Annotated in this window: 43 protein-coding genes and 2 rRNA genes; 16 read left to right on the top strand and 29 right to left on the bottom strand. The window is 73.1% G+C overall.

Translation table 11 applies throughout. The features are described 5' to 3' along the window. Both BM237_RS02760 and rrf read left to right on the top strand, forming a co-directional pair. Positions 1–162 (top strand): 23S ribosomal RNA (locus tag BM237_RS02760); the annotation flags it as partial. 70 nt (positions 163–232) lie between these two features. Next, positions 233–349 (top strand): 5S ribosomal RNA (rrf, locus tag BM237_RS02755). Between the two features lie 57 nt (positions 350–406). Here rrf and BM237_RS02750 read toward each other — a convergent pair. From BM237_RS02750 to BM237_RS02720, 7 genes are all read right to left on the bottom strand, one after another. After that, complete coding sequence (locus BM237_RS02750) at positions 407–1,015, bottom strand: aminoglycoside adenylyltransferase domain-containing protein (RefSeq protein ID WP_093847284.1); 609 nt, start codon at positions 1,013–1,015, stop codon at positions 407–409. 37 nt (positions 1,016–1,052) lie between these two features. Further along, complete coding sequence (locus tag BM237_RS02745; protein ID WP_425443633.1) at positions 1,053–2,501, bottom strand: type VI secretion protein; 1,449 nt, start codon at positions 2,499–2,501, stop codon at positions 1,053–1,055. A gap of 98 nt (positions 2,502–2,599) precedes the next feature. Continuing rightward, positions 2,600–4,042 (bottom strand): ATP-binding protein, encoded by a 1,443-nt coding sequence (locus BM237_RS02740; protein WP_093847280.1) that lies wholly within the window; start codon positions 4,040–4,042, stop codon positions 2,600–2,602. 14 nt (positions 4,043–4,056) lie between these two features. Next, on the bottom strand, positions 4,057–5,607 hold the full coding sequence (locus BM237_RS02735; protein WP_093847278.1) for an SCO6880 family protein: 1,551 nt from the start codon (positions 5,605–5,607) through the stop codon (positions 4,057–4,059). Next, positions 5,604–6,932, bottom strand: coding sequence for a hypothetical protein (locus BM237_RS02730; RefSeq protein WP_093847276.1), 1,329 nt, complete (start codon positions 6,930–6,932; stop codon positions 5,604–5,606). The genes BM237_RS02735 and BM237_RS02730 overlap by 4 nt, the downstream gene beginning before the upstream one ends. After that, the gene (locus BM237_RS02725) at positions 6,922–7,713 is read right to left on the bottom strand and encodes a DUF8175 domain-containg protein (protein WP_093847274.1); all 792 of its coding nucleotides are present in this window, start codon (positions 7,711–7,713) and stop codon (positions 6,922–6,924) included. The genes BM237_RS02730 and BM237_RS02725 overlap by 11 nt, the downstream gene beginning before the upstream one ends. A 536-nt stretch (positions 7,714–8,249) precedes the next feature. Continuing rightward, positions 8,250–8,558 (bottom strand): DUF8827 family protein, encoded by a 309-nt coding sequence (locus tag BM237_RS02720; RefSeq protein ID WP_093658653.1) that lies wholly within the window; start codon positions 8,556–8,558, stop codon positions 8,250–8,252. A 157-nt stretch (positions 8,559–8,715) separates the two neighbouring features. Between BM237_RS02720 and BM237_RS02715 the strand changes: the two genes are divergently transcribed. From BM237_RS02715 to BM237_RS02695, 4 genes are all read left to right on the top strand, one after another. Further along, the gene (locus BM237_RS02715; protein ID WP_245793376.1) at positions 8,716–9,642 is read left to right on the top strand and encodes a C40 family peptidase; all 927 of its coding nucleotides are present in this window, start codon (positions 8,716–8,718) and stop codon (positions 9,640–9,642) included. 214 nt (positions 9,643–9,856) lie between these two features. Then, positions 9,857–10,531 carry a phosphatase PAP2 family protein gene (locus BM237_RS02710; protein ID WP_093847270.1) on the top strand — a complete coding sequence of 225 codons (675 nt, stop codon included), beginning with the start codon at positions 9,857–9,859 and terminating at the stop codon, positions 10,529–10,531. A gap of 433 nt (positions 10,532–10,964) precedes the next feature. Further along, positions 10,965–11,822, top strand: coding sequence for an SCO4651 family lipoprotein (locus BM237_RS02700; protein ID WP_093847266.1), 858 nt, complete (start codon positions 10,965–10,967; stop codon positions 11,820–11,822). A gap of 129 nt (positions 11,823–11,951) precedes the next feature. Continuing rightward, on the top strand, positions 11,952–12,146 hold the full coding sequence (locus BM237_RS02695; protein ID WP_425443632.1) for a hypothetical protein: 195 nt from the start codon (positions 11,952–11,954) through the stop codon (positions 12,144–12,146). Between the two features lie 84 nt (positions 12,147–12,230). Here BM237_RS02695 and BM237_RS02690 read toward each other — a convergent pair whose 3' ends face one another. Further along, the gene (locus BM237_RS02690) at positions 12,231–12,551 is read right to left on the bottom strand and encodes a metal-sensitive transcriptional regulator (protein ID WP_093847264.1); all 321 of its coding nucleotides are present in this window, start codon (positions 12,549–12,551) and stop codon (positions 12,231–12,233) included. Between the two features lie 204 nt (positions 12,552–12,755). On the opposite strand from BM237_RS02690, the gene BM237_RS02685 reads away from it, so the two are divergent. Beyond that, positions 12,756–13,376: a DUF47 domain-containing protein gene (locus BM237_RS02685; RefSeq protein WP_093847262.1), complete on the top strand. Its 621-nt coding sequence runs from the start codon at positions 12,756–12,758 to the stop codon at positions 13,374–13,376. Positions 13,377–13,381: 5 nt separating this feature from the next. Beyond that, positions 13,382–14,377, top strand: coding sequence for an inorganic phosphate transporter (locus tag BM237_RS02680; protein WP_093847260.1), 996 nt, complete (start codon positions 13,382–13,384; stop codon positions 14,375–14,377). Positions 14,378–14,519: 142 nt separating this feature from the next. On the opposite strand, the gene pstB is transcribed toward BM237_RS02680, so the two are convergent. The 4 genes from pstB to pstS all read right to left on the bottom strand — a co-directional run bounded on the left by pstB (position 14,520) and on the right by pstS (position 18,666). After that, positions 14,520–15,296 carry a phosphate ABC transporter ATP-binding protein PstB gene (gene pstB, locus BM237_RS02675; RefSeq protein WP_093847258.1) on the bottom strand — a complete coding sequence of 259 codons (777 nt, stop codon included), beginning with the start codon at positions 15,294–15,296 and terminating at the stop codon, positions 14,520–14,522. Between the two features lie 32 nt (positions 15,297–15,328). Next, the gene (pstA, locus tag BM237_RS02670) at positions 15,329–16,405 is read right to left on the bottom strand and encodes a phosphate ABC transporter permease PstA (protein WP_093847257.1); all 1,077 of its coding nucleotides are present in this window, start codon (positions 16,403–16,405) and stop codon (positions 15,329–15,331) included. Further along, on the bottom strand, positions 16,405–17,400 hold the full coding sequence (gene pstC, locus BM237_RS02665; RefSeq protein WP_093847255.1) for a phosphate ABC transporter permease subunit PstC: 996 nt from the start codon (positions 17,398–17,400) through the stop codon (positions 16,405–16,407). Before pstC ends, pstA begins: the two co-directional genes overlap by 1 nt. 138 nt (positions 17,401–17,538) lie before the next feature. After that, positions 17,539–18,666, bottom strand: a complete 1,128-nt coding sequence (pstS, locus tag BM237_RS02660; protein WP_093847253.1) for a phosphate ABC transporter substrate-binding protein PstS — start codon at positions 18,664–18,666, stop codon at positions 17,539–17,541. Positions 18,667–19,061: 395 nt separating this feature from the next. Between pstS and BM237_RS02655 the strand changes: the two genes are divergently transcribed. Both BM237_RS02655 and BM237_RS02650 read left to right on the top strand, forming a co-directional pair. Further along, on the top strand, positions 19,062–20,204 hold the full coding sequence (locus tag BM237_RS02655; protein ID WP_093847251.1) for a C40 family peptidase: 1,143 nt from the start codon (positions 19,062–19,064) through the stop codon (positions 20,202–20,204). A 142-nt stretch (positions 20,205–20,346) separates the two neighbouring features. Continuing rightward, the gene (locus BM237_RS02650) at positions 20,347–21,648 is read left to right on the top strand and encodes a PP2C family protein-serine/threonine phosphatase (RefSeq protein WP_093847249.1); all 1,302 of its coding nucleotides are present in this window, start codon (positions 20,347–20,349) and stop codon (positions 21,646–21,648) included. 81 nt (positions 21,649–21,729) lie between these two features. On the opposite strand, the gene BM237_RS02645 is transcribed toward BM237_RS02650, so the two are convergent. The 3 genes from BM237_RS02645 to BM237_RS02635 all read right to left on the bottom strand — a co-directional run bounded on the left by BM237_RS02645 (position 21,730) and on the right by BM237_RS02635 (position 23,384). After that, entirely contained in the window at positions 21,730–22,071 is a 342-nt protein-coding gene (locus BM237_RS02645; protein ID WP_093847433.1) for a DUF2516 family protein, read from the bottom strand. Between the two features lie 94 nt (positions 22,072–22,165). After that, entirely contained in the window at positions 22,166–22,939 is a 774-nt protein-coding gene (locus tag BM237_RS02640; protein ID WP_093847247.1) for a hypothetical protein, read from the bottom strand. A 16-nt stretch (positions 22,940–22,955) separates the two neighbouring features. Beyond that, on the bottom strand, positions 22,956–23,384 hold the full coding sequence (locus BM237_RS02635; RefSeq protein WP_093847245.1) for a helix-turn-helix domain-containing protein: 429 nt from the start codon (positions 23,382–23,384) through the stop codon (positions 22,956–22,958). 166 nt (positions 23,385–23,550) lie between these two features. Here BM237_RS02635 and BM237_RS02630 point away from each other — a divergent pair, with 166 nt between their 5' ends. After that, positions 23,551–24,282, top strand: a complete 732-nt coding sequence (locus tag BM237_RS02630; RefSeq protein WP_093847243.1) for a DUF5710 domain-containing protein — start codon at positions 23,551–23,553, stop codon at positions 24,280–24,282. A 106-nt stretch (positions 24,283–24,388) separates the two neighbouring features. Here BM237_RS02630 and BM237_RS02625 read toward each other — a convergent pair whose 3' ends face one another. Continuing rightward, entirely contained in the window at positions 24,389–25,459 is a 1,071-nt protein-coding gene (locus BM237_RS02625; protein ID WP_217655782.1) for a DUF368 domain-containing protein, read from the bottom strand. A gap of 426 nt (positions 25,460–25,885) precedes the next feature. Between BM237_RS02625 and wrbA the strand changes: the two genes are divergently transcribed. Beyond that, the gene (wrbA, locus tag BM237_RS02620; RefSeq protein WP_093847241.1) at positions 25,886–26,497 is read left to right on the top strand and encodes an NAD(P)H:quinone oxidoreductase; all 612 of its coding nucleotides are present in this window, start codon (positions 25,886–25,888) and stop codon (positions 26,495–26,497) included. Between the two features lie 91 nt (positions 26,498–26,588). On the opposite strand, the gene BM237_RS02615 is transcribed toward wrbA, so the two are convergent. Beyond that, complete coding sequence (locus tag BM237_RS02615; protein ID WP_093847240.1) at positions 26,589–28,652, bottom strand: flavin monoamine oxidase family protein; 2,064 nt, start codon at positions 28,650–28,652, stop codon at positions 26,589–26,591. 137 nt (positions 28,653–28,789) lie between these two features. Between BM237_RS02615 and BM237_RS02610 the strand changes: the two genes are divergently transcribed. Continuing rightward, the gene (locus BM237_RS02610; RefSeq protein WP_093847238.1) at positions 28,790–29,347 is read left to right on the top strand and encodes a GNAT family N-acetyltransferase; all 558 of its coding nucleotides are present in this window, start codon (positions 28,790–28,792) and stop codon (positions 29,345–29,347) included. On the opposite strand, the gene BM237_RS02605 is transcribed toward BM237_RS02610, so the two are convergent. Continuing rightward, positions 29,304–30,779, bottom strand: coding sequence for an FAD-binding oxidoreductase (locus BM237_RS02605; RefSeq protein ID WP_245793361.1), 1,476 nt, complete (start codon positions 30,777–30,779; stop codon positions 29,304–29,306). The genes BM237_RS02610 and BM237_RS02605 overlap by 44 nt on opposite strands. 53 nt (positions 30,780–30,832) lie before the next feature. On the opposite strand from BM237_RS02605, the gene BM237_RS02600 reads away from it, so the two are divergent. Next, a complete protein-coding gene (locus BM237_RS02600) occupies positions 30,833–31,750 on the top strand; it encodes a LysR family transcriptional regulator (RefSeq protein ID WP_093847236.1) in 918 nt (305 codons plus the stop codon). A 17-nt stretch (positions 31,751–31,767) separates the two neighbouring features. Here BM237_RS02600 and BM237_RS02595 read toward each other — a convergent pair whose 3' ends face one another. The 3 genes from BM237_RS02595 to BM237_RS02585 form a co-directional block, all read right to left on the bottom strand. Then, complete coding sequence (locus tag BM237_RS02595; protein WP_093847234.1) at positions 31,768–32,178, bottom strand: VOC family protein; 411 nt, start codon at positions 32,176–32,178, stop codon at positions 31,768–31,770. A 65-nt stretch (positions 32,179–32,243) separates the two neighbouring features. Next, positions 32,244–33,074 (bottom strand): DUF3152 domain-containing protein, encoded by an 831-nt coding sequence (locus BM237_RS02590; protein ID WP_093847232.1) that lies wholly within the window; start codon positions 33,072–33,074, stop codon positions 32,244–32,246. A gap of 317 nt (positions 33,075–33,391) precedes the next feature. Next, positions 33,392–34,423: a sulfotransferase family protein gene (locus BM237_RS02585; RefSeq protein ID WP_093847230.1), complete on the bottom strand. Its 1,032-nt coding sequence runs from the start codon at positions 34,421–34,423 to the stop codon at positions 33,392–33,394. A 146-nt stretch (positions 34,424–34,569) separates the two neighbouring features. Here BM237_RS02585 and BM237_RS02580 point away from each other — a divergent pair, with 146 nt between their 5' ends. Further along, positions 34,570–35,103 carry a hypothetical protein gene (locus BM237_RS02580; protein WP_093847228.1) on the top strand — a complete coding sequence of 178 codons (534 nt, stop codon included), beginning with the start codon at positions 34,570–34,572 and terminating at the stop codon, positions 35,101–35,103. Between the two features lie 43 nt (positions 35,104–35,146). On the opposite strand, the gene BM237_RS02575 is transcribed toward BM237_RS02580, so the two are convergent. Continuing rightward, positions 35,147–35,371, bottom strand: coding sequence for a hypothetical protein (locus BM237_RS02575; protein ID WP_245793360.1), 225 nt, complete (start codon positions 35,369–35,371; stop codon positions 35,147–35,149). 101 nt (positions 35,372–35,472) lie between these two features. On the opposite strand from BM237_RS02575, the gene BM237_RS02570 reads away from it, so the two are divergent. Further along, complete coding sequence (locus BM237_RS02570) at positions 35,473–35,691, top strand: glycine zipper domain-containing protein (RefSeq protein WP_093847226.1); 219 nt, start codon at positions 35,473–35,475, stop codon at positions 35,689–35,691. 33 nt (positions 35,692–35,724) lie between these two features. Here the strand turns inward: BM237_RS02570 and BM237_RS02565 are convergent, their stop codons facing one another. From BM237_RS02565 to BM237_RS02540, 7 genes are all read right to left on the bottom strand, one after another. Next, positions 35,725–35,967, bottom strand: coding sequence for a hypothetical protein (locus BM237_RS02565; protein ID WP_245793359.1), 243 nt, complete (start codon positions 35,965–35,967; stop codon positions 35,725–35,727). 563 nt (positions 35,968–36,530) lie between these two features. Further along, positions 36,531–36,950, bottom strand: a complete 420-nt coding sequence (locus tag BM237_RS02560; protein ID WP_093847224.1) for an ankyrin repeat domain-containing protein — start codon at positions 36,948–36,950, stop codon at positions 36,531–36,533. Positions 36,951–37,076: 126 nt separating this feature from the next. Continuing rightward, entirely contained in the window at positions 37,077–38,357 is a 1,281-nt protein-coding gene (locus BM237_RS02555; protein ID WP_093847222.1) for a PP2C family protein-serine/threonine phosphatase, read from the bottom strand. 82 nt (positions 38,358–38,439) lie between these two features. Continuing rightward, the gene (locus BM237_RS30210) at positions 38,440–38,565 is read right to left on the bottom strand and encodes a hypothetical protein (RefSeq protein WP_281253878.1); all 126 of its coding nucleotides are present in this window, start codon (positions 38,563–38,565) and stop codon (positions 38,440–38,442) included. A gap of 203 nt (positions 38,566–38,768) precedes the next feature. Next, positions 38,769–40,028: a GNAT family N-acetyltransferase gene (locus BM237_RS02550; protein WP_093847220.1), complete on the bottom strand. Its 1,260-nt coding sequence runs from the start codon at positions 40,026–40,028 to the stop codon at positions 38,769–38,771. A gap of 24 nt (positions 40,029–40,052) precedes the next feature. Continuing rightward, complete coding sequence (locus tag BM237_RS02545) at positions 40,053–41,084, bottom strand: asparaginase (RefSeq protein ID WP_093847218.1); 1,032 nt, start codon at positions 41,082–41,084, stop codon at positions 40,053–40,055. 43 nt (positions 41,085–41,127) lie between these two features. Then, a complete protein-coding gene (locus BM237_RS02540) occupies positions 41,128–41,820 on the bottom strand; it encodes an RsiG family protein (protein WP_093847216.1) in 693 nt (230 codons plus the stop codon). Between the last annotated feature and the right edge of the window lie 170 nt (positions 41,821–41,990).

Below are 41,990 nucleotides of genomic sequence, written 5' to 3'. Positions count from 1 at the left end.
AACCGCTGAAAGCATCTAAGCGGGAAGCCTGCTTCGAGATGAGGACTCCCACCTCCTTTGAGGGGGTAAGGCTCCCGGGAGACGACCGGGTTGATAGGCCGGAGATGGAAGCTCCGTGAGGGGTGGAGTTGACCGGTACTAATAGGCCGAGGGCTTGACCGTAGATGTTCGCGTCCACTGTGTGGGTTCTGAGACCACGACCCGCCGGCCGGCGGTTGTTGTTTCATTGTGTTTCGGTGGTCACAGCGTAAGGGAAACGCCCGGTTACATTCCGAACCCGGAAGCTAAGCCTTTCAGCGCCGATGGTACTGCATGGGGGACCGTGTGGGAGAGTAGGACACCGCCGAACAATTTGTGAGGCCTCGGTCTTCGAGTTTATGACTCGGAGACCGAGGCTTTTTCGCGTTCACGCTTTCTCCTGCCTGAGTCGGCTGATCTCGGCGAGTGCTTTCTCCGTGTGCGGACGTGCCTGCGCGCGTAGCTCGTCGCTCCAGGTCTCCTCGGAGTAGCGGCGGTTGAGGTAAAGGTTCCTGGCGTGTTCCAGAACGGGCCGGTGTTCCGCTGGAAGCCGGGTGAGGGCCCAGTCGGCGGCGGTGTTCTTCGGCGTGATCTCGCCTGTGGCGAGAGTGGTCCAGATACGGGCGAGGGTCAGTACGACGTTGCGGGTGTCGTCCTCCAGCTCGTCGAGCAGATCGGGAATGCCCGCGGTGCTCGCTCGCGTCAGGTCCCTGTGCGGTACGGGGTCGATGACCCGCGCGGGCCGCGGACCGGTGAGGGGGGGTCTCCGGCCAGCACCGTGGTGAGCAGCAGGGCCAGGTGCGGAGATCTCGAGCAGTCCCTCGAGAAGTGCGTGCCGTTCCCGTTCGCCCATGGTCTGCCGGGACAGTACGAGGAGATCGATGTCGCCGGCCGGCCGGAGGCCTGCGAGCACGGAGGAGCCGTGGAGGTAGACACCGACGGCAGTGGGGCCGAGTACGCCGTCGACCAGTTCCACGGCCTCTTGGAGCTGACTCATTCCCGTGGCGTCCTCACTCGGGCGGGCGGGCGGGCGGTCAGGGCAGGGGGCGCGCCGGCGGCTCGGCTTCGCCGAGCCGCGGCCACCAGGCGTGTGCCTGGGCCTCCGAGCGAAGCAGAGCCAGGGTCGGCATGCCCGTCGGCTCGCCGTTCGCCAGGAGATCGGGCAGCTGGGGGATCGGGGCGACCGCCGCGAGGTTGTGGAGGATCAGGGAGAGTGGTGGGTCGAGCCGGCCGGCGGATGACCCTGCGGCCATGCGGCGGCCGTGCTCGACCACGCTCGCGGTGAGGGCCGTGAGGAGCGGCATCGTGCCGGGGGCGCGGCGCGGATCCTCGACGGCTTCGCCCACGACATAGAGCGTTCCCCATTCGGCCGCAAAGGATTCCAGGGCGGCCGAATCCGTGCGCGGAGCCGTACACGCGTTGCGGACGTGGAGTTGGGACAGGCAGGACAGAGCGCTTCGGACGGTGCGGACGGCGGCGTCCCGGCGCTCGGGGTGGGCGATCAGGGTCGCCTCCAGCTCGCCCGCCGCGCCGGACGCCGCCTTGGGGTGCGTGCGCAGGATCCGGACGGCCTCCGAGGAGGAGCCCGCCGAGGCGTTGGCCCAGCGGTGGACCTGGCGGAACGGCTCGCCCGCCACGGCGGCCGCGTGGAGCCAGCAGCCCAGGAGGGTCTCGGCGGCATCGTGGGCGGCCGCGTCCGCCCGTGCGGGGCTGCGTACGGGGGTGAGCAGGGCCGCGGCCCGTGCGGCGGCGGTACGGCGGTCGTCGCAGCCGTGGTGGGGCGACCAGCGCAGCCGTACGGGGGCGTCGGTGAGCTGTCCCGGATCGTAGACGTGGACGGGGCCGAGCTTGGCGCGGGCTCCCGCGGTCTCCGCCCACAGGGCGGGGTCCGCGGTCACGACGAGGGCGGCTCCGGGGGCGGCGCGCAGGGCGTCGGCGGCCCGGACGGTGTGGAGAGTACCGTACTCGACGCCCACGGGAGGGCCGGAGAACGCCTCGGGGACGGGATGGGCCCGTACGGCCGCCGGGGCCGGTACGGGCTCCTGCGGGGGAGCGGGGGTCGCTCCCCGGGAAGGAGGGCCGACTGCGTGAGTTCCGGGCTCTGCGGGGGCGGGGAGGGGCGGCGCGACCGTCTCGTGGGGCGCGGGCGGGGTGCCCTTGTGCTGAGCCGCCCGCCGGGCGGCCCGCCTGGCCGCGCGCAGGGCGCGCCGGCGGGCCACGGCGCCGGCGGCGAAGAACCCCAGGACCGTCAGGACCATCGCCTGACTGATGAGGATCCCCCAGAACAGGCCCGGCCCCGGCAGGGTTCCGGCCTGTGCGGCGGGCCAGGCGGCGGCCAGGTCGCCCGGTTCGGAGACGAGCGCTCGCATGGCCGCCGGGGTGCGGACGAAGGTGACGCCCCGCGGCCATGCTCCGTGGGCGAGGAGACCGGCGAGCCCGGCGGCCGTCCAGCACAGGACGGTGACGCCCAGCAGGAAGCCCATGAGGCCGAGCAGCAGGCCGTCCGGGACGCCCCTCTCCGGTGGGGCGCCCGTACCGCTGCCCTGCGTCCCCGGTGCTCTGCCGTGGCCCCGGGCCACCGTCAGGCCACCGTCTCGTCGGCGCGTGCGAGCCGCTCCATCGCGGCGGCCCGGGATTCGGTCTCGGCGTCGAGTTCGTCGGCCAGGGTGTCCTGCAGGGGGGAGTGGGGCGAGGAGTCGGCCGGGGAGTCCGGCGCGGAGGATTCGGTCATGGCGCGGTCGGTGAAGACCAGCGGGCGCTCGGCCTCGGTGATCAGGTGTTTGACGACCTGGACGTTGCCGTTGACGTCCCAGACGGCGATGCCGGGGGTGAGGGTGGGGATGATCTCCACGGCCCAGCGCGGCAGGCCCAGCACCTTTCCGGTGGCCCGCGCCTCGTCGGCCTTCTGGGCGTAGACGGTGCGGGTGGACGCCATCTTGAGGATGGCGGCCGCCTCCCGGGCCGCCGCTCCGTCGACGACGTCCGACAGGTGGTGGACGACCGCGACGAACGACAGACCCAGGCGCCGGCCGAACTTCAGCAGGCGCTGGAAGAGCTGGGCGACGAACGGGCTGTTGATGATGTGCCACGCCTCCTCGACCAGGAAGATGCGCTTCTTGCGGTCGGGGCGGATCCAGGTGTGCTCCAGCCAGACGCCGACGATCGCCATCAGGATCGGCATGGCGATGGAGTTGCGGTCGATGTGGGAGAGGTCGAAGACGGTCAGGGGCGCGTCGAGGTCGATGCCCACCGTCGTCGGGCCGTCGAACATGCCGCGCAGGTCGCCGTCGACCAGACGGTCCAGGACGAGGGCCACGTCCAGGCCCCAGGCGCGCACGTCCTCCAGGGCGACGTTCATCGCCTCGGCGGACTCCGGCTCCGGGTGGCGCAGTTGCTCGACTATGTCGGTGAGGACGGGCTGGCGTCCGGTGACGGTGTCGTTGACGTAGGAGTGCGCGACCTTCAGCGCGAAGCCCGCTCGCTCGTCGAGGCCGTGGCCCATGGCGACCTCGATGATGGTGCGCAGCAGGGCGAGCTGGCCGGTGGTGGTGATGGACGGGTCCAGCGGGTTGAGACGGATGCCCTGGTCGAGGGCGGCCGTCGGGTCCAGGCGGATGGGGGTGACGCCCATCTGCTCGGCGATCAGGTTCCACTCGCCGACGCCGTCCTCGCCCTGGGCGTCCAGGACGACGACCTGGCGGTCGCGGAAGCGCAGCTGGCGCAGGATGTACGTCTTCTCCAGCGCCGACTTGCCGTTGCCGGACTCGCCGAGCACCAGCCAGTGGGGGGCCGGGAGCTGCTGGCCGTAGAGCTGGAAGGGGTCGTAGATGTAGCCCTTGCCGCTGTAGACCTCGCGGCCGATGATCACTCCGGAGTCGCCCAGTCCGGGCGCGGCGGTGGGCAGGTAGACGGCCTGGGCCTGGCCCGTGGAGGTGCGCACGGGCAGGCGGGTGGTCTCGGTCTTGCCGAAGACGAAGCTGGTGAAGGCGTCGGTGACGGCGGTCAGCGGATCGAACGCGGCCATGGTGTTGCGCCTCCTCAGCGGCGGATGCCGGTCGCGAACGGCAGGGTGTTCACGAACGCACGGTGATGCTCGCGGTCGCACCACTCCAGCTTCAAGTAGCTCTTTCCGGCCGATGCCCGGATCGTGCGCTTGTCGCGCGCCAGGGCGTCGGGGTTGCGGGAGGAGACGGTGATGTAGCCGACGAGGTTGACGCCCGCGGCGCCGGAGGCCAGGTCCTCGCCGCGCTGGTCGACGCGGCTGTGGGCGGCCACGTCGCGGGGGTCGACGGTGCGGTTCATCTTGGCGGCGCGGCTGGCCTCGGCGGCGTCGTTGGTCTTCTCCGTCAGCATGCGCTCGATGGCGACCTCGGTCGGCTCCAGGTCCATGCAGACGGCGACGGTGCGGATCACGTCGGGGGTGTGGACCAGCAGCGGGGCGAGGAAGTTGACGCCCACGGGGGTCATCGGCCACTCCTTGACCCAGGCGGTGGCGTGGCACCAGGGGGCGCGGGTGGCGGACTCGCGGGTCTTGGCCTGGAGGTGGGTGGGCTCGGCGGCGTCCAGCTCGGCGGGCCAGGCGTTGCGGCGGCTCATGGCCTGGATGTGGTCGATGGGGTGGTCCGGGTCGTACATGGAGTGGATCAGGGACGCCATGCGGGACTGGCCCAGCGGCTGCCGCACCCGGATGTCGGCCTCGGCGAGGCGGGCGCAGATGTCGGTCAGTTCGCGGGCCATGACGACGGCCAGGCCCTCGTCGCGGGTGAGGCGGCGGCCGGTGGAGGCGCGGGTGGCCTTGGCGATCGCGGCGGCCTCGGCGGCCAGGTCGCGGGTGTAGTGCATACAGGCCACCAGATAGGCGCGGTGCTGCTCGCTGGAGGTGGAGACCATCGACAGCAGCTGCTCGTAGGAGTCGCGCAGCCAGGGTGCGGCCCGCTCGTCGCCGCGCTGTGCGACGTCCTTGGCGTGGGCGTCGGGGTCGGCGGGGAGGGTGCGGGCGAGCATCTGGAGGCGGGTGACGAAGCCGTCGCCGTTGGCCACGTGCTTGAGGAGGGTGCCGAAGCGGTCGACGAGGGCCTCCTGGTCCTCGCTGTCGCGCAGGCCCACACCCGGTCCCTCGATCTCGATGGCGGCGGTGACGGTGCGGCGGTCGGCGTGGAGCAGTACGGCGATCTCGTCGGGCCCGAAGGGCGCGGACAGCCAGTTGACCCGGCCGACGCCGGGGGGAGCCGGGATGTCCACCTCGGTGCCGTCCAGCCGGGTGCCGGCCTCGGCGGCGGTGGAGCGGTAGGTGGTGCCGCGGCGCAGCAGACGCCGGTAACTGCGCTTGATCTCGAACCACTTGTAGTACGTCCGGCCGTTGTAGGGGACGTACACCGCGGCCAGGGCGAGCAGCGGGAAGCCGACCAGCAGGGCGATGCGCAGCGACAGGACGGGGACGAGGAGCCCGCTCATCATGCCGAGGAAGGCTCCCGCGACGATCAGTGCGATCTCGCCCGTCTCCCGGTTCCTGCCGACGACGGCGTTGGGACGGGCGCGCCCGATCATGTACGTGCGGCGCGGAGCGACGGTGTGGGACGGGGTCGTCATCCGCGATCACCTCCGGTGCGGTTGCTGGTGGTGCCGCCGCCGCTGCCCGTGCGGGGCGGGGGCGGCGCGGTGGGCCGGGGGGCCCGGTCGCCGCGCGAGGCGTGGGCGGCAACACCGCCGGAGACCGGGTTGGCGGGCCGGGGGGCGGCGCCGGACTGCCCGCCGCCGCTGCCGCCCTCGGCGCCGCCGCGGGCGCTGTGGGTGGTGATGCCCTGACGGAGCATCGCGGCGGGGGAGGAGACGACGGCGGCGGCCGTACGGGAGGCGGGGTCGGCACTGGCGTTGCGCTGGCGGACGATCTCGTCGCCGAAGCCGGGGACGAAGCGGTAGATCATGGCGCTGGCGAAGATGGCGAGCAGGATGATCGCCAGACCGGAGACGATCGCGGAGAAGGCGTTCGGGCCCTCGTCGGAGGCGAGCGCCCCGGCGAGGCCGAGGACGATGACGATGACCGGCTTGACGAGGATCACCGCGATCATGATGCCCGCCCAGCGGCGTACGTGGCCCCACAGGTTCTTGTCGACGAGTCCGGCGTAGACGACCGTGCCCAGCAGGGCGCCGACGTACAGCAGGGCGGCGCGGATGACGAGTTCGAGCCAGAGGACGCCGGCGGCGAGGACGGAGACGAGGGAGACGACGATCAGCATGATCGGGCCGCCGCCGATGTCGTCGCCCTTCTTCAGGGCCTCGGAGAAGGAGCCGAAGAACTTGTCCGTGTCGGATCCGGTGCCCGCGGCGATCACGTCGGTGACGGCGTCGGTCGCGGTGACCAGGGTGTAGAGGATCAGGGGGGTGAAGGCGGAGGCGAGGACCGTCAGCCACAGGAAGCCGATGGCCTCGGTGAGGGCCTCGGTGAGGGGGATGCCGCGGACGGCGCGCTTGGCGACGGCCAGCAGCCACAGCACCAGGGTGAGGATCGTCGAGGCGGCGAAGACGACGGCGTACTGGCGCAGGAAGGCGGGGTTGGTGAAGTCGACGGTGGCGGTGGAGGAGACGGCCTCGGAGAGCTTGTCGACGATCCAGGCGGCTGCCTCGGCGCAGCCCTGGGCGAGGGAGGAGAGGGGGTCGAGGGTGGACAGGGGGTCGGAGTCGGCGCCGCCGGATCCGTCGGTGGCGCTCTCGCCCTGTTCGCAGACGTCCTGGGCGGAGCCGGGGACGTTCTCGCACACGCTGCGGTCCGGCTCCTCGTCGGCCGGCGGGGACGTCGGCTCGTCGGCCGCCGCACGGGCGGCCTGCCAGAGCCCGGCGGCCTGCAGGCCCGCCAGGAGTGCGGCGAGCGACAGGGCGCGGCGCGGGGCGCGGCGTCCGGCTCGGTCAACGGGCATAGGTGAACCCTCCGTACTCCTCGACGGCCCTGCTGATGTCCTCGGCTGTGGAGGCCCGGATGTCGCCCGGTACGGGGGCGGGGCCGTCCTTCTGGGAGTCCTCGGCGATCCTCCAGTCGGATCCGGCCCACCTCAGCCGGAAGGTCCAGGTCTTCCAGGTGGTGGTCACGGGGATGGTGGACTCCTCGCCGGCCATGCCGATCAGGCCCGTGTACCAGACCTCGACGGTGGCGCCGTCGTCCGTGTACTCGGTCACCCTGGTGCCTACGGGCACGGTGCGTGAGACGAAGGTCATGCCCTCGGGGGCCTCACCCTCGGGTGTGAGCCCCAGGCGCTCGAAGAGGGCCTTCGAATAGGCCCTGTCCTGCCGGTCCTTGATGTTCGCGGCGGCTTCGGGGGTGTAGAGGGTGTCGACGAGCATGTGCCGGTGCTCGGTCTCGAACATGCCCGTACCGCCCAGCGCCACCGCGTAGTTGGCTGCGGCGCTCTGTGCGCCCTGTTCGGTGCGGGGAAAGCCCGAGGGCACGCCGCTCGACCGCCCGGTGACGGGGCGTTCGCCGGTGGGGGCGGTGGGCCGGGCGTCCTCACGGGCCCGCGGGCCGCCGCTGTCCGGCGGGGTGTCGCCGCCGCCTCTGTTGGCGAAGGCGATGGCCGCGATCAGCAGGACGACGACGCCCACCACCGTGACCATGCTGCGGCCCACCCGGACGGGCTGCCGCCGGGGCTCGTCGTATGCGTCGACGACGTCGTCCTCGTACCCGCCATCGCCGCCGATGCTCATCGTGCGTGTGCCCTCTCGGTCGCCCGGGCGCCGCCCGGTTGTCGTCGTGCCCTGTCCTTGACGTTAACTCCGCCGGGGCGGTTGTGGGACCGGTGTGTGCAGGATCGCTTCCGCACCGTGAGCAGTGGATCACCGGACCCGGCCCGGTGGCGCCGCCCCGCGCCCTCCGGTCGCGTTCCGGTGGGGGAGGAGGGGAGCCGGCCGGGGCGGGCGCGGATCCTGGGCAGGTGCATCGCTGCGGTGCTCTTTTTCCTGGTGGGGGGAGCGGGTCGGCGGCCGTGCCCCCTCCGGGGCGGCCGGGCCGGCACCGGCGGTGTCCGCCGTCGGCCGCCGGAACGCGACCGGAGGGGGAGGTGCCCGGCCCCGCGGGGGGTGACGGTTCTCACGGGGCGTCAGCCGCCCGCCGTCCGGGGCGTTTACCGCCGACCGGTGGTGCACGGGGCGGTCCGGTCCGCTCGCCGGGCACGCGGACGCCGGGAACCGGGAACCGGGCACCGGTGGGCGGTGGCCGGAGGGGGAGGCGGGGCGGTGCGCGGCTACACGGCCATGCCGTAGACGATCGTGAAGAGCGTGCCGAGGGAACCGATGATGAAGACCCCGGTCAGGCCCGCCACGATCAGGCCCTTGCCCTGCTCCGCGCTGAAGGTGTCGCGCAGCGCCGTGGCGCCGATGCGCTGTTTGGCCGCGCCCCAGATGGCGATGCCGAGGCAGAGGAGGATGGCGACGGCCATGACGACCTCGATCATCACGCGGGCCTCGTTGCCCAGTGATCCGAACGGGCCCCAGTCGGGGGCGATTCCGCCGATGATGGTGGTGATGTCGCCCTTTTCGGCTGCCAGAAACATGCTGTGTTCACCGCCCCGGTGAGGGTTGTCGAAAGTTGCGCTTCACCTGGATTCTGACACGGTTGCGGCCGAATCGGCAGTGAACTCCTTTCGGATGGGGGAGGGTTGAGGGGTGCGGAAGGCGTGGGTGGCGATCGGGATCGGTTTCGGGCTCGTCATGTGCTTGCTGGCGTTGCTCGTGGTGGGCACGTACAGCGCCGCGTCGAACCTGTTCGGCGGGCGGGGCGGCGCGGTCGCGCTGGCCAAGAACGCCGTGCCGGCGGCGTACCGGCCGCTGGTGCAGAAGTGGGGCAACTACTGCCCGGCGCTCAACCCGGCGCTGCTGGCCGCCCAGCTCTTCCAGGAGAGCGGCTGGAACCCGAAGGCGCGCAGCCCCGCCGCGGCGCAGGGGATAGCCCAGTTCATCCCGGGCACCTGGGCGGTCCACGGTGTCGACGGCGACGGTGACGGCGACCGCGACGTGTGGGACCCGGCCGACGCGATCCCGTCGGCGGCGAAGTACGACTGCACGCTGGCGAAGAACGTCCGGGGGGTGCCCGGCGATCCGACGGACAATATGCTGGCCGCCTACAACGCGGGCCCGTACGCGGTGACGAAGTACGGCGGGGTGCCGCCGTACCGCGAGACCCAGAACTACGTGAAGGTCATCCGGAAGCTGGAGAAGAGCTTCGCGGCGCCCGCCGGGCGTCTGTCGCCGACGAAGCAGGCCGCCGGGGCGATCGACTTCGCGCAGAAGAAGCTGGGGACGCCGTATCTGTGGGGCGGGGACGGCACGCCGGAGGACGGCGGGCGGTTCGACTGCTCGGGTCTGACGAAGGCGGCGTACGCGAGCGTGGGCATCGAGCTGCCGCGGGTCGCCAACGACCAGTGGAACGCCGGCCCGCACCCGAGGCGCGACGAGTTGCTCCCGGGTGATCTGGTCTTCTTCGCGCACGACTTGACCGATTCGCGCTCGATCCACCACGTGGGGATCTACGTGGGCGGTGGCTATATGATCGACGCGCCGTACACGGGCGCGGTGATCCGCTTCGACCCGATCGACTCCCCCGACTACTTCGGGGCGACGAGGCCCACGGTGTCGTGAGCTCCGGGGCGGACGCCGCCCCGGTGACGCGGTGTGCGGCCGCGGTACCCGGACCCCGGGCCTCGGGCCTCAGGTGCGGGTCACCCTCCGATAACGTCCGGGTGATCGTTCGGTGGAGGTCGGAACGTACGGCCGGGACAGGGCGTTTCCTTGTCCGGAACGAGCATTCCGCTACCACGGGGGTCGGCAGCGAAGAGTGAAGGGCAGCATTGCGATGGCCGAATGGGACAACCCCGACGTCGAGCTGCTCCACGACATCAACGGATTGGCCAGACAGGCCCCCGACTGGGCCGACCACCTCATGGAGTACGTCGGCGAGTACGGCACGATCGTGGCGCTGGCGGTGCTGGGCCTGTGGGCCTGGTGGACGGCGCGGCGCCGCCCGGACGCGGTCGCGGCGGTGGCCGGACTGGTCTGGGCGCCGCTGGCGGCCGGGGTGGCGTTGCTGGTCAACGTGCCGATCCGGGAGTTCGTGGAGCGGCCCAGACCCTTTCTGACCCATGACGGGCTGGAGGTGCTGGTGGACGGGAAGAGGGACTTCTCGTTCGTCAGCGATCACGCGACGCTGGCGATGGCGCTGGCCGTGGGGATCTTCATGGTCAACCGGCGGCTGGGTCTGGTCGGCATCCTGGTGGCGGTGTTCGCCGGGGTCTGCCGCATCTACATGGGGGTGCACTACCCCACCGACGTGATCGGCGGCCTGGCGCTGGGCACGGCCGTGGCACTGCTGCTGGCGCCGGTGGCGCTGGCGCTGCTGACGCCGCTGATGCGCGCGATGGCCGCCTCGCCGCGGATCGGCCGGCTGGTGAGCGTCCCGCCGGAGTCGGTGGCGCGGGCCGGGGAGCCGGACGCGGAGCGGCAGCCGCAGGACCGGGATCTGGTCGCCTGAGGGCCTCCGGGAGACGGGCGCTCGGGGGGTCGGGCGCCGGGTGCCGGGTGCCGGGTGCCGGGTGCCGGAAGAAGGTTCACGGCCGCCGGGGAACATGCCCCGGCGGCCGTTCGCCGTTCTTGGCGCCGTTTCCCCGACGGGGTCTCACATCTTCCGGCGGACCTCACGCCTCCTGATGGGCCGCGGCGTCCGCACGGGCACGCCCGCGGGCCCGCCGGGCCGGACCGCGCCACCCGCAACTGCAGGCGGCGCTGCAGAACGGCCCCTTCTCCACGGTCGAGATCAGATGCTCCTGCGGTGGCGCCGGCCGCTGGGGCGGCACCCCCTGGCTGTCCTCCTGCTGCACACGGTCACGGTACCGGCCGTGACGGGGGCGCGGGGGCGTCGTTAGTCGGAACGGGTTCCGATACGCGTACTTGGGGGTCGTCAGACGATGGTGGTGCAGCGGGGGAGCAAGGGCGGGACCGCGGCGGTCGGCGCGGTCTGCGCCGGGGCGGTGCTGGTGGTCCTCGCCACCGCGGGCTGCTCCGGGCGGGGGGCCGCCGCTGCCGACGTGAGCGCCGCCGAGGCGCTGGCCGCCGTCCGGGAGGCGGCCGGGGCGCTGGCCGGATCGGGCACCTCCCGGACGCGTACGGCGGTGGAGATGACCAACGGCGGGACCCGGGTCACCATCCGGGGCACGGGCGTCTTCGACTACGGGAGGCGGACGGGGCGGCTGAGGGTGGTGCTGCCGGGCGAGGCCACCGGCGAGAGCGGGCGCCGCCGGGTCGTGGAACTGGTCACGCCGGGCGCGCTGTACATGAGGAACCGGGGCGCGGGCGTGCCCGACGGCAAGTGGGTGCGGGTGGACACGGCGACCCTCCCCGACGGGAATCTGGTCACGGGGGGCGCCACCGACCCGATCAGCGCCGCCGAACTGCTGCGCGGTGTGCGGTCGGCGTCGTTCCGCGGCGAGGAGCGGCTGCACGGGGAGACGGTGCGGCACTACCGGGGCACCGTGGACCTCGCGGCGGCGGCGAGGGAGGCGGAGCCGCGCTCGCGCGGGCAGCTGGCCGCGGCGGCGAAGGGGCTCTCGAACCGGACGGTGGCCTTCGACGCGTATGCGGACGAGCGCGGGCGGCTGCGGAAGGTCCGGTACCGCTTCTCCTTCCCGCGGGCGGCGGGCGCCCCGGGCGGGGAGGGCGAGGCCACGGTGGTCTCCACCACGTCGCTGTACGGCTTCGGCGTGCCGGTGGAGGTCGAGCTGCCGGAGCCGGAGGACATCTACACCGGGAGGATCGCCGCGCCGTAGGGAGCGCGGGAGTGCGCCGGAGCGTGGCCGGGAGCGGCGGCGCGAAATGGTCCGGACGTGCCATGCGCGGGGGACGCGCTTCTTCCTACTCTGGAGTTCGGTTGCGTCGGAGGGGAGGCGGAGGGGGTGGTGCGGGTGTCCGGGGAGAACAGCGGTCCACTGGCCGAGGACCACGTGGCCCTCGACGAGATCGAGCTCTACGGGGAGCTGATGATCGCGGCGTCGGCCGCGGCCGAGGAGCGGCTCAGTCCCGCCCGCATCGACGAGGTGCTGCGGGTCGGGCGCGACCACGAGCGGAAGGGCCGCGGTCGGCCGCGGCCCTGACCGCGGTCCGGCGGCCGCCCACCGCCCACCGGCCGCCGGCGTCCCGGGCCCGGGCGGAGCGGGACGGGTGGAACGGGGCGGGCGTCAGGTGCGCAGCAGCCGGGCGATGGCGGCCGTGGCCTCCTCCACCTTGGCGTCGACCTCCTCGCCGCCCTCGGTGGCCGCCTGGGCCACACAGTGGCGCAGGTGCTCCTCCAGCAGCCGGAGGGCGAAGGACTGCAGGGCCTTGGTGGACGCCGAGACCTGGGTGAGTATGTCGATGCAGTAGACGTCCTCCTCGACCATGCGCTGCAGGCCGCGGATCTGGCCCTCGATGCGCCGCAGCCGTTTGAGGTGGGCGTCCTTCTCCTTGGCGTAGCCGTGCGGACCGTGGGCGGTCTCTGGACGGGCGTCGGTGGTCGTCATACGGTCCTCCCGTGGTCGCCGTGAGGATCAATACCCCCACTGGGTATATGGTACCGAATGTTCCGTTCTGCGGTGATGGGGGCGTGGATCCCCGGGTACGGAGCGTGTGGTCCGATGGGTGACACTGAAGGACGCCGGTTCGATGTGGCCGGATGATGCGCCTAGCATCATGAGACCGACAACGATGCACCTCGAGGAATCCCAGTGCGCTTTCGTCTGACCCCCAGGGAGACGAGCTTCTACGACATGTTCGCGGCCTCCGCGGACAACATCGTCACGGGCTCGAAGCTCCTGATGGAACTGCTCGGGGCGGAGACCTCGGCCCGGGCCGAGATCTCGGAGCGCATGCGTGCCGCCGAGCACGCCGGTGACGACGCCACCCACGCGATCTTCCACCAGCTGAACTCCTCGTTCATCACGCCGTTCGACCGTGAGGACATCTACCGGCTCGCATCGTCGCTCGACGACATCATGGACTTCATGGAGGAGGCCGTCGACCTCGTCGTCCTCTACCAGGTCGAGGAACTGCCCAAGGGGGTCGAGCAGCAGATCGAGGTCCTGGCCCGGGCGGCCGAGCTGACCGCCGAGGCGATGCCGAACCTGCGGACGATGGCCAACCTCACCGAGTACTGGATCGAGGTCAACCGGCTGGAGAACCAGGCCGACCAGATCCACCGCAAGCTGCTGGCCCATCTGTTCAACGGCAAGTACGACGCGATCGAGGTGCTCAAGCTCAAGCAGATCGTGGATGTCCTGGAGGAGGCGGCCGACGCCTTCGAGCACGTGGCGAACACGGTGGAGACCATCGCCGTCAAGGAGTCCTGAACCACGTGGACACCTTCGCGCTCGTACTGACCGTCGGGGTCGCGCTCTTCTTCACCTACACCAACGGCTTCCACGACTCGGCGAACGCCATCGCCACCTCCGTCTCCACCCGCGCGCTCACCCCCCGGGCCGCGCTGCTGATGGCGGCGGTGATGAACCTGGCGGGCGCCTTCCTGGGAAGCGGCGTCGCCAAGACCGTCAGCGAGGGGCTGATCGAGACCCCGCACGGCCGGAGCGGGATGGCGATCCTGTTCGCGGCGCTGGTCGGCGCGATCACCTGGAACATGATCACCTGGTACTTCGGTCTGCCGTCCTCCTCCTCGCACGCGCTGTTCGGCGGCATGGTGGGCGCGGCGCTGGCGGGCGGCATCGCGGTGTACTGGTCCGGGGTGTTCTCGAAGATCGTCATCCCGATGTTCGTCTCGCCGCTGGTCGGCCTGCTGCTCGGCTACCTGGTGATGGTGGCCATCATGTGGCTGTTCCGCAGGGCCAACCCGCAGCGGGCCAAGCGCGGCTTCCGCATGGCCCAGACGGTCTCGGCCGCGGGCATGGCGCTCGGCCACGGCCTGCAGGACGCGCAGAAGACGATGGGCATCGTGGTGATGGCCCTGGTGATCGCGGACGTCCAGGACCACGGGCAGATCCCGGTCTGGGTCAAGATCGCCTGTGCGCTGATGCTGTCGCTGGGCACGTACGCCGGAGGCTGGCGGATCATGCGGACGCTGGGGCGCCGGATCATCGAACTGGACCCGCCGCAGGGGTTCGCCGCCGAGACGACGGCGGCGTCGGTGATGTACACCGCCTCGTTCATGTTCCACGCCCCGATCTCCACCACTCATGTGATCACCTCCGCGATCATGGGTGTGGGAGCCACCAAGCGGGTCAGCGCGGTGCGCTGGGGGGTGGCGAAGAACATCGTGCTCGGCTGGTTCATCACGATGCCGGCCGCCGCGCTGGTGGCCGCGGTGAGTTATTGGGCGGTGCGGATGGTCGCGGGCTGAGCCCGTGTTCCGGCGGTGAGGCCGGCGGCGAACCCGAACGTGGGACGCCCGCCCCCCGGGAGCCGGGGGGCGGGCGTTTCGTCTTGCGGTGGCACCGCCATGCAGCACCGCAGACGGCCGGGACGGGCCGGGGCCGGCCGGATCAGCCGAAGCGGCCCGAGATGTAGTCCTCGGTGGCCTGGACCGAGGGGTTGGAGAAGATGCGCTCGGTGTCGTCGATCTCGATCAGCTTGCCGGGCTGGCCGACCGCCGCCAGGTTGAAGAAGGCGGTGCGGTCCGACACCCGCGCGGCCTGCTGCATGTTGTGGGTCACGATGACGATCGTGAAGCGCTCCTTCAGCTCGGAGATCAGGTCCTCGATGGCGAGGGTGGAGATCGGGTCGAGCGCGGAGCACGGCTCGTCCATCAGCAGCACCTGCGGCTCGACCGCGATGGCGCGGGCGATGCACAGCCGCTGCTGCTGGCCGCCGGAGAGGCCGGAGCCGGGCTTGTTCAGGCGGTCCTTGACCTCGTTCCAGAGGTTGGCGCCCTTGAGGGACTTCTCGACGACGTCGTCGAGCTGCGACTTCCTGTAGGAGCCGTTGAGCCGCAGGCCCGCCGCCACGTTGTCGTAGATCGACATGGTGGGGAACGGGTTGGGGCGCTGGAAGACCATGCCGATGGTGCGGCGGACGGAGACCGGGTCGACACCGCCGGCGTACAGGTCCTCGTCGTCGAGCGTCACCTTGCCCTCGACGCGTCCGCCGGGGGTGACCTCGTGCATGCGGTTGAGGGTGCGCAGGAAGGTGGACTTGCCGCAGCCGGACGGGCCGATGAAGGCGGTCACGGAGCGGGGCTCGACGGACATCGAGATGTCCTCGATCGCCTTGTGGGACCCGTAGTACGCGGTGAGGCCGCTGACGTCGATGCGCTTGGCCATGGGAATCACTTCTCTTCTGCTCGTGCGGCCGGTCAGCGGCCGGTCTTCGGGGCCTTCCAGCGGGCTATGCCGCGGGCCACCAGGTTCAGGATCATCACGAAGGCGATCAGCACGAGGGCCGCCGCCCAGGCGCGGTCGTAGGAGGCCTCGTTGCCGTTGGCCCACTGCTCGTAGACGTAGTACGGCAGGGAGGACTGGGCGCCCTCGAAGGGATTGTTGTTGATCGACTGGGCGCCGAACACCAGCAGCAGGATCGGCGCGGTCTCACCGGCGATACGGGCGACGGCGAGCATGACGCCCGTGGTGATGCCGCCGATCGCGGTGGGCAGTACGACCTTGAGGATGGTGCGCCACTTGGGCACGCCCAGCGCCAGGGACGCCTCGCGCAGCTCGTTCGGGACGAGCTTGAGCATCTCCTCGGTGGAGCGCACGACGATCGGCATCATCAGGATCGCCAGCGCCATGGCGCCGGCGAAGCCGGAGTAGCCGAAGTCCAGGATGATGATCCAGAAGGACAGGACGAACAGGCCGGCCACGATCGAGGGGATGCCGGTCATGACGTCGACGAAGAAGGTGACGGCCGTGGCGAGCTTGCCGCGCCCGTACTCGACCAGGTAGATCGCGGTCAGCAGACCGATCGGCGCCGCGATCAGGGTGGCGATGCCGACCTGCTCGATGGTGCCGATGATCGCGTGGTAGATGCCGCCGCCGGGCTGGAGGGTGATCACACCGCTCATGGAGTGGGTGAGGAAGTACCCGTCCAGGACCTTGGTGCCGCGTGCGACCGTCTCCCAGATCAGGGAGGCCAGCGGGAGGACGGCGACCAGGAAGCTGACCCAGATCAGACTGGTGGCCAGCCTGTCCTTGGCCTGGCGGTGGCCCTCGACGGCCGTGGTGAGGGCGTAGGTGGCCGCGACGTAGACGATCGCGGCGATCAGGCCCCACTGGATGCGGCTGGCCAGGTCGAACACCAGGCCGGCCCCGGCGCCGACGCCCGCGGAGAGCAGGGCGAGGCCGGCGGGGGCCCAGCGCGGCAGGCGGGGCTGCTTGAGGGCGCCGCCGGAGGGCGGAACGGTGACCGGGGGCTTCTCCATGACTGCGTTGCTCATCAGGCGTTCGCCCCCGAGTACTCCTTGCGGCGGGCGATGATCAGCCGGGCCGCGCCGTTCACCAGAAGGGTGATGACGAACAGGACGAGGCCGGACGCGATCAGGGCGTCACGGCCGATGTCGCCGGCCTCCTTGAAGCCCGCGGCGATGTTCTGGGCGAAGGTGCCGCCGCCGGGGTTGAGGAGACTGACGTTGATCAGGAAGTTGGGGGACAGGACGGTGGCGACCGCCATCGTCTCGCCCAGCGCGCGGCCCAGACCGAGCATCGAGGCACTGATCACGCCGGAGCGGCCGAAGGGCAGGACGGCCATCCTGACGACCTCCCACCGGGTGGCGCCGAGCGCGAGCGCGGCCTCCTCCTGCATCTTCGGGGACTGCTTGAAGACCTCGCGGCTGACGTTGGTGACGATCGGCAGGATCATGATCGCCAGCAGGATGCCGACGGTGAACAGCGAGCGCGGGGCGCCGCCGCCGTAGGAGAGGACGCCCGTCCAGCCGAAGAACTGGTCGAACCACTCGTACAGGCCGGTCAGGTGCGGCACCAGGAACAGGGCGCCCCACAGGCCGTAGATGATGCTGGGGACGGCGGCGAGCAGGTCCACCACGTACGCCAGCGGGGTGGCGATCCGGCGCGGCGCGTAGTGCGAGATGAACAGGGCGATGCCGACGGCCACGGGGACCGCCAGGAGCATCGCGATGACCGAGCTGACGACCGTGCCGTAGGCCAGGACCGCGATACCGAAGACCGGCGGGTCGGCGTTGGCGCTCCACTCGAAGGTGGTGAGGAAGTTGCCCTCGTTCTCGGCGAGGGCGACCAGGGTGCGCCAGGTGAGGAAGACCGCGATGGCGGCCATGACCACCAGCAGCGCGATCCCGGAGCCCCGGGAGAGACCGAGGAAGATCCGGTCGCCCGGACGGGTGGCGGAGTCCTTGCCGGAGGGACCTTTCGGTGGTGGATTCTGCGGAGCTGCGGAGGCGGTGGGTGCTATGTCCATGGTTTCTCCGGTCTGGTTAGGGGTGTCATCCCCTGGCGGCGGTGCACCGGATGGGTTGGTCGCGTGCGGAGCGGTCACGTGTGCGGACGCGGCCGTGCGGCCGGCCCCGCTGGGGTGCGGGGCCGGCCGCCTGCTGCGTCAGGAGAGGGAGGAGATGGTCTCGCGGACCTTGGTGATGATCTCGTCGGGGATCGGGGCGTAGCCGGCGTCGGCCAGCGCGCTCTGGCCGTCCTCGCTGGCCGCGTAGGTCAGGAAGGACTTGGTCAGGTCCAGGGACTCCTTGTCGTTGCCCTTGTCGCAGACGATCTCATAGGTCACCAGGACGATCGGGTAGGCGCCCTCGGCCTTGGTGGCGTAGTCCAGCTCCATGGCAAGGTCGTTGCCCTCACCGACGACCTTGCCGGCGGCGATGGCCGCGGAGGCGTTGTCGACGGTGGCCTCGACGGGCTCGGCGGCACCGGTGTCGAGCTTCACGGTCGGGATGCTGTTGCCGGTGGCGTAGGACAGCTCGAAGTAGCCGATCGCGCCGTCGTTGTTCTTGACGTTGGTGGCCACACCGGAGGAGCCGTCGGCCGACTGGCCGCCCTTGCCGGCCCAGGCCTTGGCGGGCTCGTACTTCCAGGCGTCGGGCGCGGCGGCGTGCAGGTACTCGGTGAAGTTGTCGGTGGTGCCGGACTCGTCGGAGCGGTGGAAGGCCTGGATCTTGGTGGACGGCAGCTCGGCGTCCGGGTTCAGCTTCTTGATCGCCTCGTCGTCCCACTTGGTGATCTTCGAGTCGAAGATCTTGGCGATGGTCTCGGCGTCCAGGACCAGGTCGTCCACGCCGGCCAGGTTGTAGCCGACGGCCACCGGGCCGCCGACCATCGGCAGGTTGATGCCCTGGCCGCCCTCGCAGACCTCCTTGGACTGCTCGATCTCCTCCTCCTTCAGGGCCGAGTCGGAGCCGGCGAAGCCGGTCTTGCCCTGGAGGAACTCCTGGATGCCCGCGCCGGAGCCGGTGGGCTTGTAGTTGATCGCGGAGCCCTCGCAGGCCGCCTGGTAGTTCTTGACCCAGATGTCCATCGCGTTCTTCTGGGCGCTGGAGCCGGACGCGAGGAGGTTGCCCTCGCCGTCGCACTTGATGTTGCTGGCGGCCTTGGTGCCGCCGCCCTCGTTGCCGCCCCCGGTGTTGTCGTCCGAGCCGCAGGCGCTCAGGACCAGTGCGCTGGAAACCACGGCGGCGCCGACGGCGAGCGTGCGGAGCCGGTTGGTGGGCTGAAGCTTCACTTCGTTCAGTTCCTTCCTGGGGCCCGCCGGTGGGGACGGCAAGCGGTGAGGTGTGTCCGGGTCTCGTGTTCAGCATGTGGGGCGGTCCGCGTCCGCCGGCGACCGGGCGCGCTCCCCATGAGGCCGAAATTAGGCAGGACAGGTGAAGTGCCCGACGGCCGAGAGTGAACGAGAGGTGAACCTCGGCGGACGGTGCAGTTGACGCGGCCGCCGGTGTGCCAGCTGCGGGGCCGGGCCGCGCCCTCTGTTGCGGAAGAGGCCGACGTGGCACCATCCCCGGCTGTGAACCGTTACGCGCGGGTAGGGACCGTGTGACGTGCGTGGAAGGGAGACGCGTGGAGCGGCAGGGGGGCGGCGCCGGTACGGCACGCCGTGGAAGGCCGTCGGCGGGCGCCGTGTCCGTGGGGGCGGCCGTCTGCGCACTGGTGTGCGCGCAGTTCGCGCTGCTGGTGGCGCCGGCGGGAACGGCCCGCGCGGAACCGGGCGGCCCGGGCGCGAAGGGGCCCGGCGGCGTCCAGGCCTCGCCCGCGGCTCCTGAGCCGGGGAAGGCGGAGAGGCCCGGCGGGGCGGGAGGGCCGGACGAGGACGCCGGCGAGGGTTCCACCGCGCGTCTGGAGAAGCTCCGCAAGAAGATCGAGAAGCTCCACGACGGCGTGGAATCGGCCACCGAGGAGTACAACGCCGCCGATGAGCGGGCCGCGAAGCAGCGGCGCGAGATCGTGCGGCTGGCCCGGGCGATCGTGCGGACCCGGGGGCAGCTGGACGATCTGAGGGACAGGGCCGGGGCGATGGCCCGCGCGCAGTACCGCGGCGGCGGTCTGCCGCCCTCCGCACGGCTGGTCCTCGGCGACGACCCGGAGGACTTCCTGCGCGACCTCGGACTGCTCCACAAGGGTGACCAGGCGGCCAAGGGGCTGATCGCGAAGCTGCGGACGGCCAACGAGGACCTCGACGAGTACGCGGACGAGGCCACTGGCCGGTGGGCGAAGCTGGAGGCCGACCGCAAGCGCAAGGCCGGGGCCAAGAAGGACATCGAGGCCGAGCTGGCGAAGGCCGAGAAGCTGGAGTCGCGGCTGGAGGCCGACGAGCTGGAGCGGCTGCGGGCGCTGGAGGACGAGACGGCCTGGGCCCGGCAGGCGCGCTGGCTGGAATCCGGTGTGCTGGAGGAGATCGACCGGCGGGCGTCGGCGCGCGGCAGGAAGGCCCTCGGGTACGCCATGGCCCAGATCGGCAAGGACTACGAGTGGGGCGCCGAGGGCCCGGGCACCTTCGACTGCTCGGGGCTGACACTGCGTGCCTGGGAGGCGGCGGGCCTGCGGATCCCGCGCACCTCGCAGGAGCAGTGGAGACTGCTGCCGAGGGTGGAGATCACCGACATGCGTCCGGGCGACCTGATCGTCTACAAGCGTGACGCCAGTCATGTCGGCATGTACGTCGGCGACGGGGTGATGGTCCACGCGCCGCGGACCGGCCGGCAGATCACCACCGCGGGCGCGGGGTCGCTGCCGATCCTCGGTGTGGTGCGGCCCGACGCGTAGACTGCCTTGGTTGGTCACCCGTCGGCCATTTGGCATATGCCACAAGGCATTCCGTGCAGGGCCCCGGTGCCGCTATGGTCGCCCGGGGCGTCTCCACCCTGACGCCTGTGTGCCCTCGGGGGGAGGGAAGAGGAATTCTGGCATGCCCGTATCAATGGGCGACGAGGTGATGACCGTGGCACTGCCGCGGCAGTCCACCGGTCCGAGGACCGGTGCTCCCGGGGCTCTCGGGTCTCCCGGGTTCTCCGGATCCCCCGGCGGGCTGACCCTGCTCGTCGTCGAGGACGACCCGGCGGGCTCCCTGGCCATCCCCGAGCTGCTCGACGCCTCCGGGGGCCGGGTGAGGGTCCGTACCGCCCGCAACCTCACCGAGACCGAGCGGCTGCTCACCGACGACGTCCACTGCATCCTGCTCGACCTGGCGCTGTCCGACGGCACCGCCGCCGGGGGCGCCCAGGAGGAGAGCGGGGACGAGCTGGACATACTGCGCCGGGTGCTGCGGATGGCGCCCCGGCACGCGGTACTGGCGCTCACCGCCGAGGACGACGCCGAGCGCGCGGCCGAGGCCGTGCGCGTCGGGGCGCAGGACTTCCTCTTCCGCGACGAGCTGGACGGCCGGGTGCTGAGCCGGGCCGTCCGCTACGCGGTCGAGCGCAAGCGGGCGGACCTGGCCCAGCGCCAGCTCACCGAGTCCCGGCTGCGGGCCCAGGAGAACGCCCGGCTGGAGCGCGGACTGCTGCCGACCCCGCTGCTGGACGGCTCGGAGCTGCGGTTCGCCGCCCGCTACCGGCCCGGACGCTCCCGGGCGCTGCTCGGCGGCGACTTCTACGACACCGTGCGCACCGCGGACGGGACCGTCCACGCCATGATCGGCGACGTGTGCGGGCACGGCCCGGACGAGGCCGCGCTGGGGGTGGAGCTGCGGATCGCCTGGCGTGCGCTGACCTTCGCCGGGCTCTGCGGCGACCAGCTCCTGAGCACGCTCCAGCGGGTGCTGGAGCACGAGCGCTCCAGCGACGAGATCTTCGCCACGCTGTGCACCGTCGACATCGCGCCGGACGGCCGGCGGGCCGGGCTCTGCCTGGCCGGGCACCCCGCGCCGCTGGTGGCGGGAGGCGGGCGCGGGCCGCGGCTGCTGCCGCACCACGAGGAGGGCGGCGGCCCGGCGCTGGGCGTCCTGCCCAACGCACGCTGGCCCCGCACCCAGGTGGAACTGGGCGGCTCGTGGAGCCTGATGATGTACACCGACGGGCTGATCGAGGGCCGGGTCGGCCAGGGTGAGCAGCGCCTGGGCCAGGAGGGCATGCTCGGGATCGTCGGCAACCGGATGGCCGCCGGGCTGCGCGGCGAGGAGCTGCTGGACGCCGTACTGGCCGAGGTGCGGGGGCTCAACGGCGACGAGCTGACGGACGACGTGGCGGTGATGCTGCTCGACCGGGGCTGACCCCGGACGAGCGGCGGGCCGGGCCACGCGGCCCGGCCCGGTCGGTGCCCCGTTCGCCCGGGGCGCCGTTCGCCCGGCGGCTCAGCGGCCGCCGTTGTACGGGCCGTAGGGGCCGTCGCTGCTGCTGCCGCGGCGGAAGCCGCCCCGGCCGCCCCCGCCGATCTGGACCAGTGCGGGCCGCACGTCGACCATGTAGACGATGTTGGCGATCAGCCCGGCGATGGTCAGGAAGAGCATCCCGAGGAAGAGGTTCACGGCCACCGTGATCCCCAGGATGATCAGCCAGAAACCCTTGGTCTTCTTGTCCGCGGCGCGGTAGGCGTCCTCACGGCGCAGAGCGGCGTCCACGAAGCAGAAGATGCTGAAGACGAGCAGGCCCAGGAACACCCAGGACATCAGCCCGTAGAAACCGTCCAACAGCACGCTGGCCACCATCCTGTCCATGAGCCGGTCGTCGGCCCTCCACGCTACCGGCCCGGGGACCGGACACGAAGTGCGTGCCCGGTCCCGGCGGCGTTCACGCCTGCGGCTTGTCCGTGGGCAGCCTGTCCGACGGCGACGCGGCCTTCTGGGAGGAGGACCGCTTCGCGGTGGACTGCTTCGCCGCGGTCTTCCTGGCGGCGGTCTTCTTCGCGACCGTCTTGGGGGTCTCCCCGGCGGCGGCCTTCCTCGCGGCACCGCTCCTGGAGGCCGCGGTCTTCGAGGCGGCCGTCTTCGAAGCCGCCGTCTTCGAGGTGGAGGCCCTGCCCGGCGTGGCCCGGCGGGTGTCACCCATCTTGGGGCGCGGCTTCTCCTCCTTGCCGCCCGCCTCGACGGTGACGGCCTCGCCGACCTTGCGCGCGCCCTTCACCGGGAGCCCGCGGCCGACACCGGCGCCGTTCCTCTCTCCGTTCCCGCCGTCCTTCTCGCCGCGCCACGTCCCTACCGCGCCGCGGCCGCGCTCGGCCAGCTCGCCGTATCCCTCGCGTGCCTTGACGGCGTACTCGGCGGCGAGCCCGACGCTCTGGAGCGCCAGGTGCTGGGCCTGCTCGCGCAGCTTCTTCAGATCGGCGTCGAAGCCGGACAGCACGGTGGTCAGCCGCGACTGGGTCTGCTTGGCCTGCTGGGCGATGCGCTCCTGCACGACCTTGGGGTCGGCGGCCTTGTCCTTGACCGCGGCCAGGCGCTCGGGCGCCGTCTCGCGGATCTTGTCGATCACGCCCGCCGCGAAGTACAGCGGGGTGGGGTCGGTCAGCGCCTTGCGGAGGTCCGCGGTCTTGTTGGCGGCCTCGCCGGCGGTCTTCTCGGGCATGAGGGTCCCTCCTGGGTTACGGGGTCTGGGGCTTCGCGCCGGTGGAGGGGGTGTCCTCGGCCTCCGGGTCGGAGGCGTCCTCGGTGTGTCCGCCCTCGGGGTGGCCGTTCTCCTTGCGGAACGACCCGTAGATCTGGAGCAGCACCTGCTTCTGCTGCTCGCTGATCGACGTGTCGGCCAGGATCGCGCTGCGCACCTCCAGCCCCGCCTGCTCCTTCTCGTCGAGGATCCCGGCGCGGACGTAGAGGGTCTCGGCGGAGATCCGCAGCGCTCTGGCGAGCTGCTGGAGGATCTCGGCGCTGGGCTTGCGCAGCCCCCGTTCGATCTGGCTGAGGTACGGATTCGACACCCCGGCGGCATCCGCGAGCTGCCGCAGGGACAGCTGCGCGCTGCGCCGCTGCTCCCGCAGGAACTCGCCGAGATTGCCGACATGCAGTGAAGCCATGCCTCCACAGTGCCTCTCTCCGCTAACTTTTGCAAGCAAGTGCTTGCAGGAGTGTCGCATCGAGAGTCCGCCGCATGCGGGAACATGCGGTATGCGACCGGTTCTGCGGTTCCAGACCTCTGTCGTGTCGCCGCGTGCCACCATGGGAGCGGGACGAAGGGGGATCATGGCGGCCGAACGTGTCTGGCTGGACGTTCCGTTCTCCGAGAAGGACGAGGCGAAGCGGCACGGGGCCCGCTGGGACCCGTCGGCCAGGCGCTGGTACGCGCCGCGTCCCGGCATGGAGGAGCTCGGGCGGTGGGCGGCCGCTCCGGATGTCCCCGACCTGCTGCCCGGCGAGGACCGGACCCTCGGCAGCGGCCTCTTCGTCGACCTGGTCCCCAGCACCTGCTGGTTCACCAACGTCCGCTCCTGTGTGGCGGACAGGGACTGGGAGCGGCTCCGGCGGATGATCACCGGGCGGGCCGGGCGGCGCTGCGAGGTCTGTGGGGCCGCGGAGGACCGCGGGACGGGGCGGTGGCTGGAGGCGCACGAACGCTGGGTCTTCGACGACGCGAGAAGGGTGCAGACCCTCCGGCGGCTGATCTGCCTGTGCACCGACTGCCACACCGTCACGCACTTCGGCTACGCGCAGGTCCGCGGTCTGGAGGCGCGGGCCTTCGCGCATCTGAGGGCGGTCACCGGGATGACCGAGGCGCAGGCCCGGCGGCATGTCGAGGCCGCCTTCGAGCTGTGGGAGCGGCGCTCGCGGTTCACCTGGAGCCTGGATCTGGGAATTCTCACCAGGGCCGGCGTCACCCTCGCTCCGCCGCCCGGAGCCGAGGATCGGGCCCGCGTTCCCGGGGAGGTTCTCCGTCCCGCCGGGGGGCCGCCCGACCGGGGCCGGCGAACCCGCTGACTACCGGGCGGGTGCGGCACCGCCGGTGTCCGGCGGGGGAGACACCGAGGGGCGGGGAGGACACCGGCGGTGTCCTCCCCGCCCCTCGAAGAGCGCTTCGGCTGCCTCAGCCCTCGGCGTCCTGCCGGGGCGCGGTCGCGCCCGCGTACGGCTGGGTCCCGGCGCGGTGCCGGCCGCCCGTGCCGTCGGGCACGGCGCCGGCCTCCGCCGCGCGGGCCGCCGCCTCGCGCCGGTTCTTGGTGATGTGCTCGGCCACGGCGAACCCCGCGACCACGACGAAGCCCAGCGCCGCGAAGCCGATCGCCGCGCCCAGCTGGTCGTCCGGAGCGAGAAGGGCCCGGTCCTCGTCCTGCCAGGGCCACAGCGCCCGCAGGCAGCCCGCCACCACACCGGTCAGGACCACCAAGGTGATGCGCTGCCGGTTCTCCAGCAGCCACTGCATCAGCTTGACGAACGAGGCCAGACCCAGGAGGGCGCCGAGCGCGAACAGGCCCAGGTAGCCGAAGTCCCGCTCGTTGACGGCGGAGAGGGTGCGCTCGTACAGCCCGAAGGTCAGCAGCAGGAACGAGCCGGACAGGCCGGGCAGCACCAGCGCGGAGACCGCGATCGCCGCCGCGGCCACGATGACCAGCGGGGTGGCCTCCACCTCGCCGGGCGGCAGGCTGACGATCACGAAGGCCGCCGCCGCGCTCACCAGGGCCACGAGGATCTCGCCCGGCCGCCAGGGGGAGGAGGCGCCGTTGGGCAGCGGCGCCCGGGAGGCGAGGGAGAACGGCACCCACAGCGAGGCCAGCACCAGACCGAAGAACAGGGCCCGGCTGTGCACCGGCTGCTCCTCGACCCAGCCCTCGACCAGCCCGGCCATCAGCACCAGCGCGGCGAACATGCCGACCACCAGCGGGACGATGACGCGCCACTGGACCTGGCGGACCTCGTGGAGGGCCCGGGACGGTCCCCGCCCCCGGGGGAGGTCGGCCAGTGCCAGCCGGACGCCGGTGACCAGGCGGCTCGCCGAGCCGATGGCCGTGTCGTACACGCCGACCACGAGGGCCACGGTGCCGCCGCTGACGCCCGGGACGGTCTCCGCGGTGCCGATCAGGGCGCCGCGCACCAGGTTGAGGCCGTGTGCCGGCCAGGACGACGGCTTTGCCGCCCTGTGTCGCTGGGTTTCCCCCACCAGAGCTCCTTCGGTGCTGGTCGAGTGCTGTGGGACTGCCCGCGCGCCGGTTCCCGGGAGTGCCGGGGCGGGCGTGGCAGACACATTGTTCCCGATGCCGGGGCCCGCCGGTCTCCGGAGGGTCGCGGTCCCTCTCGGGGCAGTACGGTTCGGGCGGAACGGACGGAAGGGAGACGGGAGGGGATGGGCGGCTGGTTCCAGACGATCGCCGGTGTCCGGGCGGCCGGGAGGGCGCGGGGTTTGACCGGCCAGGGGGAGTGAAACCCGCCGCGGACCGCGGGCTGCGTCCCGCGCCACCGCGCCACCGCGCCGTCGTAAAGCGGGCGAAAGGTGACAAAAGGCGCATAGGGTGGCGATCGGCAGACGGTGAACGGAACGCGCCGGCGTCCGAGCGGCCACCGGCGCGGGCAAGGAGTCGGAAATCAGATGAGCGCTGTCAAGCTGTCCGTGATCTACTACTCGGCGACCGGCACCATCCACAAGATGGCCGAGCGCCTGACCGAGGCGGGGAAGCAGGCGGGTGCGGAGGTGCGGCTGCGGCAGGTCGCCGAGCTCGCCCCGGAGGAGGCCATCGCCTCCAACGCGGCGTGGAGCCAGCACTTCGACGACACCAAGGACGAGCCGAAGGCCACCGCCGACGACGTGGTGTGGGCCGACGCCGTGCTGTTCGGCACGCCCACCCGGTACGGCAACGTCGCCAGCCAGCTCAAGCAGTTCCTCGACACCCTCGGCCCGCAGTGGCAGCAGGGGCTGCTCGCCGACAAGGTGTACGCCGGCTTCACCGCCTCCCAGACCGCCCACGGCGGCCAGGAGTCGACGCTGCTGACCCTCTACAACGTCCTCATCCACTTCGGCGGCATCCTGGTGCCGCCCGGCTACACCGCTCCGCTGAAGTTCACCGACGGCAACCCCTATGGCGTCTCCCACGTCACCGGGCCGAACAACGACGCCCCGCTCACCGACGCGGAGTACGCGGCCCTCGACCACATGGCGCAGCGCGTGGTGCGCGTCGCGGGCCGCTTCAAGGGCGAGGGCTGACGCCCGCCGCGCGGGCAGGCGAGCCGGGCGGGTGAGCCGGGTGAGGGCGGGTGACGGGCCGCCCCCGTTCAGCCCGCCCCCGCCCGGCGCGTCAGGCCCGGTGGACCTCCAGCGCCGTCCGGACCGCCGACTCCAGGGCGCCCTCGATCCACGCGGTCCTGATCGAGGTGTGGTCGCCCGCGAAGAACAGCGGCCCCTCGCGGCGGCCCAGCAGCGGGAACAGCTCGGTGTGCTGGCCCGGCAGCAGCACGGCCGCCTCGCCGTACGCGTACGGGTCGCGCTGCCAGCTCTGCGTGCGGCCGGCGCCGGTGTAGAAGACCTCCACCCGCTGCCCGTAGACCTGCTGCACACCGCGCAGGGCGTAGGGGTAGCGGGCTTCGTCGTCCAGGCAGTCCCAGCGCCGGGCGTCGTCCGCCCAGCTGTAGGAGGCCAGCAGGACGCCGCCCTCGCTGCCCGCGACCCGGTGCGAGGGGTTGAACATGAACCGGTTGGGGTTGTCGCACACCGACCCTCCGCCGGTCACGCCCGCCGCCTCCGGCTGGTCCCGGGAGATCCAGCGGCAGGCGGTGTAGTGCACGCGCTGGGCCGCGGAGATGTGGCCGCGCGGCACGGACGGGTGCGCGCCCAGCAGACTGCCGTCGTCCGGCGCCCTCCCCAGGCGGTAGGCGTCGTACAGCCCCGGCCGCACCCGCTCCAGCTCCCGTTTCCAGTCGGCCTCGTCGAACTCCCACCAGCGGCGGCTGAACTCCAGCAGCACCTTGGTGGCGCTGTCGTAGTGCAGCTCGGTGACGGCCCGCCGCTTGCCGTACGACAGCGCGGGGGCGATCTGGATCTGCCGCAGCCCGGAGAAGGGCACGGTGAGGACCGCGCAGTCGCCGGTGAACTGCTCGCGCACCACGGCGCCGTCGCGGCCCTCGGAGACGGTGTCGATCCACACCGCCGGGCCGTCGGCGCCGATGTGCGGGGTGCCGTCGTCCCCGCCGCGCCCGTCCCCGCGGTACTCGACGCGGGTGGCGCGGCGGTCGAAGCGCACCGGGACCTTCAGCTCCTCGAGCTCCTTCAGCAGTGCGTCCACCAGGGTGGCGGTGCCGCCCCGAAGCTCCCAGAAGACGGTGCCGGGGTTGATCAGGGACCAGCCGATGAAGCTGTGGAGGAAGGACAGGGGCAGGCGGGAGGTGAGGTTCTCCAGGGTGCCGATCAGGTCGATCGTGCGCTCGTCGAATCCGGCGTGCTCGGTCAGGAAGCGGTGCATCGACCAGCCGCCGAACCTCTCGACCACCCGGGCCCAGCCCTCCAGGCACTGAGGCAGCGGCTTGTTCACGCGCTTCCCGTCCGGCCCGGCGGTGCTGTACTCGTCGCGCACCGGGTCCAGGGCCCGGCCCAGGATCTGCGCGGCGGGGGTGTCCAGGTACTTCTCCGGCACGCCGAAGGAGCGGTTGACCGCCCGCGGGTCCTTCGCGTAGTCGGCGCGGCGGATCCGGACGCCGTTGACGGCGATCCAGGTGCGGTACGCGGGCCTGCCGTCGGCGTCCACGTCCACCAGGTGGAAGCGGCGGCGCTTCAGCCCCAGCTCGTCGATCAGCCCCATGACCAGCGGGTGGCTGCCGGGGATGCGCATGGCCCCGGCCTCCGCGTACTGCTTCGGGTCGGCGAAGGGCTGCTCCGCGCCCTCGTGGCCGCCGGTGCGGAAGGTCTTGATCCGGCCGCCGGCCCGGTTGCCGTTGGCCTCGACGACGGTGACGCGGTGCCCGGCCCGGCCCAGCAGCAGCGCGGCGGCCAGCCCGGCCGGACCCGCGCCGACGACCAGCACCTTCTTGCCGGGCGTGCCGGACGTGCCGGGCGTGCCGGGCGCGCCGGTCCGCGCGGCGCCGGAGCGGGGCAGGCCGCCGCCGCGCAGGATCCTCTCGTACCGGGGGGCGAGCTCGGCGCCGTCCTCGTCCAGCAGGAGGATGGCGCGGGCCACCGCCAGACAGGCCTGGCGGCCGGCGGCGCCCGAGGGCTCGGGGGAAGGGGTCTCGGGCAGGGCGGCGGGTGCGGCAGGGGCGGCCGCGCCGAGCCCGGCGACGGCGGCGGCCGTCGTGGCTCCGGCGGCGAACCGCCGCCGCGACAGCGGCGGGGCGGCTTCGGCGGTGTGATGGTCTTTGTGAGGGGCCATGGCTTCTGATTAAGGCCGCGCCGCCCCGGCGGGCCGTCGGCGCACGGCGGGACCTGCCGGATTCCCCCGTACGGGAGCGGCTTTCGGGTGTGAAAAGCCGTTGGCCGACGGCGCACGTCCCGGGCAGTGTGCCCCCCATGGACCTCATGAGCTCCGCCCACGTAGCCCTGCGCCGTCTGGACGAGGCGCTGCTGGAAGCCCTGGCGGCCACGGCCGCCGCCGACGCCGACCCCCACGAGGTGATGCCGCCGACCGGGGAGGACGGTCCCGGCTGGACGGCCGCCCGGCGCGAGGCGTTCGTCCGCTTCCACCGCTCGCGCTCCCTGGGCGCCGACCCGGCGGAGACCGTGTACGCCGTCCTCGTCACGGAACCGGGCCCGGACGGCCGACCCCGGGAGGCGGTCGCCGGGGCCGCCCGGCTGGCCCCCGCCCCGGAGCCGGGCGCGGTCGAGGCCGGGCTGTGGCTCGGCCGCTCCCACCGCGGCCGGGGCGTCGGCACCGCGGTGCTCGCCCTCCTGCTGAACGAGGCCCGCGCCACCGGCGCCACCGGGCTGATCGCCCGTACGGACGCGGCCGGCCCCCGGACGGCCGCCTCCCGCCGGCTGCTCGCGGCCGCCGGAGCCGGCCTGGAGACCGGCGGGGACGGGACGGTCACGGCGCGGCTGCCGCTGACGGGGCGGCCCCGGCCGGCCTGATGTTGCGGTTGAAGCGGAAGAGGTTGTGCGGGTCGTGGACGGCCTTGAGGGCCGCCAGCCGCTCGTAGGCGCCCGCGTCGTAGCCCGCGCGGGTCTGGTCCTCGCCGGCCCGCTCTCCGTCCCCGTAGAGGAAGGCCGGGCTGTGGCCCTGCGTCCAGGGGGCCAGGGCCTCGCGCAGCAGGTCGAGCCGGTCGCGGACCTGCTGGAGGCTGTGCCCGGTGCCGCCGGGCGGAGGGCCGGGGAAGGCGATGGCGCGCACGATGTACCGCGCCTCCCGGTGGTCCACGGCCACCCCCGCCGGTCCGCGCCTGCCCAGCGCCCCGCCGAGGTGGCGCACATCCGTGACGCAGGGGACGGGCGAGCCGGGCCCCACCGTGCTCAGCACCGCGCCCAGCGCCTCGGGCGGCAGCTCGCGCAGCAGGGCGTTGGTGGCGGTGTAGGGCTGGGGGAAGGGCGGGTCGCGGTGGATGGAGTCGCACTCGGCGTACGGCATCTCGCGCAGGTCGTCCACGAGCCGCTCGCCGACCGCCCGCAGCGGCGCCACCAGCCGCTCGCCCTCCCCGGCCGGGCCGCTGTGGACGATCCGGAACGAGGCGGCGTACCGGCCGCGCAGCGGTGCGGGGACGGCCGGTACGTCGGGGTGGGAGAGCAGGGCGACGGAGGAGGTCAGCGTCTCGGGCACGTCCGCCGTCCAGCGCCGCCAGACCTCCAGGGCACGCTCCATCAGCGGGGCGCCGAAGACGAGCTGCCCGCCGTAGAGGGCGGGCACGGGGAAGAGGCCGGTCTCCATGGCCGTCACCACGCCGAAGTTGCCGCCGGTGCCCAGCAGTGCGCCGAACAACTCGTCGCCGGGGACGGTGCGGTGCGGCCGTCCGTCGGCGGTGACGACCTCCAGGGCGCGCACATGGTCGGCCGCGTAGCCGAACCGCCGGGCCAGCAGCCCGATGCCGCCGCCCAGGGTGTAGCCGACGGCGCCGACGGTCGGTGAGGAGCCGTTGAGCGGGGCCAGGCCGTGGGCGGCGGCCGCCGCCACCACCGCGCCCCACCGCGCGCCGGCGGCGACGCGCGCGGTGCGACGCACCGGGTCGACGCTCACGCCCGTCATCCGCCGGGTGCCGATCAGCACCCCGCCCCCGGCGGCCACCGACAGCCCGTGCCCGGTGGCCTGCACCGCCACGGGCAGACGGCGCCCGGCCGCGTACGCCACGGCCAGCCGTACGTCCTCGGCGTCCGCCGCGCCGACGACCAGATCGGGACGGTGTGTCCAGGCTGTCTGGAAACCGGAGACCTCCTCGTCGTAGCCGGGGTCGCCGGGCCGGAGGACCGGGCCGGTGGCGGCGGAGATGTCGTCGGTGCTGTCGGTGCAGTCGGTACTGCCCGTGGTGCTGGTGGCGCTGTGCGATGCGGGTTCCATGCCCTCCAGCGTGGTCACGGGCCTTCCATAAGTCCAAGATCTGATCTGTATGGAAGCTAGAATCAGCGGTTATGGAGATTCGGCAGCTGCGCTACCTCGTCGCCGTGGTGGACGAGGCGGGCTTCACCCGCGCCGCCGAGCGCCTGCACGTCGCCCAGCCCGGGGTCAGCGCCCAGATCCGCCTTCTGGAGAGGGAGTTGGGCCAGCCGTTGCTGGACCGGTCCGGCCGCACGGTGCGCCCCACGGGGGCGGGCGAGGCGCTGCTGCCCTACGCGCGGGCCGCGCTCGCCGCCGTCGAGGGCATGCGGCGGACCGCGGACGAGTTCACCGGGCTGCTGCGCGGCCGGGTCACGGTCGGGCTGTTCTCGGCCGCGGCCACCCACGACCTCGACGTGGTCTCCGTGCTGGCCGGCTTCCACGACGACCACCCGCAGGTCGAGATCACCCTCACCGAGGACGTCTCGGACCGGATGGTCACCGCGCTCCAGCGCGGCGAACTGGACGTGGCGGTCATCGGGCTCACCGGCGAGGAGCCGCCGCCGGGCGTCGAACTCCAGATCGTCGTCGACGAACCGCTGGTCGCGGCCGTCCCGCCGGACGACCCGCTGGCCGGGCGTACGAGCGTGGCGCTGGCCGCGCTCGGCGAGCGCACCCTGATCAGCCTGCCGCGCGGCACCGGTCTGCGCGCCGTACTCGACCGGGCCTGCGCCGCGGCCGGCATCCGGCCCCGTGTCGGCTACGAGGCCGCCGCGCCGCACGTCCTGGCCGAACTCGCCGCCCGCGGCCTGGGCGTCGCCGTGCTTCCGGCGGGCTCGGCGGCGGAGGCCGGGGACCGGCTGCGGGCACTGGAGATCGTACGGCCGCGGCTGCGCGGCCGGATCGCCCTGGCCTGGCGCACCGCCAGCCCCCCGGGGCCGGCGGCCCGGGCCTTCCTGGCCCGGCTGCGCGAGGCGATGCCGCCTGCGGCGGCCGCTCCGGGACGTTCCTGAGCCCGGGCTCAGGAACGTCAGCCGGGTGTCCGCGCCGCGACGATCACGTTCCCGTACAGGTCGGCGAAGTGCAGCGACCCGCCGTCCGCGCCCTCCCGCAGATCCCACATCCGTACGCCGTGCTCGCGCAGACGGGCGGCGACCGCGCCCAGGTCGTCGGTGTGGAGGACGAGCAGCGGCTGCCCGCCGGTCTGCCGCCCGATCAGCCGGCGCTCCTCCTCGCCGGTGGCGGGCATCAGCCACAGACCGGTCCCCTCCTGCCCGGGGACGCCCAGATGCAGGTACCGGTAGCCGCCCGCCGTCCGGTCGTACAGCACGCGCATTCCGAGGACATCGCGGTAGAACGCCAGGGCGTCGTCCGGATCCTCGACGAGGACGGTCAGACGGCCGAGTGCGGAGAACGGGCTCTGGCTGTGCTGGGAAGTCATGGCCGGACCGTAGCCGTTCCCACCGACAGCGCGGCCGGTCCGGTCCGGTCCGGCTGCGGGGCGGCTCAGGGTACGGAAGGGCCGCCCAGGTAGGTGCCGTCGGTGTCGTAGGGCCAGGCGTTGGCGACACAGCCCTTGAGCCCCTTGATCTGCTGCATCATCGCGGGTGCGGGCCGCCCGGGACCCGGGCAGGTCTCGTGGCCGTGGCCGATGCGGTGGCCGACCTCGTGGTTGACGATCAGCGCCCGGTACTCGGTGACGGGTCCGGCGAACTGCGGCGAACCCAGCACCCAGCGCTTGAGGTTGACCACCACGGTGGGGCCGACGGCGCAGTTCAGCTCGCCGCGGGTGTTGAGACCGGCGGCTCCGCAGATGGCGTCGGCGGTGCCGGGGGTGGCGATCTTGACGGTGAAGTCGGCGGGCCCGTCGGCCACGAGGCGGAAGCCGTTGACACCGTCGCCCGTCCAGCCGCGCGGATGGGCGAGGATCGCGGCGATCTCCCGCGCGGCCTGCCGGGCGGAGAGCTCGATGCCGTCCTCCACCTGCACCCGGTAGGTACGGATGGTGCCCTGTCCGACGGCCTCACCGGAGGCCCGGGCGGTGGTGAAGGTGCCCGGCCCGGTCGCGGGGACCGGGATCGCCGACGGCTCGGCCGGCTCGGCCGGCTCACGCGTGGAGGGTGACGGCGAGGGGGACGGCGACGCGGAGGCCGAGGCCGGGACGGAGGGGGACGGCGACGGCGACGGCGGCACGAACACCGCCTCCTCGGAGGCCCTCAGCTCGTCCGTGTCCCGCGGTGTGGCCATGGTCCGGGACTCCGCGGAGTCCTGCTGGGCGACGAGTAACCCGCCCAGGGCGAAGGCCCCGACGGTCGCCGCGGAGGCCAGCACCCTCATGTGCGGGCGCCTTCGGCGGCGGTTGTTCCGGCCGGCCCGACCGGCCCGGCTGCCTCGGCTGCTCCGGCCGTCCTGACGTCCCCGGCCGGCGGCACCGCGGCGAGCGGTGCCGGTGCGCCGGTCGTTGCGGCGGCGGCTCAAGATGCACTCCCCCCGTGGTTCGGCGTGCGCGAACGTGCCGAACGCGCGGTCTGCGACTCGTGGGGGGCGGTCGAAGATCACCGTAACACCGCCGTACGACAGACCGGTGGTGGGACCAACGACCGCCGCCGCTCTCCGGGGCGGGCCACGCGACGCACTCCGCGCCGCCTCCTGCGTCACACCGTGGCGAGCGCCCGCTCCCCCGGCTCGCAGGCCTTCCGCAGCGCCTCCAGCTCCTCCGGCGGCAGCCGCAGCGAGGCCCCGCGCCTGCCCGCGTCGAGCATCGCCCGGCCCGCCGCCAGCCACTCCCGGTCGGGCTCGACGCCCACGAACCCGGCCAGCCGCGACAGCTCCCGCTCCGGTGCGTCCAGCAGGTCCTCGTACGACAGGCTCGTCCGGGCCGCCTCCGGTACCCGGGCCAGATGCTCCAGGCATTCGGTCACCAGTCGCGACCACAGCTCCCCGAACCGGGCCACCGGCACCACCCGGTCGAACACCAGCCGGGGGTCGAACGGATCCCGCAGGAGCCCCGCCAGGTCCGGCGGGAGCTCGCGGGCGTGCTCGGGCGTCAGCTCGTCGCCGAACTCCAGGCCCAGCAGCGCGTACATCTCCTCCAGCATCGCGATCATCCGAAAGCCGGTGTGCCGGCTCATCGACAGCGCGCAGTCGGGGCCGCCGCGGTGGAGGTGGACGAACCTCGCCTCCGGGAAGCCCGCCCGCAGCCGGGGCACCCACCGCACCGAGAAGCCCGAACGCTCCACCACCGCCCGCCGTCCGAACCGGGCGCACAGCAGCCCGAACAGCTCCCGGTACTGCTCCTCGACCGGGCGGCGCGGCCAGGCGCGGACCTGCGGGGCGAGCTCGTCCAGCAGGCCGTCGGGGTCGTCGGTGAGATGCGGCAGCACCATCATGGACAGCCGGGGGATGCCGGTGGTGTCGGCCGAGAAGCGCCCGGGACGGCGCGGGTAGAGGAACTCCGGAATGGGCGCGCCGCTGCGGACCATCCTGTCGAACGTCGGGTTGGGCTCGGCCAGGAGATCCCAGAACTCCGTTCCCTCCAGGGTCCCTTCGGGCATCCCCTCGGGTCCGACCGAGGCCAGCAGCTCGTTGAGGCTGAGGACGTCCCGGTGCAGGTTCAGCACGCGCGACAGCGCGGTCGAACCGCTCCGCCCCGTGCCCACCACGAACGTCAGCGGCCGCGCGCCCATGTCCCCACCCCACTGCCCTCGGTCCCGTGCCCGGCCCGGCCACGGCTTCGGCGCCGGCCGGTGATCTCCACTCCGCAGCGTACGGACCCGGCCAGGGCGCGCGGCAGGGCGACTTCCGGCCAGAACGGGCGTGGCAGGATCACCGCATGGCCCGCGTCAGCGCCACCTGCCTCGTCGACGACCCCCGTTTCGGGACGGTCGGCGTGACGCTGTACCCCGGTGCGGGGAGTGTGCGGGTCGAGGGGGCGGGGATCCCCACCGTCACCATCCGCCGCACCGGGGGGACGAGGGGGAACGGACGGGTACCCGTCGGTACCCGTCGCCGCCGTCTCGCCATGACCGTCGGCGGAGAACCCGCCGTCCTGTCCCCGGGGCCGGGCCGGGGTCCGCTCCGCTGGTACGGGGTTCGTGTCGTCCACCGGGGAGTCGACTACCGCCTGACGCCGCGCCGCCGCCCCCGCGGGCGGTCCAGCCTCGCCCGGGACGACCGGCCCCTGGGCCACTTCCGCTCGGACGGCCGCCCGGCGCCGGCCGAGTGGCGCGACGGTGCCGGGGCGGAGGCGGTGGACGCCGCCGTCGGGTACGCGGCGGCCGTCGCGTTCGGCAGGTGGAAGCTGCCCTGGTGGGCCAGATGGGGCGAACGGCTGTGGAACCTCGTGGGTGAGCTCCTCTCCGGCTGACCCGGCCGCGGCGGGAACTTCGCGGTCCGTACGGCCGGGGCCGTCAGGCGGGCGGCGGCAGCGGCCGTCCCTCGACGGCCGCGCGGATGTGTTCCGGGGTGAGGGCGTCGCCGCCGTGCTCGGCGGTGAAGGCCGTGACGCGGCCCAGCGGCGAGTCCGGGTGCGGAGGTTCCTCACTGATCACCGTGCCGGTGACGATCTCGGCGAAGCGCATGCCGACGGTCACGGGGTCCTGCTCCAGGGGGTCTTCCTGCCGGTGTGTGCTCATGCCCTGAGTCTGGGCCCGGCCTGTGACAGTGAAGCCGCGGTGACCTGCGCGGGCCGCCCATCCGCTCGCCGGGGAGGACGGGCGGATGGGAGGGTGTGACCATGACGGAGAGAAAAGGGAAGAACGGCGGGAGCGGGTCGGGGAACGGCGATGTCGCGGTGGGCATCTCCGTCGGGACGGCGATCGGGGTCGCCCTGGGCCTGACGGTGTTCGACAACATCGCCCTCGGGATCGGTGTGGGCATGGCACTGGGCATCGCCCTCGGATCGGCCCGGCGCGGCCGCCGGGAGCCTCCCGGCGGCTCCCGGGGCGAGCGCTAGCACCTCCCCGCGGTGACGGCGGGTCCGGTCCGGTCACGGCAGGGCGCGGCGGCTGCGGGCGTTGGCGGCGGCGAGGCGCGCCCTGAGCTGCTCGTGCGCGGTGAGCGGCCGGATGTCGTCCGGCTTCGCGTCCCACTCCCGCCCGCCGCCGAGGGGGCGCAGCCACACCCGCCCGGGGCGGACGTCCATCACGTCGCCGACCCGCCCGTCCCGCAGGTCCCGTGCCACCGAACCGACCGTGATCGCGGGCAGCCCCTCCCGCCTGTCCACGTTCACCGCGCCTCCCGCGCCCGCGGCGCCGCCACGGCCCTCCCGGGCGGATCGTCCGGCGGTACGGCCGGCCCGAAGTCCGGTACGCCTGGGGTGCGTACGGGTGCCGGCGACCACCGGGACCTCCCGCCGTTCAGGCCCGGAGGGACCTCCGCCGTGCCCGCGTCCGTCGCGGCGCGGGCGCGACCACGGGCGTCCTTGCCGTCGGCGAAGGCCGCCGAGAAGTACTGAGTTCGGGATTCCATCGCGCTCCGTGATCCGTCGATGCCCTCTGACGGGCGACTATCACTTTCTGTATCCAGATAGTCGCTGCCCGACGCCGGTGGCGATGGGTTTTTCACCGTGACCCCACATGCGCGTCGGGAAGAAGAACGGATGGTGACGGCGGAGCGCGTCACCCGGCCGCGACCGCGGAGTCGGCCTCAAGCCGGTCTCCCGCCCGGTGGGCGCGTCCCTGCGGCGGGCGCGGCAGGAGCCGCCGTACCCGGTGCGAGGGGGCGGGACGCGCGGAACGGCCGGCCGGGGCAGAGGTCCCGGCCGGCCGTTCCGCGCGGCTCGTTCCGCGCGGCTCACTCTGCGCCGAGCAGCTTCAGCAGCTCGTGACGGCCGAACATCCGCGCCGTGTCGACGGCCGACGGGTTGCCCGCGGCCGGATCGGCGCCGGCCTCCAGCAGCAGCCGCACCATCTCCTCCTGGTCCTTGAAGACCGCGCCCCCGATGGGCGTCTGGCCGCGGTCGTTGACCCGGTTGGGGTCGGCGCCGCGCTCCAGCAGGGCCCGCACGGTGGGAGTGCGGCCGTAGTAGGCGGCGAGCATCAGGATCGAGTCGCCCTTGTCGTTGGTCAGGTTGGCCGGTACGCCCGCGTCCACGTACGCCGCGAGGGTGTCCGTGTCGCCCTCCCGGGCGAGGTCGAAGACCTTGGCCGCGAGCTGGAGCACCTCCGGGTCGTGCGCGGGCTGGGAGGTCTCGGGGGTCGGGGCGTCGGACATCGGGTGCCTCCTCGTCGTACCGTCTCGCCGCCACGGCGGCCGATCATGTTCAGATTACGTATGCCCGCTTTCCGTCCGTTGCCGCCGCGCTCCCGCCGGCGCCCGCACCGCCGGGGGGCCGGCCGTTCAGAGCTTGATGACGACCAGGGCCGCGTCGTCGGCGGTGCCCCGGTTCATGCCGAGGTCCTCCAGGAGGTTGTCGGCGATCTCCTCCGGGCCCAGGTCGCGGTGCCGGGCCAGGCTCTCCGACAGCCGCTTCAGCCCGACGTCGATGGACTCCTCGCGGCGCTCGACCAGCCCGTCGGTGTAGAGGATGAGGGTCGAGCCCGGCACATAGGTGGTGATCGCCTGCGGCCGGTGCGAGGGCCTGCTCCGGGCGGCCAGGGGCACGTCGGTGGCCTGGTCCAGCAGCTCGGTGAGCCCGTCGGGGTGGCACAGCATGGGGGGCAGGTGGCCGGCGCTGCTGTAGGTGAGCGTGTGCGTGTGGGTGTCGATGTCGAGCTTGACGGCGGTGGTGGCCAGCGCGCCGTCGAGGGAGCGCGCGTACAGGTCCAGGCCGTACAGCGCCTGCGCGGGGCCGTCGGCGACCCGCATGGCGGCGCTGAGGGCGCTGCGCAGCTGCCCCATCACGCTGGCGGCCTCCAGGCCCCGGCCGACGACGTCGCCCACGGCCACGGCGAAGCGGTCCTCGCTGAGGTTGATCATGTCGTACCAGTCGCCGCACACGTTCAGCGAGCCCTGGGCGGGCCGGTAGCGCACGGCCGCGTTGCGGCGCTCCAGCGGCATGTGCGTCGGCAGCATGGCCTTCTGCAGGGTGAGGGCCACCTCGTGCTCGCGGGCGTGCGCCTGCCGCAGTCGCTCGTTGTGCTCGTACAGTTCCCGCGCGCGGGCGTACAGCTCGGCCTCGGCGACCTTCCCGCCGACCGCCCGCAGGCCGTCGCCGGTGCCGGCGCCGGTCAGGCTGGTGGGGTGGGCGAGACTGTCACGCACGTACGCCGTGGCGTCCTCGACGCGGTTGACGATCAGGAGCACCGAGCCGTCCTCGCCGAGGACGGGGGTGTTGACCGGGCTCCAGTACCGCTCCTCGTACCCGCCCTCGGCGCCGGGGCGGGGGATGTCGTAACGCTGGAGGACCATGGTGTCCGGCTTGCCCGTCTCCAGTACGCGCCGGAACGAGGCCAGCAGGTTCCCGGGGCCGTCGGCGTCCGGGTCGTCCGGGTCGTCCGGGTCGGCGGGGAAGGCGTCGAACAGGTGGCGGCCGATCAGTTCGCCGCGGGTGCGCCCGGTGATCTCCAGATAGGCCTGGTTGGCCTCCACGAAGACGAGGTCCCGGTCCAGTACCGACAGGGGAGTGGGGACGGCGTCGAACAGGGCGGCGTAGTCGATGCCGCCGCTCACCTCGCTCATGGCCCCTCCCCTCTGCGCGGCGCCGGCCGGAGCCGGGGACCTCTTCGTCATGGTGGCACGCACTCCCTGTCCGTCTCGAACACTACCGCGCGGCCCGCGGGGTCAGCAGCCCGCCGACGAAACGCCGCAGCCGCCTCCCGGCCGGGCATATCGCGGGCGGGTGGGCGGCCCGCCCGGTACGGAGAGGGTCGATTCGGCCGTTGAGCATATCTTTTGTGTAATTGTGCACCGCCTGGGCGGGTGTGTGCCGCACCGGAGCGGCGAGGCACGACCGTACTCGATCATGGGAGAACGTGTGGCGGGTTCCACAGCGTCTCCACACCCCGCGCGGGATCCGGTGCGGCGGAGGGGTGGGACCGGGACCCGGGACCGCGCTTCGGGACCGCGCCCCGGGACCGCGCCCGGTGGGCGTCAGAAGACGTCCGGCGCCCAGGGCCTGCGGCCCGTGCGCAGCAGGGCGTCCGCCAGGACGGCCGCGCCCGGGCGCTCCTCGTCGAGCTGCCCCAGCTCCCGCAGCCGCGAGGCGGACTCGTCCCCCAGGTACATCGAGCTCAGCGCGCCCACTCCCATCGAGAGATCGGCCGAGCGCGTGGTGGGGGCGCAGATGGCGCCCTCGGGGGAGGCGTCCAGCAGGAAGCGCCCCCCGGCGATGCCCATCGGGTCCTCCAGAGCCAGCACCAGCGTGCCGGAGACCGGGTACGTACGGGCCCGGAGCAGCGCGGGGACGTCCAGCGGGCGCAGCCACAGGAAGTCGGCGTGGGAGGTGATCCGGGCGGCGCGCGGGTTCGGCAGCAGCCGGGGCATCAGGCAGTCGGGGGCGAGCCGGCGGCAGTGGACGGTGGCGACCCAGTCCATGGAGAGCAGGAAGTGCCACAGGGCCCGTTCGGCGGCCGTGTCGGCGGCGATCAGATCGCGGACGTGGGCGTTCAGGCGCGGCGCCTTGTTCTCCCAGTGGTCGTCGGCGGTGTACGTCAGCAGCCCTCGCACCTGGCCCGCGGCGTCGCGGTACACGGCGTGGGAGGCCTGGGTGAAGCCGCTGCCGGGCCAGTCGATCGCGCCGGTGTTCAGCTTCCACCAGCGCTCGGTGCGGTCGGTCATGCCCTGCCGGTCGGGCAGCGCGCGCACCCGCTCGTGCAGCGCGGCGCCCAGGACGCGCGCCCGGGCGGGCTCCACCAGATCGATCCGGGCGCCCTCCTCCCGCGGGCGCGACCAGCGCGGGTCCAGCCCGGCGCGGGCGGCGTCCACGGTCCAGTCGGTCGACCAGGTGGCCGGGCCGTAGCCGTAGCGGCCGTAGATCGGGTACTCGGCGGAGTCCAGCGTGGAGCAGACGTCCCCGCGCTCCCTGCCGTCGGCCAGCGCGTCGCGCATCATCCGCGTCAGCAGCCCGCGGCGGCGGTGGGTGGGCAGGACGGAGACGTTGGTGACGGCCAGGGAGTCCACCGCCGCGCCACCGGGAACGGTCAGCCGCTGCGGCAGCGTGCGGAAGGTGGCGACGCAGCGGTCGTCCTCGAACGCCCCCCGGGTGCGGTCGAGTTCGATCGCGCCGCGCCGGGCGGCGAGCTCCTCGGCGGTGAGCTCCGCGGAGTGCAGGAAACCCGCTCGAAGGGCGCGCAGCCAGCCCGGGTACTCGTCCTCGGTGATGGTGCGGATGTCAGGGGCGTTCGAGTCCATGGCCGTTACGTTATGGCCGCCGTCTCAGAACGTCGCGCGGATTTCACCCACCCGCCGCCCCCCGCCCAGCAGCGGGGCGTCGCCCATCTCCGCCAGTGCCGGGGACTCCACGCCCATCCGCGCCAGCGTCCGGGCCAGGACCGGGCCGAGCGCCCGCAGCCCGCCGTCGTCGATCTTGATCGCCAGCGCCCGGCCGTCGGGCAGGGCCACCGCCTGTACCGCCTCGGCGCCCACCTTCGCCAGCGCGCCCGGCACGCCGCGCATCAGGCGGGTGTCCTCGCGCCGGGTGCCCGCCACGTACTCGGGGTGGGCCCGCATGGCGTCGGCGACCCGGCGCTCGGGGGTGCCCGGTTCGGCCAGCACGAAGGAGCGGAAGGCGCGGGCCAGGCCGGTGAGGGAGATCGCCATCAGCGGGGCGCCGCAGCCGTCGGTGCCGGTGTGCGCGACCGGCTCGCCCGCCGCCGCCTCGATCCGCTCGCGCACCAGCGTCTGGAGGGGGTGGCCGGGGTCGAGGTAGTCGGCGCCGGACCAGCCGCTGACCCGGCAGGCGGCGAGCATGGCGGTGTGCTTGCCCGAGCAGTTCATGGCGGTGCGGGAGGGGCGCGAGCCCGCAGCCAGGAACCGGTCGGCCTCCTCGCGGTCCAGCGGCAGGTCGGGCGGGCAGCCCAGGTCGTCCTCGGTCAGCCCGTGCTCGGCGAGCATGGTGCGCACCAGCTCCAGGTGGAAGGGCTCGCCGGAGTGGCTGGCGGCGGCCAGCGCCAGCCGCTCGCCCGACAGCTCCAGGCCGGCGTGCAGCACGGCCGCCGCCTGCATCGGCTTGTTGGACGAGCGGGGGTAGACCGGCGCGGCCACCTCGCCCAGCGACCACTCCACGCCGCCGTCCGGCCCGAGCACCACCACCGAACCGCGGTGGTTTCCCTCGGTGAACCCCGAGCGCACGACCTCGGCGAGGACCGGGAGTTGCGCGGAGGGCGGTCCGGCGAGCGGTCCGGGCCGCTCGCCGGGAGCGGGAGCGGTGGCGGGGACGTTCGCTGGCGGGGTGGTGCTGGCGGACATGGGCGGCCTTCCCTGGGTGTAGGGGGGACGACCGCCCCCGGGGTCAGGGCAGCAGGTCGTCCACGTGTGCTTCGCCCTCACGGTACCTGCGCGCGATCTCGGCGCTGCACCCGTTCGCCGTCCGCTGGAGCGCCCGGCGGCGCCGGGAGATCCGGTGCTCGTGCCCGTCCAGCCGCGCCATGGCGGCGTGCAGTTCGGCGTCGGTGCGGGCGCCGAGGTCGGACAGTTCGACCTCGGCGAGCACCTCCTCGGCCAGCCGCCGGTACTCCTCGCTGCGCGGGGTGCGCAGCGTCACATGGCGGGCCGAGCGCGCGGGCCCCCGGCCGGGCGGGGGAGCGTCGGCGAGGATTTCCGCCAGCCGGTCGATCAGGGGGACGTCCGCGGCGCTGCGGCGGGCCAGTTCGGCGCGGAGGATGTCGACGCGGCCCTGGATCAGCCGCCGCACGTAGCTGAGGTCGGCCTCCTCCTGCTGTGCCTGGCGGCGCAGCTCGCGCAGCTGGGGCAGGCGCAGACCGGTCAGTTCGGGAGGCTCGGCGTCGTGCGGGACCGCCGGGGGCGCGCCGTCCGCGCCGGTGGCGCCACCGGCGTCGGCCCCCGCTTCCGCCGGAGGGGTCTTCGCGGCGCACGCCGGGGCGGCTGAGCCGGTCGTGGACGCGGTCGTGGAATCGGTCGTGGACGCGGCCTCGCGGGCCGCCGGTACGGCTCCGGGTGTCCGCCCGGTTCCGGCAGTACTCATCTTCTGTGTGCCCCTCATCCCCTTCGCCGTGGACCACAACGAGGTGCCACGGCCCGTCACGGATACGCCGCAGGCCACCGCGGCACCGTGCTGCACGCATCGTGCCACCGCGGGCACCCTGCGTGCAGTCCGGGCCACCCGTCCGGCGGCGGTCGGCGGGCGCACGACCG

Source organism: Streptomyces mangrovi (assembly GCF_900114215.1).
GTDB classification, from domain to species: domain Bacteria; phylum Actinomycetota; class Actinomycetes; order Streptomycetales; family Streptomycetaceae; genus Streptomyces; species Streptomyces barkulensis.
This window is presented reverse-complemented; position numbering and strand designations above follow the sequence as displayed.

What these genes read in the sequence shown, in the direction of transcription:
- BM237_RS02550 (WP_093847220.1), bottom strand. Translation starts at nt 40,028, where the DNA reads ATGGACTCGAACGCCCCTGACATCCGCACCATCACCGAGGACGAGTAC.
- BM237_RS30210 (WP_281253878.1), bottom strand. Translation starts at nt 38,565, where the DNA reads ATGCTCAACGGCCGAATCGACCCTCTCCGTACCGGGCGGGCCGCCCAC.
- BM237_RS02640 (WP_093847247.1), bottom strand. Translation starts at nt 22,939, where the DNA reads ATGCCCGAGAAGACCGCCGGCGAGGCCGCCAACAAGACCGCGGACCTC.
- BM237_RS02540 (WP_093847216.1), bottom strand. Translation starts at nt 41,820, where the DNA reads ATGAGTACTGCCGGAACCGGGCGGACACCCGGAGCCGTACCGGCGGCC.
- BM237_RS02570 (WP_093847226.1), top strand. Translation starts at nt 35,473, where the DNA reads ATGACGGAGAGAAAAGGGAAGAACGGCGGGAGCGGGTCGGGGAACGGC.
- BM237_RS02580 (WP_093847228.1), top strand. Translation starts at nt 34,570, where the DNA reads ATGGCCCGCGTCAGCGCCACCTGCCTCGTCGACGACCCCCGTTTCGGG.
- pstB (WP_093847258.1), bottom strand. Translation starts at nt 15,296, where the DNA reads ATGGCCAAGCGCATCGACGTCAGCGGCCTCACCGCGTACTACGGGTCC.
- BM237_RS02575 (WP_245793360.1), bottom strand. Translation starts at nt 35,371, where the DNA reads ATGAGCACACACCGGCAGGAAGACCCCCTGGAGCAGGACCCCGTGACC.
- BM237_RS02615 (WP_093847240.1), bottom strand. Translation starts at nt 28,652, where the DNA reads ATGGCCCCTCACAAAGACCATCACACCGCCGAAGCCGCCCCGCCGCTG.
- BM237_RS02730 (WP_093847276.1), bottom strand. Translation starts at nt 6,932, where the DNA reads ATGCCCGTTGACCGAGCCGGACGCCGCGCCCCGCGCCGCGCCCTGTCG.
- BM237_RS02745 (WP_425443633.1), bottom strand. Translation starts at nt 2,501, where the DNA reads ATGGGCTTCCTGCTGGGCGTCACCGTCCTGTGCTGGACGGCCGCCGGG.
- BM237_RS02750 (WP_093847284.1), bottom strand. Translation starts at nt 1,015, where the DNA reads ATGAGTCAGCTCCAAGAGGCCGTGGAACTGGTCGACGGCGTACTCGGC.
- BM237_RS02635 (WP_093847245.1), bottom strand. Translation starts at nt 23,384, where the DNA reads ATGGCTTCACTGCATGTCGGCAATCTCGGCGAGTTCCTGCGGGAGCAG.
- BM237_RS02560 (WP_093847224.1), bottom strand. Translation starts at nt 36,950, where the DNA reads ATGTCCGACGCCCCGACCCCCGAGACCTCCCAGCCCGCGCACGACCCG.
- BM237_RS02545 (WP_093847218.1), bottom strand. Translation starts at nt 41,084, where the DNA reads ATGTCCGCCAGCACCACCCCGCCAGCGAACGTCCCCGCCACCGCTCCC.
- BM237_RS02720 (WP_093658653.1), bottom strand. Translation starts at nt 8,558, where the DNA reads ATGTTTCTGGCAGCCGAAAAGGGCGACATCACCACCATCATCGGCGGA.
- BM237_RS02725 (WP_093847274.1), bottom strand. Translation starts at nt 7,713, where the DNA reads ATGAGCATCGGCGGCGATGGCGGGTACGAGGACGACGTCGTCGACGCA.
- BM237_RS02585 (WP_093847230.1), bottom strand. Translation starts at nt 34,423, where the DNA reads ATGGGCGCGCGGCCGCTGACGTTCGTGGTGGGCACGGGGCGGAGCGGT.
- BM237_RS02740 (WP_093847280.1), bottom strand. Translation starts at nt 4,042, where the DNA reads ATGGCCGCGTTCGATCCGCTGACCGCCGTCACCGACGCCTTCACCAGC.
- BM237_RS02735 (WP_093847278.1), bottom strand. Translation starts at nt 5,607, where the DNA reads ATGACGACCCCGTCCCACACCGTCGCTCCGCGCCGCACGTACATGATC.
- BM237_RS02710 (WP_093847270.1), top strand. Translation starts at nt 9,857, where the DNA reads ATGGCCGAATGGGACAACCCCGACGTCGAGCTGCTCCACGACATCAAC.
- BM237_RS02610 (WP_093847238.1), top strand. Translation starts at nt 28,790, where the DNA reads ATGGACCTCATGAGCTCCGCCCACGTAGCCCTGCGCCGTCTGGACGAG.
- BM237_RS02700 (WP_093847266.1), top strand. Translation starts at nt 10,965, where the DNA reads ATGGTGGTGCAGCGGGGGAGCAAGGGCGGGACCGCGGCGGTCGGCGCG.
- wrbA (WP_093847241.1), top strand. Translation starts at nt 25,886, where the DNA reads ATGAGCGCTGTCAAGCTGTCCGTGATCTACTACTCGGCGACCGGCACC.
- BM237_RS02690 (WP_093847264.1), bottom strand. Translation starts at nt 12,551, where the DNA reads ATGACGACCACCGACGCCCGTCCAGAGACCGCCCACGGTCCGCACGGC.
- BM237_RS02630 (WP_093847243.1), top strand. Translation starts at nt 23,551, where the DNA reads ATGGCGGCCGAACGTGTCTGGCTGGACGTTCCGTTCTCCGAGAAGGAC.
- BM237_RS02600 (WP_093847236.1), top strand. Translation starts at nt 30,833, where the DNA reads ATGGAGATTCGGCAGCTGCGCTACCTCGTCGCCGTGGTGGACGAGGCG.
- BM237_RS02595 (WP_093847234.1), bottom strand. Translation starts at nt 32,178, where the DNA reads ATGACTTCCCAGCACAGCCAGAGCCCGTTCTCCGCACTCGGCCGTCTG.
- BM237_RS02650 (WP_093847249.1), top strand. Translation starts at nt 20,347, where the DNA reads ATGCCCGTATCAATGGGCGACGAGGTGATGACCGTGGCACTGCCGCGG.
- pstA (WP_093847257.1), bottom strand. Translation starts at nt 16,405, where the DNA reads ATGAGCAACGCAGTCATGGAGAAGCCCCCGGTCACCGTTCCGCCCTCC.
- BM237_RS02555 (WP_093847222.1), bottom strand. Translation starts at nt 38,357, where the DNA reads ATGAGCGAGGTGAGCGGCGGCATCGACTACGCCGCCCTGTTCGACGCC.
- pstC (WP_093847255.1), bottom strand. Translation starts at nt 17,400, where the DNA reads ATGGACATAGCACCCACCGCCTCCGCAGCTCCGCAGAATCCACCACCG.
- BM237_RS02715 (WP_245793376.1), top strand. Translation starts at nt 8,716, where the DNA reads ATGTGCTTGCTGGCGTTGCTCGTGGTGGGCACGTACAGCGCCGCGTCG.
- BM237_RS02590 (WP_093847232.1), bottom strand. Translation starts at nt 33,074, where the DNA reads ATGAGGGTGCTGGCCTCCGCGGCGACCGTCGGGGCCTTCGCCCTGGGC.